53 protein-coding genes, 1 tRNA gene and 1 pseudogene (1 of these 55 cut by a window edge) are annotated in these 54,820 nt (G+C 70.0%); 24 read left to right on the top strand and 31 right to left on the bottom strand.

Annotation, left to right across the window (positions count from 1 at the left end; all coding sequences use genetic code 11):
- The 4 genes from ACESMY_RS10100 to ACESMY_RS10085 all read left to right on the top strand — a co-directional run.
- Positions 1–501, top strand: the 3' portion of a protein-coding gene (locus ACESMY_RS10100) for a DUF2125 domain-containing protein (protein ID WP_372784455.1). Its footprint begins 543 nt before the window's first position; 501 of the gene's 1,044 nt are visible here — the last part of the coding sequence; the start codon falls outside the window, past its left edge; its stop codon occupies positions 499–501.
- Positions 502–518: 17 nt separating this feature from the next.
- The gene (locus ACESMY_RS10095) at positions 519–1,142 is read left to right on the top strand and encodes a class I SAM-dependent methyltransferase (RefSeq protein WP_372784454.1); all 624 of its coding nucleotides are present in this window, start codon (positions 519–521) and stop codon (positions 1,140–1,142) included.
- A gap of 62 nt (positions 1,143–1,204) precedes the next feature.
- Entirely contained in the window at positions 1,205–2,866 is a 1,662-nt protein-coding gene (locus tag ACESMY_RS10090) for a glycosyltransferase family 4 protein (RefSeq protein WP_372784453.1), read from the top strand.
- A 52-nt stretch (positions 2,867–2,918) separates the two neighbouring features.
- Complete coding sequence (locus tag ACESMY_RS10085) at positions 2,919–3,080, top strand: hypothetical protein (RefSeq protein ID WP_372784452.1); 162 nt, start codon at positions 2,919–2,921, stop codon at positions 3,078–3,080.
- Positions 3,081–3,097: 17 nt separating this feature from the next.
- On the opposite strand, the gene ACESMY_RS10080 is transcribed toward ACESMY_RS10085, so the two are convergent.
- Together ACESMY_RS10080 and ACESMY_RS10075 are read right to left on the bottom strand one after the other, a co-directional pair.
- Positions 3,098–3,174, bottom strand: a tRNA-Met gene (locus tag ACESMY_RS10080).
- A gap of 95 nt (positions 3,175–3,269) precedes the next feature.
- Positions 3,270–5,468, bottom strand: coding sequence for a TonB-dependent receptor domain-containing protein (locus ACESMY_RS10075; protein ID WP_372784451.1), 2,199 nt, complete (start codon positions 5,466–5,468; stop codon positions 3,270–3,272).
- 127 nt (positions 5,469–5,595) lie between these two features.
- Between ACESMY_RS10075 and ACESMY_RS10070 the strand changes: the two genes are divergently transcribed.
- Both ACESMY_RS10070 and ACESMY_RS10065 read left to right on the top strand, forming a co-directional pair.
- Positions 5,596–5,961 (top strand): BlaI/MecI/CopY family transcriptional regulator, encoded by a 366-nt coding sequence (locus ACESMY_RS10070; RefSeq protein ID WP_372784450.1) that lies wholly within the window; start codon positions 5,596–5,598, stop codon positions 5,959–5,961.
- Complete coding sequence (locus tag ACESMY_RS10065; RefSeq protein ID WP_372784449.1) at positions 5,954–7,495, top strand: M56 family metallopeptidase; 1,542 nt, start codon at positions 5,954–5,956, stop codon at positions 7,493–7,495. Before ACESMY_RS10070 ends, ACESMY_RS10065 begins: the two co-directional genes overlap by 8 nt.
- A gap of 1 nt (position 7,496) precedes the next feature.
- Here ACESMY_RS10065 and ACESMY_RS10060 read toward each other — a convergent pair whose 3' ends face one another.
- Both ACESMY_RS10060 and ACESMY_RS10055 read right to left on the bottom strand, forming a co-directional pair.
- Positions 7,497–8,237: a hypothetical protein gene (locus tag ACESMY_RS10060; RefSeq protein ID WP_372784448.1), complete on the bottom strand. Its 741-nt coding sequence runs from the start codon at positions 8,235–8,237 to the stop codon at positions 7,497–7,499.
- Between the two features lie 8 nt (positions 8,238–8,245).
- Complete coding sequence (locus ACESMY_RS10055; protein ID WP_372784447.1) at positions 8,246–8,836, bottom strand: OmpA family protein; 591 nt, start codon at positions 8,834–8,836, stop codon at positions 8,246–8,248.
- A 205-nt stretch (positions 8,837–9,041) separates the two neighbouring features.
- Between ACESMY_RS10055 and ACESMY_RS10050 the strand changes: the two genes are divergently transcribed.
- A complete protein-coding gene (locus tag ACESMY_RS10050) occupies positions 9,042–10,223 on the top strand; it encodes a CehA/McbA family metallohydrolase (protein ID WP_372784446.1) in 1,182 nt (393 codons plus the stop codon).
- Between the two features lie 55 nt (positions 10,224–10,278).
- Here the strand turns inward: ACESMY_RS10050 and ACESMY_RS10045 are convergent, their stop codons facing one another.
- On the bottom strand, positions 10,279–10,935 hold the full coding sequence (locus tag ACESMY_RS10045) for a PEPxxWA-CTERM sorting domain-containing protein (RefSeq protein ID WP_372784445.1): 657 nt from the start codon (positions 10,933–10,935) through the stop codon (positions 10,279–10,281).
- A 184-nt stretch (positions 10,936–11,119) separates the two neighbouring features.
- Between ACESMY_RS10045 and ACESMY_RS10040 the strand changes: the two genes are divergently transcribed.
- Together ACESMY_RS10040 and asnB are read left to right on the top strand one after the other, a co-directional pair.
- Positions 11,120–12,148 (top strand): glycosyltransferase, encoded by a 1,029-nt coding sequence (locus ACESMY_RS10040; protein ID WP_372784444.1) that lies wholly within the window; start codon positions 11,120–11,122, stop codon positions 12,146–12,148.
- Positions 12,148–13,842, top strand: coding sequence for an asparagine synthase (glutamine-hydrolyzing) (gene asnB, locus ACESMY_RS10035; RefSeq protein WP_372784443.1), 1,695 nt, complete (start codon positions 12,148–12,150; stop codon positions 13,840–13,842). Before ACESMY_RS10040 ends, asnB begins: the two co-directional genes overlap by 1 nt.
- Positions 13,843–13,878: 36 nt before the next feature.
- On the opposite strand, the gene ACESMY_RS10030 is transcribed toward asnB, so the two are convergent.
- The 3 genes from ACESMY_RS10030 to ACESMY_RS10020 form a co-directional block, all read right to left on the bottom strand.
- A complete protein-coding gene (locus ACESMY_RS10030) occupies positions 13,879–14,823 on the bottom strand; it encodes an NAD(P)H-dependent flavin oxidoreductase (RefSeq protein ID WP_372784442.1) in 945 nt (314 codons plus the stop codon).
- An 11-nt stretch (positions 14,824–14,834) separates the two neighbouring features.
- Positions 14,835–16,790 carry a M1 family metallopeptidase gene (locus ACESMY_RS10025; RefSeq protein ID WP_372784441.1) on the bottom strand — a complete coding sequence of 652 codons (1,956 nt, stop codon included), beginning with the start codon at positions 16,788–16,790 and terminating at the stop codon, positions 14,835–14,837.
- 65 nt (positions 16,791–16,855) lie between these two features.
- The gene (locus ACESMY_RS10020; RefSeq protein WP_372784440.1) at positions 16,856–17,968 is read right to left on the bottom strand and encodes an NAD(P)/FAD-dependent oxidoreductase; all 1,113 of its coding nucleotides are present in this window, start codon (positions 17,966–17,968) and stop codon (positions 16,856–16,858) included.
- 89 nt (positions 17,969–18,057) lie between these two features.
- Between ACESMY_RS10020 and ACESMY_RS10015 the strand changes: the two genes are divergently transcribed.
- Positions 18,058–19,242 carry a serine hydrolase domain-containing protein gene (locus tag ACESMY_RS10015; RefSeq protein ID WP_372784439.1) on the top strand — a complete coding sequence of 395 codons (1,185 nt, stop codon included), beginning with the start codon at positions 18,058–18,060 and terminating at the stop codon, positions 19,240–19,242.
- A gap of 66 nt (positions 19,243–19,308) precedes the next feature.
- Here the strand turns inward: ACESMY_RS10015 and ACESMY_RS10010 are convergent, their stop codons facing one another.
- A complete protein-coding gene (locus tag ACESMY_RS10010; RefSeq protein WP_372784438.1) occupies positions 19,309–20,721 on the bottom strand; it encodes a hypothetical protein in 1,413 nt (470 codons plus the stop codon).
- A gap of 131 nt (positions 20,722–20,852) precedes the next feature.
- On the opposite strand from ACESMY_RS10010, the gene ACESMY_RS10005 reads away from it, so the two are divergent.
- The gene (locus ACESMY_RS10005) at positions 20,853–21,341 is read left to right on the top strand and encodes a VOC family protein (RefSeq protein WP_372784437.1); all 489 of its coding nucleotides are present in this window, start codon (positions 20,853–20,855) and stop codon (positions 21,339–21,341) included.
- Between the two features lie 91 nt (positions 21,342–21,432).
- A complete protein-coding gene (locus ACESMY_RS10000) occupies positions 21,433–22,347 on the top strand; it encodes a sulfotransferase domain-containing protein (RefSeq protein WP_372784436.1) in 915 nt (304 codons plus the stop codon).
- Positions 22,348–22,365: 18 nt separating this feature from the next.
- On the opposite strand, the pseudogene ACESMY_RS09995 reads toward ACESMY_RS10000, so the two are convergent.
- From ACESMY_RS09995 to ACESMY_RS09975, 5 genes and pseudogenes are all read right to left on the bottom strand, one after another.
- Positions 22,366–22,476 (bottom strand): annotated as a pseudogene (locus tag ACESMY_RS09995) (PEPxxWA-CTERM sorting domain-containing protein); the annotation flags it as partial.
- 590 nt (positions 22,477–23,066) lie between these two features.
- Positions 23,067–24,479: a dihydrolipoyl dehydrogenase gene (lpdA, locus tag ACESMY_RS09990; protein WP_372784435.1), complete on the bottom strand. Its 1,413-nt coding sequence runs from the start codon at positions 24,477–24,479 to the stop codon at positions 23,067–23,069.
- A 4-nt stretch (positions 24,480–24,483) separates the two neighbouring features.
- Positions 24,484–25,779, bottom strand: coding sequence for a dihydrolipoamide acetyltransferase family protein (locus tag ACESMY_RS09985; RefSeq protein WP_372784434.1), 1,296 nt, complete (start codon positions 25,777–25,779; stop codon positions 24,484–24,486).
- A 6-nt stretch (positions 25,780–25,785) separates the two neighbouring features.
- The gene (locus tag ACESMY_RS09980) at positions 25,786–26,847 is read right to left on the bottom strand and encodes an alpha-ketoacid dehydrogenase subunit beta (RefSeq protein WP_372784433.1); all 1,062 of its coding nucleotides are present in this window, start codon (positions 26,845–26,847) and stop codon (positions 25,786–25,788) included.
- 2 nt (positions 26,848–26,849) lie between these two features.
- On the bottom strand, positions 26,850–28,091 hold the full coding sequence (locus ACESMY_RS09975; RefSeq protein WP_372784432.1) for a 3-methyl-2-oxobutanoate dehydrogenase (2-methylpropanoyl-transferring) subunit alpha: 1,242 nt from the start codon (positions 28,089–28,091) through the stop codon (positions 26,850–26,852).
- A gap of 244 nt (positions 28,092–28,335) precedes the next feature.
- Here ACESMY_RS09975 and ACESMY_RS09970 point away from each other — a divergent pair, with 244 nt between their 5' ends.
- The gene (locus ACESMY_RS09970) at positions 28,336–28,833 is read left to right on the top strand and encodes an Lrp/AsnC family transcriptional regulator (protein ID WP_372784431.1); all 498 of its coding nucleotides are present in this window, start codon (positions 28,336–28,338) and stop codon (positions 28,831–28,833) included.
- 4 nt (positions 28,834–28,837) lie between these two features.
- On the opposite strand, the gene ACESMY_RS09965 is transcribed toward ACESMY_RS09970, so the two are convergent.
- Positions 28,838–29,341: a GFA family protein gene (locus ACESMY_RS09965; protein WP_372784430.1), complete on the bottom strand. Its 504-nt coding sequence runs from the start codon at positions 29,339–29,341 to the stop codon at positions 28,838–28,840.
- Between the two features lie 140 nt (positions 29,342–29,481).
- On the opposite strand from ACESMY_RS09965, the gene ACESMY_RS09960 reads away from it, so the two are divergent.
- The 5 genes from ACESMY_RS09960 to ACESMY_RS09940 all read left to right on the top strand — a co-directional run bounded on the left by ACESMY_RS09960 (position 29,482) and on the right by ACESMY_RS09940 (position 33,174).
- Positions 29,482–30,375 (top strand): pirin family protein, encoded by an 894-nt coding sequence (locus ACESMY_RS09960; RefSeq protein ID WP_372784429.1) that lies wholly within the window; start codon positions 29,482–29,484, stop codon positions 30,373–30,375.
- Between the two features lie 39 nt (positions 30,376–30,414).
- On the top strand, positions 30,415–31,791 hold the full coding sequence (locus ACESMY_RS09955) for an L-serine ammonia-lyase (protein WP_372784428.1): 1,377 nt from the start codon (positions 30,415–30,417) through the stop codon (positions 31,789–31,791).
- Positions 31,792–31,804: 13 nt separating this feature from the next.
- Complete coding sequence (locus ACESMY_RS09950) at positions 31,805–32,128, top strand: NIPSNAP family protein (protein ID WP_372784427.1); 324 nt, start codon at positions 31,805–31,807, stop codon at positions 32,126–32,128.
- A gap of 126 nt (positions 32,129–32,254) precedes the next feature.
- A complete protein-coding gene (locus tag ACESMY_RS09945) occupies positions 32,255–32,668 on the top strand; it encodes a PEGA domain-containing protein (RefSeq protein WP_372784426.1) in 414 nt (137 codons plus the stop codon).
- A gap of 23 nt (positions 32,669–32,691) precedes the next feature.
- Complete coding sequence (locus tag ACESMY_RS09940; protein WP_372784425.1) at positions 32,692–33,174, top strand: DUF4410 domain-containing protein; 483 nt, start codon at positions 32,692–32,694, stop codon at positions 33,172–33,174.
- Positions 33,175–33,241: 67 nt separating this feature from the next.
- Here ACESMY_RS09940 and ACESMY_RS09935 read toward each other — a convergent pair whose 3' ends face one another.
- From ACESMY_RS09935 to ACESMY_RS09905, 7 genes are all read right to left on the bottom strand, one after another.
- Complete coding sequence (locus tag ACESMY_RS09935; RefSeq protein ID WP_372784424.1) at positions 33,242–33,721, bottom strand: SRPBCC family protein; 480 nt, start codon at positions 33,719–33,721, stop codon at positions 33,242–33,244.
- On the bottom strand, positions 33,718–34,059 hold the full coding sequence (locus ACESMY_RS09930) for an ArsR/SmtB family transcription factor (protein ID WP_372784423.1): 342 nt from the start codon (positions 34,057–34,059) through the stop codon (positions 33,718–33,720). Before ACESMY_RS09930 ends, ACESMY_RS09935 begins: the two co-directional genes overlap by 4 nt.
- The gene (locus ACESMY_RS09925) at positions 34,059–34,709 is read right to left on the bottom strand and encodes a glutathione S-transferase family protein (RefSeq protein WP_372784422.1); all 651 of its coding nucleotides are present in this window, start codon (positions 34,707–34,709) and stop codon (positions 34,059–34,061) included. The genes ACESMY_RS09930 and ACESMY_RS09925 overlap by 1 nt, the downstream gene beginning before the upstream one ends.
- Positions 34,710–34,790: 81 nt before the next feature.
- Positions 34,791–35,414 (bottom strand): CDP-diacylglycerol--glycerol-3-phosphate 3-phosphatidyltransferase, encoded by a 624-nt coding sequence (gene pgsA, locus ACESMY_RS09920; RefSeq protein WP_372784421.1) that lies wholly within the window; start codon positions 35,412–35,414, stop codon positions 34,791–34,793.
- 63 nt (positions 35,415–35,477) lie between these two features.
- Positions 35,478–36,194, bottom strand: coding sequence for a hypothetical protein (locus tag ACESMY_RS09915; RefSeq protein ID WP_372784420.1), 717 nt, complete (start codon positions 36,192–36,194; stop codon positions 35,478–35,480).
- 15 nt (positions 36,195–36,209) lie between these two features.
- Positions 36,210–36,650 carry an SRPBCC domain-containing protein gene (locus ACESMY_RS09910; protein ID WP_372784419.1) on the bottom strand — a complete coding sequence of 147 codons (441 nt, stop codon included), beginning with the start codon at positions 36,648–36,650 and terminating at the stop codon, positions 36,210–36,212.
- A complete protein-coding gene (locus ACESMY_RS09905; RefSeq protein WP_372784418.1) occupies positions 36,647–37,018 on the bottom strand; it encodes an ArsR/SmtB family transcription factor in 372 nt (123 codons plus the stop codon). Before ACESMY_RS09905 ends, ACESMY_RS09910 begins: the two co-directional genes overlap by 4 nt.
- Before the next feature lie 107 nt (positions 37,019–37,125).
- On the opposite strand from ACESMY_RS09905, the gene ACESMY_RS09900 reads away from it, so the two are divergent.
- Positions 37,126–38,646 carry a carboxylesterase/lipase family protein gene (locus ACESMY_RS09900; protein ID WP_372784417.1) on the top strand — a complete coding sequence of 507 codons (1,521 nt, stop codon included), beginning with the start codon at positions 37,126–37,128 and terminating at the stop codon, positions 38,644–38,646.
- A 21-nt stretch (positions 38,647–38,667) separates the two neighbouring features.
- Here the strand turns inward: ACESMY_RS09900 and ACESMY_RS09895 are convergent, their stop codons facing one another.
- From ACESMY_RS09895 to ACESMY_RS09885, 3 genes are all read right to left on the bottom strand, one after another.
- A complete protein-coding gene (locus ACESMY_RS09895) occupies positions 38,668–39,069 on the bottom strand; it encodes a hypothetical protein (RefSeq protein ID WP_372784416.1) in 402 nt (133 codons plus the stop codon).
- Positions 39,066–39,386 carry an autorepressor SdpR family transcription factor gene (locus ACESMY_RS09890; RefSeq protein WP_372784415.1) on the bottom strand — a complete coding sequence of 107 codons (321 nt, stop codon included), beginning with the start codon at positions 39,384–39,386 and terminating at the stop codon, positions 39,066–39,068. The genes ACESMY_RS09895 and ACESMY_RS09890 overlap by 4 nt, the downstream gene beginning before the upstream one ends.
- A gap of 72 nt (positions 39,387–39,458) precedes the next feature.
- On the bottom strand, positions 39,459–39,731 hold the full coding sequence (locus ACESMY_RS09885; RefSeq protein WP_372784414.1) for a hypothetical protein: 273 nt from the start codon (positions 39,729–39,731) through the stop codon (positions 39,459–39,461).
- A 216-nt stretch (positions 39,732–39,947) separates the two neighbouring features.
- Between ACESMY_RS09885 and ACESMY_RS09880 the strand changes: the two genes are divergently transcribed.
- The 3 genes from ACESMY_RS09880 (at position 39,948) to ACESMY_RS09870 (ending at position 43,699) form a co-directional block, all read left to right on the top strand.
- On the top strand, positions 39,948–40,583 hold the full coding sequence (locus ACESMY_RS09880; RefSeq protein ID WP_372784413.1) for a glutathione S-transferase family protein: 636 nt from the start codon (positions 39,948–39,950) through the stop codon (positions 40,581–40,583).
- A 148-nt stretch (positions 40,584–40,731) separates the two neighbouring features.
- Positions 40,732–42,720: a hypothetical protein gene (locus tag ACESMY_RS09875; protein WP_372784412.1), complete on the top strand. Its 1,989-nt coding sequence runs from the start codon at positions 40,732–40,734 to the stop codon at positions 42,718–42,720.
- A 94-nt stretch (positions 42,721–42,814) separates the two neighbouring features.
- Positions 42,815–43,699: a permease gene (locus tag ACESMY_RS09870; RefSeq protein ID WP_372784411.1), complete on the top strand. Its 885-nt coding sequence runs from the start codon at positions 42,815–42,817 to the stop codon at positions 43,697–43,699.
- A gap of 7 nt (positions 43,700–43,706) precedes the next feature.
- Here ACESMY_RS09870 and ACESMY_RS09865 read toward each other — a convergent pair whose 3' ends face one another.
- The 3 genes from ACESMY_RS09865 to ACESMY_RS09855 all read right to left on the bottom strand — a co-directional run bounded on the left by ACESMY_RS09865 (position 43,707) and on the right by ACESMY_RS09855 (position 47,539).
- A complete protein-coding gene (locus ACESMY_RS09865; RefSeq protein ID WP_372784410.1) occupies positions 43,707–44,837 on the bottom strand; it encodes an acyltransferase family protein in 1,131 nt (376 codons plus the stop codon).
- Positions 44,838–44,846: 9 nt separating this feature from the next.
- On the bottom strand, positions 44,847–47,153 hold the full coding sequence (locus ACESMY_RS09860; RefSeq protein ID WP_372784409.1) for an alpha-N-acetylglucosaminidase: 2,307 nt from the start codon (positions 47,151–47,153) through the stop codon (positions 44,847–44,849).
- A gap of 161 nt (positions 47,154–47,314) precedes the next feature.
- Positions 47,315–47,539, bottom strand: a complete 225-nt coding sequence (locus tag ACESMY_RS09855; RefSeq protein WP_372784408.1) for a hypothetical protein — start codon at positions 47,537–47,539, stop codon at positions 47,315–47,317.
- Between the two features lie 97 nt (positions 47,540–47,636).
- Here ACESMY_RS09855 and ACESMY_RS09850 point away from each other — a divergent pair, with 97 nt between their 5' ends.
- Complete coding sequence (locus tag ACESMY_RS09850; protein WP_372784407.1) at positions 47,637–48,092, top strand: hypothetical protein; 456 nt, start codon at positions 47,637–47,639, stop codon at positions 48,090–48,092.
- A gap of 20 nt (positions 48,093–48,112) precedes the next feature.
- Here ACESMY_RS09850 and ACESMY_RS09845 read toward each other — a convergent pair whose 3' ends face one another.
- Entirely contained in the window at positions 48,113–51,478 is a 3,366-nt protein-coding gene (locus ACESMY_RS09845; RefSeq protein ID WP_372784406.1) for an AAA family ATPase, read from the bottom strand.
- Positions 51,479–51,571: 93 nt separating this feature from the next.
- Positions 51,572–52,591, bottom strand: a complete 1,020-nt coding sequence (locus ACESMY_RS09840; protein ID WP_372784405.1) for a serine hydrolase domain-containing protein — start codon at positions 52,589–52,591, stop codon at positions 51,572–51,574.
- Positions 52,592–53,034: 443 nt separating this feature from the next.
- Between ACESMY_RS09840 and ACESMY_RS09835 the strand changes: the two genes are divergently transcribed.
- Positions 53,035–53,652: a PEPxxWA-CTERM sorting domain-containing protein gene (locus ACESMY_RS09835; RefSeq protein WP_372784404.1), complete on the top strand. Its 618-nt coding sequence runs from the start codon at positions 53,035–53,037 to the stop codon at positions 53,650–53,652.
- 172 nt (positions 53,653–53,824) lie between these two features.
- On the opposite strand, the gene ACESMY_RS09830 is transcribed toward ACESMY_RS09835, so the two are convergent.
- Positions 53,825–54,538 carry an SDR family NAD(P)-dependent oxidoreductase gene (locus ACESMY_RS09830; RefSeq protein ID WP_372784403.1) on the bottom strand — a complete coding sequence of 238 codons (714 nt, stop codon included), beginning with the start codon at positions 54,536–54,538 and terminating at the stop codon, positions 53,825–53,827.
- Positions 54,539–54,820: the final 282 nt, after the last annotated feature.

Raw genomic sequence — 54,820 nt, 5'->3', positions numbered from 1 at the left:
GGCGACGAGGGCGGGGTCTTCGCCCGGGTGGACAACGGCAAGGCCCGGCTCTCCGGCCTCTTCGCCCGCGTCGCCGGCGACAAGCCGATCTCCATCGTCTGGAATTCGACCCTGTCGAAGATGCGGGCCTTCACCGGCGCCGACTGGCCCGACGCCGTGCGCCACTGGTCCGAGGCCGGCGGCAGCATGACGGTGCGCCAGGCCGGGATCACCGCCGGCGACGCGGTCGTCGGCTCCAACTCCGGAAGCCTCGGCGTCAGCCGTGACGGCCGCCTGACCGGCGTCCTCGACCTTACCCTTCGCCAGGCGCCGCGGACCCTGGGCGCCCTGGGCGCCGAGGGTGTCATCGACCAGGAGGCCGTCGGCGCCGCCACCGCCGTCGCCCAGGCCCGCCAGGGCGCGGGCGACGCGGCCCAGGCGAGCTTGAACTTCCAGGCCGGCCGCACGACGCTCGGCCCCGTCGCGCTCGGCGATGCGCCGCGGATCTACCAGCCGCGCTAGGACCCAGGGGGACGGCCATGGCTTCGTTCTACGACCGCTACGTCCTGCCGAGGCTGCTGGGCTGCGCCTGCGCCTCCTCGCCGGTGATGAAGCAGCGGGCCAAGGTCGTGCCGAAGGCCGCGGGCCGGGTGCTGGAGTTGGGCGTCGGCATGGGGTTGAACCTCAGCCTCTACGATCCGGACAAGGTGAGCGGCGTGATCGGTGTCGACCCGGCCCCGGAGCTGCGCGCCGCCGCCCTGGCCGCGCCGCGCGATCCCAGACTCGCCGTCGTCATCGAGGACGGGACCGCGGAGGCCCTGCCCTTCGACGCCGCGAGCTTCGACACCGTGGTCTGCACCTTCACCCTCTGCTCGGTCCACGGGCCGCAGGCCGCGCTCGCCGAGGCGCGCCGGGTGCTGAAGCCGGGCGGGACCTTCCTCTTCTGCGAGCACGGCTTGGCCCCCGACCCCGGCGTCGCCAAGTGGCAGCGGCGCGTCGAACCCGTCTGGAAGCGCCTGTTCGGCGGCTGCCACCTCACCCGGCCGATCTCCACCGCCATCGCCACGGCCGGCTTCCGGCTGGGGCAGGTCGACAGCATGTACGTCCCCAAGACCCCGAGGATCGCGGCCTGGAACGAGTGGGGCGCGGCCACGCCAGCCTAGGCGGACATCGCCCGCCCGAGGCGCGGCTTCCGACCGCCTGACCTGCGTGCTAAGGGCGCCCGGTGAACGCCGCCATATTGTTCGAACCCGACGGGTACCTGCTCACCGGCTCCAGGCTGATGGGCCGGCAATCGGCCGGAAACGGCTTCCTTCGCGCGGCCGTGCAGGCGCGGGGCGACCAGCCCGTCACCGCCTACACCCCCTCTCGCAAGTCCGCGGATGTCTTCCGGCGCACGGTCGCCGAGATCGACCCCACCGCTGAAAGCCGCTGGATTCCCGCCCAGAGATTGGACCTGCTGGCTGAGGTCGGGCTGCTCTACCGCCCGGACCACGTGATGGGCCCGACGGCGCGGCAGCGGCTTCGCGCCGGACCTGCCGCCTACAGCATCTGCGGCGTCACCCACACCCTGGCCGGACCGTCGCTCGAGAGCGTCGCGGCGCTCCTGGTCGAGCCGCTGATGGCGTGGGACGCGCTGATCTGCACCTCGACCGCCGCGCTTGGCGTCGTGACCGCGGTGATGGACCGGCAGGCCGAGTACCTGCGTTGGCGAACGGGGCTGGCGGTCCCGGACAACCGGCCGTTGCTCCCGGTCATTCCGCTGGGGGTCCACTGCGATGATTTCGCGTTCCGGGAGGACGAACGGCGGGCCGCGCGCGAGGAGCTCGATCTCGGGGCCGAGGCCATCGCGGTGCTCTGCGCCGGACGCCTCTCGATCAATGGCAAGGCCAATCCCTACGCCATGTTGCGCGCGCTCCAGCAGACGGCCACGGAGACCGGAAGGACGATCGTCCTGGTGTTCGCCGGCCAGGCTTTCAACGCGGCCATCGCCCAGGTCTTCCAGTCCGCCACGGCCACCTATTGCCCCGCCGTGCGGGTGGTCTTCGTCGACGGCAAGGATGCCGCCGCCTACCGCCGGGCCTGGGTGGCGGCCGATCTGTTCATCTCGCTCGCCGATAGCATCCAGGAGACGTTCGGCATCACGCCTGTGGAGGCGATGGCCGCGCGGCTTCCCGCCTTGGTGAGCGACTGGAACGGCTACCGGGACACCGTACGCGACGGCGTCGATGGATTTCGCATCGGGACCTGGGCCCCTGAGCCCGGCAGTGGCGCGGCCATCGCCCGTGACCACGAGGTCGGCCACAACAGCTTCCCGGAATATCTCTCGCGCAGCAACACCGCGGTGGCCGTCGACATGGGCGAGTTGACGGCGCGCCTGGGCGATCTGGTCACGGACCCCGCTCTGAGACGGCGCATGGGCGCGGCCGGCCGGGCTCGCGCCCGCTCGACCTTCGATTGGCCGGTGGTTTTTCGCAGCTACCAGGCGCTTTGGGATGAACAGACGCAGATCCGCCGCAAGAGCGGCGCCGACCCCGCCATCGCCGGCTGGCTGGCGCGGGCGCCTCGGACCGGCGCGGATCACGCGGGCCCCTTCGACACCTTTGCCGGCTATCCAACACACCACGTCGGCGCGGCGACCCTGGTGTCTCCAACCCCGGGCATGACGCCGGAGCTCTACCGGGCGCGAATTGGCGAGCAGCTGCTGTCGCTGTGGGCCGTCAATCCGGAAATCGTCGACAGCCTCCTGGCCGCCCTGGAGAACGGACCGTCTACCGTGGAAGCCCTGGCGGCCGCAGCGATGATGTCGACGCGGCAGATGGCTGAGGTCGCGGCCCGACTGGCGAAGATCGATGTGGTGACGCTCGCGCCCGGGATCGCGGAGTAGCCAGGCAGCCATCGGGCCGTCCAGCCGTTGAACAGGCGAAGGGAGCTTTTCGATGCCCGATCAGCCGCAACCGGCCACGCCGCCGAAGACCGAAGAGCCCGCCGATCCCTCCGTCTACGGCGGCCAATGGGGCGACGGCGCCCAGCAGAAGACCCCTGGCCCGCCGCCGCCGGACCGTCCCGACAAGATCGAGACGCCGCCCGGCAAGACCTGAGAATTCGCGCGGGACCCTGGTAGCTGGAGGCGGGATCGAACCGCCGACCTGTGGGTTATGAATCCACCGCTCTAACCATCTGAGCTACCCAGCCTCGGTAGGGCCAGGGTCCCGGCGCGAGGCGCGGGTTATAGGGGCTCGAAATCCCCGCTTCAAGCGGCTTGGCCGCGCGGCGGAACGGCGCGGCCGCTACTGCGGCGCCGCCCCGCCGGTCTGGAAGTCGAAGCCGGGGTCGCGCTGGCGGCCGCCGCCGAAGGTCCAGACGAAACCCGCCAGGAACAGCCGCGAGTCGAAGCTCTGGGTGAGATGCGATTTCAGGATCGGCGTGTCGATGACCTGCCGAAAGCGGATCGTGCTCAGGAGATCCTGCGCGGTGAAGATCAGCGACACCTTGTCGTCGAGCTTGTGGCGGTAGCCGAGGTTCAGGCCGCCGGTGGGTTCGATGTGGCCCTGCGGCGTCAGCCGCTCTCCGTTCAGGAAGCCGTTGAGCTGGAAGAGGTCGTCAGGCGTCGCCTGCCAGTTCAGGCTCGCGCGGCCGAAGCCGGTGACGGCCGAGCGTGTCTCGGGCGACCCCAGCGGCTGAGGGTCGATCTGGGTCCAGAGCGCGTTGGCGCTGAGCGTATAGGTCAGGGTCTTCGAGAGCCGGCCGTTGGCCACCAGCTCCAGGCCGGCGCTGCGGCTCTTCGAGACGTTCTCCCGCGTGGTCAGGAAGACGCCTGGGCCCAGGTCGCGGATCACGTCGGCGACGCCGTTGAAGGTCTCCCGGTAGTAGAGCGTCGCCTGATAGAGCGCCGCCCCGTCGCGGTCCTGGTAGCCGACCTCGTAGGAATGGGTCTCCTGCGGCTTCAGGGCCGGGTTGCCGGCCCGGAAGTTCAGCGGGTCGAGCAGGAAATGGAAGGCGTTGAACTCCAGCGGATCGGGCCGCTGGACCCGGTGGCTGTAGCTGGCGCTGAGCTGCTCCGCATCGGTGAGCTTCCAGGCCAGGTGCAGGCTCGGATAGAGCTTGGTGTAGTCGTTCTTGTCCTTCTGGCCCTGGGTCGCCTGGTCGAGGTCGATGCGCACGTCCTCGAGCCTCAGGCCCGCCAGCACCGTCAGCTCGCCGAACGGCCGCTCGTAGGTGACATAGGCCTGGTTGAGGCGCTGCCGGTAGAGGAAGCGGTTGGTGAGCGTCGGATCGGGCGCCAGCGCGCCGGCCGAGGGGCCGCGGAAGCCCCGGTTGCCGTAGGCATTGTCGTCGTACTGCAGGTCGAACCCGGCCTTCAGCGTCACCCCCGCGCCCAGCGGCCGGACGTAGTCGCCCTTCAGCTCGGTGCGGTGCTGGCCATAGTCCAGCCGCTGGCTGTCGAAGGCGTCCGGCAGGACCGGCAGGAGGCTCGTCGTCCGCCCGGCCCGGATGCGGTCGTCGTTGGTCGCCTCATAGCTGAGGTTGAGGGTGAACTGGTGGCCCTCGCCGGCGAACTTCCGCCGCAGGTTCGCCGCCACCGCGGCGTTGGCCCGCCGCTGGTCGACCGCGAGCTGCCGGTCGAAGACCTCGGCCGGCGCGCCCGAGACGTCGTCCTGCGCGAAGCGGCTCGGGCTGCGCAGGTGGAAGTCCGTGTAGTTGCCTCGCAGCTCGCCGCCGATTCGGGTGGACGGATCGAGGTCGTAGTCGAAGCTGCCCCGCGCCGCGCCGGTGTCGAGCCACAGATGCAAGCGCTGGCTCTGGGTGATGTCGTCGAAACCCCCGGCCACGGCGTCTAACCGCTGGCGGTCCTCGACCGTCACCTGCCGCTGGCCGTCGCGGCGATAGTTGAGGTCGCCGGCCATCGTCAGGTCCTTGGAATTGTAGCCGCCGCTGGCGCTGGCCGTCGCGCGGCCCGCGTTGCCGGCGGTCGCCCGCAGCGAGCCGGTGCGTCCGGCCCCCTTCGCCGTCTTGCTGATCAGGTTGATGATCCCGCCCGAGCCGTCGGCGCGGAACTCGGCGGAAGGGTTGGTGATCACCTCGACGCGCTCGATCTGGTCGGCCGGCAGCTGCTGCAGCGCCTGGCCCTTGTTGTCGCCGCTGAACAGGCTGGAGGGCTTGCCGTCGATCAGGATCGTGACATTGGGGTCGCCGCGCAGGCTGACGTTGCCCTGCACGTCCACCTCCACCGAGGGCAGGTTGCGCAGCGCATCGCCGATCGAGCCGGTCTGGGCCTGCAGGTCGCCGGCCACGCTATAGCTCCTGCGGTCGATGGCGGTCTGCACGGCCGGCGCCTGGCCCGTCACCACCACCTCGCCAACCGTTCGTCCCGGCGGCTTGGGCGCGGCAGGCTTGCTCGCCGGCGCGGGCTTGGGCGGGGAAGCTTCCTGCGCGAAGGCCGCCGAGGGCGTTGCGGCGAACGCGATCCAGATCAGGCAGGTCTTCAACGGTGCGGCCCCTCGCAACATGAACGGAAAGTCACTGGCCAAGCCGGCCGGCGCGACTAGGATACAGATGTACTTTGATCTAGAATACACGTGTATTTTCGTTAATCCGGGCGAGGGATCGCGGGCCGTGAAGATCTCCGGGGCTGAAAGCCAGATCATGGAGGCGCTGTGGCGCTGCGGGCCGCTGACGCCTGACGGGATCATCGCCGAGGTGGGCGAGGCCCAGGGCTGGGCGCCCGGCACCGTCAAGACCCTGATCACCCGGCTGTTGCGCAAGAAGGCCATCGAGGGCCGGCGCGAGGCGGCGGGCTACCTCTACCGCCCGCTGGTCTCCCGCTCGAGCTATGTGCAGTCGGAAAGCCAGAGCCTGGTGGACCGGCTGTTCGACGGCGAGGTCGCCCCGCTGGTCGCCCACTTCGCCGAGCACCGCGCGCTGACCCCCAAGGACATCCAGCTCCTCAAGAAGCTGATCGCGGGCCTGGAAGATGAGTGACCTGCTGCTCGTCCTGCTGCGGGTCAACCTGGCCGTGGCCGCGGCCATCGCCGCTGTGATGCTGCTGCGGCTGCCGGCGCGGCGGCTGTTCGGGGCCCGCATCGCCTACGGCCTCTGGTCGCTCGTTCCCCTGGCGGCGCTGGCGATGCTGCTGCCGGCCCGCGTGGTGACGCTCACCCAGGCCCACGCCGCCCAGATGTGGCCCGAGACCGCCTCGCCCGCGGCCGCGGCCTCCACCGCGCCCCTGCCGGCCGCCTTCGACCTCCCGCCGCTGCTGACCGCCCTCTGGATCGCCGGCGGTCTCGCGAGCCTCGGCTGGCTGGTCTGGCGGCAGGTCCAGTTCGGCCGGGCCCTGCGCGAAGGCCGCGCCGGACCGGCGGTGATCGGGGTGCTGCGGCCCCGGATCGTCACCCCTGACGACTTCGCTCAGCGCTACACGCCGCGCGAGCAGCTGGTGATCCTGGCCCACGAGGCGACGCACATCGCGCGGCACGATTCGCGGATCAACGCCCTGGTGGCGCTCGCCCGCTGCGCGGCCTGGTTCAATCCCCTGGTCCATCTCTCGGCCCACATCCTGCGGATCGACCAGGAGCTCGCCTGCGACGCCCAGGTGGTCGCCGCCCACCCCAAGGCCCGCCGCTCCTATGCCGAGGCCATGCTGAAAACCCAGCTCGCCGTGCGCCCGCTGCCGATCGGCTGCTACTGGCCGGCGCAGGGCGTCCACCCGCTCGCCGAGCGCATCGGCCTCCTGTCACGCCAGGCCCCGGACCCCGCCCAGCGCCGCCTCGGGACCGCGGCCGTCGCCCTGCTGGGGCTGGTCGGCGCCTGGTCGGCCTGGGCCGCCCGCCCGGCCCAGGTCGTCTGGCAGGCCGCCCCGCAACAGGCCGCGCCTGCGCCCATCAGCTGGACGGAGCCCGCCGCAGCCCCGCCCCGCCCCGCGCCCTCGTCGCCTGCCGGCGCCCGGCCGGTTGACGCGTCCTGGCGGCCCACCACCCTGACCGGGCCGGCGCCGACGATCGCCTCCGCCGCCGCGCCCACGGAAGAGCCCACCACCCCGCCGCCCTACACCAAGAAGGTGTTCATGATCGCCGACCTTTCCTCGGTAGAGCCCGGCTCGGCCGTGCGCGTGCTGGCGACCATGACCGATCCCGAGGGCCATCCGCTCACCACCGACCTCACCGCTTTCGGATCCCAGTCGGCATACCGCTTCGGCTACTATCTGCGCGAGGGCAGCCGCTATTCCCTGTTCACCAGCGTCCGCCAGCAAGGCGACCGGTTCCTGGTCGGCGCCAGCCTCGACCGCCGGTTCCGCCCGGAGAACTCCGGCGCCGTGGCCCTGGCGTCGGGCCAGAGCGGCCGGATCACGCTGGGCGACGGCCAGGTGGTCACCGTGACGCCCTGGGTCCGCCCGGAGACGGCGCAGGAGGTCGAGGAAGGCCGGCGCGCGCTCCGCGATCGCGGCCGCGGCTGGTTCATGTCCGCGTCCTGGAGCGGCGACCTGCGCCGCTGCGGCCTGCGCAACCAGCTCTGCTGAGCTAGCCCCCGCCGCGCGGCCTGAGCATGTCCGACCAGCGCCACTCGCCGGAGCCGACCACCAGCCGGGCCGAGCCGGGCGCATCGTTCAGGGAAAACAGCACCAGCCCGTGCACCGGCTCGGCGCGGCAGGCTTCCGGCGCGAACGCCACCTCCCACATGATCGCCTCGCGCACGGCGGCCAGGCCGTTGCCGTCCTGGCCGCGGCTCTGCACCCAGTCGCCGTTCCAGATGTAATGGGCCTTGCCGCTCGACCCGGCCACGCGGTCGGCGTCGGCCACGGCGGCCTGCACCAGCCGGTCCTTGCGCAGCGCCGTCTGCAGCCTGCGCGCCATGTCGCAGGGCCGCCCGCCCGCGCCGGCGCCCGCCGCGGAGGCCGAGGCGACCTGGGCGTCGCTGAGTTCGACGCCTTCCGCGCGGATAGGCGCATCGCGGGCCGGGATCGGCCGTGCGTCGGGGCGGTCAGCCTTGGTGGGCCGTGCGAGGTTCCGAGGCGGCGGCGGCTTGGGCGGCTCAGGCGGGGCCGGAGCCGGCGGCGCCGGCGGCTCGACCGCCGGCGGGACGTCGACCAGGGCCACCGTCATCGGTTCCGGCTCGACGAGCGGCTTGGGCGAATCGCGGTGCGCCGTCAGCAGCGCCAGGATGGCCAGACCGTGCCCCGCGACGCTGAGCGCCGCGGTCACGAGGCCGCGCCGGGCCGAGCGCCGGCGCGCCTTCGCCGCACGGGCGGCGTCGGCCGCCACGGCTTGGCCTAGGCCAGAACGATCAGCACGACCCGGCGGTTGGCCTGACGGCCTTCACGCTTGTTGTTGGGTTGCACCGGCACGTCGGAGCCATAGGAGATCGTCGAAATCCGGTTCAGCGCCACGCCGTGTTCGTTCAGGTAGCGGCGCACCGCCTCGGCCCGTTCTTCGCCGAGCTTGTAGTTGAAGTCCTTCGGGCCGGTGGCGTCGGTGTGGCCCTGGACCTCGACATAGACGTTGCGGTTGTCGGTCTTCAGCTTGTCGACGAAGGCGTCGAGCCGGGCCTGCGCTTCGGGCGACAGCGCCGCCTTGGACACGCCGAACTTCATGCTGTCGTCGGTCAGGACCTCCGAATAGAGGAACTTGCCCTCGGCGAGCTTGCCCGCCGCGGTCGCCCGCTGCAGCGCGTCGCGCGAGGTCTGGTCCAGGCTCGCCAGCTTGGTGTCGTGATCGGCGACCCGGGCCGAGACGTCGGAAACACGCGTATCCACGGCTCCGACCTGCTCGGTGACGAATTTCTTGGTGGCGCAGCCGCCGAGGCTCACCACGCCCAACATCATCGCCCCCGCGATCATCATCTTCGACCCACGCTGGATCATAAGTCCCTCCGTTTCGGCGGTTCCGAACCACCATTAACTATTCGACAGGTTCTAGATCGCGTCCGAAGAGGGCCATTTGTGGGCATAGCTTGACCGTACGAATTTTGCGGCCCGGTCATGCCGCCGTCGCCCGCCGGCGCTATCGGCGCGCAACAATCGTCGGCCACCATGGCGTCCGCCGGTTCCGTTCGGGGGGAGAATCACGATGCGCGCGTTCGGTCTTTTGGCGGCCCTGGTCCTGGCCGGAGCCCTCGGCGGCTCGGCCCTTGGGGCCCCTCCACCGGAGAAGGACCCTGGCCGCCTGCCGCCCATCGCCAGCCTGACCGACGGCGTCTGGATGAAGGGCGACCTCCATATCCACTCGCGGCACAGCAAGGACTCCAGCAACAACCCGGTCCGGAAGATCATCGCCTTGGCCGAGACGGTCCACATGGACTACCTGCTGATCTCCGACCACGACAACCACGTGAACGGCGACGTCGCCCACCACACCTGGGCCGACCCCGAGTACCGCTCCCAATCGGTCGTCCTGCTCTATGGCGCGGAATGGACCACCCACCGCGGCCACGGCACGGCGATCGCCGCCAAGCCCTACGACCACCAGGCGCTCTATGACGTCGCCGACGACCGCGACGTGAAGATCGCGGCGGTGAAAAAGCGGCTCGGCATCCACCTGTCGGCCAACCACCCCGGCACGCGCGACGCCTTCGCCTTCTCGTACGACTTCGTGGATTCCGTCGAAGCCTGGAACTCGGCGGTCTGGGCCAACAACGCCATCAACATGCACATCTGGGACGACATGCTGAAGTCCGGCCGCCACATGACCGGCCGCGGCGGCAGCGATTCGCACCACGGCTATCCGGACACGCCCGCCCAGGCCACCAGCCTCAGCTACCAGGCGCCGGAGAACAACGTCGGCACGCCCACCACCTGGGTCTTCGCCAAATCCCGCACCGGCCAGGCGGTGGTCGACGCGCTGACCAACGGCCGGGTCTCGGTCAGCGCCAACCCCTATTCTCCGCGCGTCGAGTTCTACGCCGACCTCGATGGCGACGGCCGCATGGACATGATGATGGGCGACAACGCCAGGGCCACCGGCAAGCCGGTCACCTTCCACGTCCAGCTGTCCGGCAAGACACCGCCGCAGGCCGCCTACACGGTCCGCGTGGTCAAGGACGGCGCCACGTTCGCCACCCTGCGGATGAGCGGCGCCAAGCCCGCCGCCGACTTCACCGACACCCCCGCGCCGGCCGGCCGCACCTACTACCGCGTCGAGGTCGAGGGCCCGCCGACCCCCTACCCTGAGGTCCCCGGCTCCATGGCCTTGAGCGGAAACATGCTGGGTCTCTCCAACCCGATCTATTTCAACTTCGACCCGAAATTTTGAGCCCGGACGCCGCCTCTCCCCCACGCAGCGGGAGGGAGAGGGCGGCGCGCGGCCTTCAGGCGGTGAGCGCCGCCGGGCGACGGCGCGAGCGCAGGGCCACGCCGACGCCGCCGAAGCCGGCGATCATCAGGGCCCAGCTCGCCGGTTCCGGCACGCCGCCGGCGTTCGAGCCGGTGAAGACGTAGTCGGTCTTGATGGCGTCGTCGGGCATGGTCTGGGTCAGCGTCGTGCCGTCCGAGAAGCCGACGGTCAGGACCGCGTTGTTGAACGCCCCGTTGTTGAACAGGATGTTGCGGAAATCGGAGTTGCTGGAATTCGAGCTGTCCGGATCGAAGTCCACCTGGAAGCGCAGGCCTTCGTCCGGGTTGCGGGCGTCGAAGCCGGTGAAGGTCATGAACAGGCCGTCGGCGCGCGTGCCGCCGTCGGACTCGTCGGGGCTGGTCACCGTGAACTGGATCTGCGGCGCGCCGTCGTCCAGGCGCGTGAAGCTGATGGCGCGGTCGATGTTGTTCGGGTTCGGCGCGAAGTTCAGCGAAAAGCTGGTCAGCGACGCCGTGTCGGAGGTGTTGCGCAGCGTGAACAGCGGCGTATCGGGCGTGCCGTTCGACAGGGTGTTGATATCGAGCGTGAAGCCGGTGGCGGCATTGGCCGCCGAAGCGCCCAGGACGAGCAGGCTGGCCGCGATGGCCGAGGAGATGATGCGGAATTTCATACGGTTGAAGCACCCTGAACTCGCGCGACTCATTTCGCGCGTACGGAGCGACATAATAGAATCCTTATATGGGACGCGAGCGGTTTCACCTGCCATGCGAGCAGACCCCGCGCAGCGACCTCCGAAGGGGATCCGCCAAGGCCCCTCCCCTTCGCACCCCTGACCCGCTAGGTTCGCCGCACACATGAGCGTGCTGCACCTTCTGGGAACGGCTGGCGATGGCGGGGCGGAGACCTACTTCGTCGACCTGCTGACGGCGCTGCGGCGCGCCGGCGTCGCCGAGGCCGCGGCGATCCGCCGGCACCCGGGCCGCGAGGCCGCGCTGAAGGCCGCGGGCATTCCGGTCAGGACGCTGGGCTTCGGCGGCCCCATCGACATCCTCACCCGCACCGCCGTGGCCGGTTATGCGAAACTGCAGGGCGCGCAGCTCTGCCTGGCCTGGATGAACCGCGCGGCGCGCCACACGCCCAAGGGGCCCTGGGCGCGGATCGGCCGGCTCGGCGGCTATTACAATCTCAAATACTACGCCGGCTTCGAAGAGCTGGTCGCCAACACCGAGGACATCGCCGAGTGGATCGTCGGCCAGGGCTGGCCGGCCGGCCGCGTGCGCTGCATCCCCAACTTCGCCGCCGCCCCGCCGGACGGCGCGCCGCTCGACCGGGCCAGCCTCGATACCCCGGCCGACGCCCCCCTGCTGCTCGCCATGGGCCGGCTGCACGAGTCCAAGGCCCACGACGTCAGCCTGCAGGCGCTGGCCGAAGTCCCCGACGCCTTCCTGTGGATCGCCGGCGTCGGCCCGCTGGAGGCCAAGCTGAAGGCGATGGCGCAGGCGCTGGGGGTCACCGACCGCGTGCGGTTCCTCGGCTGGCGCACCGATCCCTCGGCGCTCTATCGGGCGGCCGACGTCTGCGTCTTCCCCTCGCGCTACGAGCCGCTCGGCAATGTGGTGATCCAGGCCTGGGCCCATGGCCTGCCGGTGGTTGCCGCGGCGAGCCAGGGCCCCAAGGCGCTGATCGAGGACGGCCGCGACGGCGTCCTCACCCCCATCGACGACCCCCAGGCGCTGGCCGCCGGCGTCCGCCGCCTGCTGGCCGAGCCCAAGCTCGCGGCCCAGTTCATCCAGCGGGGCCTCGGCCGGGTCGCCGCCGAGTTCTCCGAGGCCGCCGTCGTCAGCCAGTGGAAGCTGCTCTTCGCGGACTACGGGGTCGGCTGATGTGCGGCATCGCCGGCCAATTGAGCGGGACCGATCAACGCGTCCCGCAGATGATCGCGGCCCTCACCCATCGGGGCCCGGACGGCGTCCGCGTGGAGGAACGAGCCGGCGCTGCGCTGGCCCACGCGCGCCTGTCGATCATCGACCTCGAGGGTGGCTGGCAGCCGCTGCATGCCGCGGGCTCCACGGTCATCGGCAACGGCGAGATCTATAACTACGTCGAGCTCGCGCGCGACCATGCGCTTGAGGGCGCGCTGGCCACCGGCTCCGATTTCGAACCCCTGCTGCACATCTACGCGCGAGAGGGCCCGAAGGCCTTCGAACACCTGCGCGGCATGTATGCGCTGTGCCTGATCGGCGGCGACGGCCGCACCTGGCTCGCTCGCGATCCCTTCGGCATCAAGCCGCTCTACATCATGGAGCACGGGGGCGGCCTCGCCTTCGCCTCCGAACCCCGCGCCTTCCTGAAGGCCGGCCTGATGCAGACCGTGCTGGACGACGAGGCGGCCCGCGAACTCCTGGCCTTCAACTACACGCTCGGCGCCCGCACCCTCTTCCAGGGCCTGCGGAGACTGGCCCCCGGCGAAGTCTGCGAAGTCCGCGACGGGAGGATCGTCTCCAACTGGCGGCAGAGCTGGCGGCGCCCCAAAGACCTCACCCGCGACACGGACGAAGCTGCCTTGATCCAACAGCTCGACGCCGTCCTCGAAGACTCCGTCCGGGTGCACCAGCGCTCCGACGTGCCCTATGGCCTGTTCCTATCCGGCGGCATCGACAGCGCGGCCATCGCCACCCTGATGTCGCGGCTGAACGAGCGCCCGGTCACCGCCTTCACCTGCGGCTTCGACGCCCCCGGCGCCGCCGATGAGCGCGGCCAGGCGGAGCGCGTCGCCCGGGCGCTCGACCTCGACTGGCGCGAGACCAGCTTCGGCGAGGCCGACTTCTGGCGGATCGCGCCTCAGGTCGCCTGGGCGCTCGACGACCCCACCGCCGACTACGCGACCCTGCCGACCTACAAGCTCGCCGAGGCCGCCAAGGGCACGCTCACCGTCGTGCTCACCGGCGAGGGCGGCGACGAGCTCTTCGGCGGCTACGGCCGCTATCGCCGCGCGCTGCGGCCCGCCTGGCTCGGCGGCCGCCCGGCCGAGCCCCGGGGCGCCGACCCCGCCGCCCTCGCCCGCTGGCGGACCGAGGCCGCCCCGCCGCCGGGCCTCACGCCCCTGCAGCAGGCCCAGTGGGCCGACATCACCACCTGGCTGCCCAATGACCTGCTGCTCAAGCTCGACCGCTGCCTGATGGCCCATGGGCTGGAGGGCCGCACACCCTTCCTCGACCGCGAGGTGGCCGCCTTCGCCTTCCCGCTCGCCGACAGGTTCAAGGTGCAGGGGCGCTACGGAAAGTGGCTGCTGCGGAAGTGGCTGGAAAAGGCCTGCCCCGCCGCCGAGCCCTGGGCCCGCAAGCAGGGCTTCACGGTCCCGGTCGAGGCCTGGATCGCGCCCCGCGCCGCCGACATCGCCGCGCGCCTCAACGATATCGAAGCGGTCCGCCGCGTGAAGCCCGACGCCCAGGCCGCCTTCACCGCCGGCGGCGACGGCGTCCGCTGGCCCCTGCTCTTCCTGGCGCTATGGTCCCGCATCCACCTCGACGGCGCGACCCCGGCCGAGGCCCTGGAGAGCGTGGTAGGGACGGTCTGAGGCCGGAAGCTTCGTGTTTTCCGTGGTCAATCTGCCCTACGCCGGAACGACCCCGTACCTCGCCCCGATCTCGGCCACGGTGGCCTGGAACTCGGCCATGGTCTCGGAGATGATCTGGGCCACCGGCTTCACCTCGTCGATGCGGCCCGCGACCTGGCCCGAGAGGGCGATGGAGGCCTCCATGTCGCCGCCGAAGTAGAGGTCGAGCGCGCGTCCGAACTCGCCCATGATGTTCTCGGGCGGGGCCTTTTCGTACTCGGTGGTCTTGGCGGTGCGGAGCGCCCGCAGCGCCGGGCCGGGACCGAAGCGGTTCAGGAAGACGGTGTCGGTCTCCTTGGCGTTGAGGATCGCGTCCTTCCAGTTCTGGTGCACCGGGCTCTCGGCCGACGAGACCATCCGCGTGCCCATCTGCACGCCCTCGGCGCCCAGGGCGAAAGCCGCGGCCATGGTCCGCCCGTCGGTGATGCCGCCCGCGGCGATCACCGGCACGGAGACCTTCGAACAGACCAGCGGCAGCAGGACCATGGTCGCCACCTCGCGGCCGTTCTTGAACCCGCCGCCCTCGCCGCCCTCGACCACCAGGCCGTCGACCCCGGCGTCGATCGCCTTCATGGCCGCGGCCAGCGACGGGACCACATGGAAGACGGTGAGCCCCTTGGACTTCAGCGCCTCGCAATATTTGTTGGGGTCGCCCGCCGAGGTGGTGACGAAGGTGACGCCCTGGTCGGCCACGAACTGCACGATGTCGGGGTCGCGGACGAAAGCCTGGGCGACGTTGATGCCCCAGGGCTTGTCGGTGAGCGTCTTCATCTTCTTGACCTCTTCCCGCACCTCGTCGAGGCGGCCGGAGGAGGTTTCGATGATGCCGAGCCCGCCGGCGTTGGAGACCGCCGAGGCCAGCTGCGCGCGGGCGATCCAGCCCATCGGCGCCTGGACGATGGGATACTTGACGCCCAGGAGATCGGTGATGCGGTTCTTCATGGCGGGCCGCCTTACTTCGGTTTGAAGCTGTTGTTCGCCCGGTCGCGGTCGGGCAGCCGGTGGTCCGGGTCGATCGTCGCCTCGGCGATCGCCGGGCCCGGATCGAGGGTCACGACGTGGCTGCCGGTCTGCATCCAGGTCTCGGCCGGCAGCTTCACCTCGCGCTTTTCGCCGGTCTTGTAGGTCACCCGCAGCGTCGCCGGCAGGATCAGCTGGCCGAGGTTGACCACCGTCACCTGGGCGCCGTTCGACGGCTCGCCGCCCACATAGCTGACCTCGGTCACCGCCAGGTCGTGGGTCCAGTTCTCGAAGAAATAGCCGCGCCAGAACCACGACAGGTCCTCGCCGCCGGCGCTCTCCATGGCCCGGAAGAAGTCGCTGGGCTTGGGATGCCGGAAGGCCCAGTCGGCGATGAACTTGCGGAACGCCGGGTCGAACCGTTCCGGCCCCAGGATGTCCTCGCGCAGCAGGGTGAGGCCGAAGGCGGTTTTGAAATAGGTCACCGGGTGGCGGTATTTCTCGCGCACCGCATCGGCCCGGCTGACGATCGCGGGCGCCTCCCTGTCGTTCAGCAGGGCGGCGATCTGGTCGCCCGGCGCCTCGGGCCCCGGGGCATATTCGCCGTCGCGCTTGGGCCCATAGAGGCCGTTCGCGAAATCGTCGGACTCATAGACGTCGATGAAGGTGTTGAAGCCCTCGTCCATCCAGGCGTCGCGCCGCTCGTCGGAGCCGACGATCATCGGGAACCACGAGTGGCCGATCTCGTGCGCCGAGATGAAGAACAGCGTCTTGGCCTTGTCCGGGATGCCGTCGAAGACGATCCCCGGATATTCCATGCCGGTCGCCGGCCCCGCGACATTGATCGCGTTCGGCCAGGGGTAGGGGTACCAGCGCCTGGAGAATCGCTCGACGGCGTCCTTCATATATTCGGTCGACCGGCTCCAGGCGTTCTCGCCGACGCTCTCCGGCGGATAGACCGACTGGGCCATGGCGGTCTTGCCGTCCGGCAGGTTGATCCGCGCGGCGTCCCAGACGAACGCGCGGCTCGCGGTGAACGCCACGTCGCGCGTCTGCTCCATGTGGAAGCGCCAGGTCTTGGTGACGCCGGGCTTGGCCGGAACGCTCGCCAGCACCTCCTCCGGCGTGCGGATCAGCACGGTCTTGTCGCTGGTCCTGGCCCGCTCGAACCGCGCCCGCTGCTCGGCGCTCAGCACCTCCTGCGGATTGGTCAGCGCCCCGGACCCGGCGACGATCATGTCGCCCGGCAGGGTCACCGCGTAGTCGAAGGCGCCGTACTCAAGGTAGAACTCGTTGGCGAGATACGGCAGCGTGTCCCAGCCGTGGACGTCGTCATAGACCGCCATCCGCGGGTACCACTGGGCGATGTCGTAGATCGCCCCGTGCGGGTTCTCGTTCCACGCCGTCCGCCCGCCGAACAGGCCCGGCACGGTGTAGTGATACCGCACATGCAGCTTCACCTGGCCGCCGCCCGCCTTCACCGGCCCCGGCAGGTCGACGCGCATCCGGGTGTCGCTGATCACGAAGTGGGCCGGGGCGGCCTTGCCGCCGCGCTCCGCCGACACCGCCTCGATGGCGTAGCCGTCGGTGTAGCTGTTGCCCCGCCGCCGGCCCGCGCCGCCGAAGGCGCCGGCCCGGCTGTCGGGCTTGTAGATGTTCTGGTCGAGCTGCAGCCAGAGGAAGTCGAGGCTGTCGGGCGAGTTGTTGGTGTAGGTGATCGTGACCTCGGCGGAGAGCACATGGGCCGCGGTGTCGAGCTTGGCGTCGATGTTGTAGTCGGCGCGGTTCTGCCAGTAGGCGGGGCCCGGCGTCCCGGCGCCGGTTCGAAGCGTGCTCGCCGCGGCCGGCAAGGTCAGGGGCGCGAAGGTCTTGAGCGGATCGTAGGCCTGGGCCTGGACCGAACCGGCCGCCACCGCCGCGGCCAGGAACGCAAGAAAACCCAAACCCATATCGCCAGCTCCCCGAGACCCGAGCCTCCATCTGGCCCGCTCGCGCCGACCGTGCAAGCGCGGGGTTAGAGTCCCAGCCGCGCGGCGGCTTCCTCGCCGATCGCCAGCGATGAGGTCAGCCCCGGGCTCTCGATCCCGAACAGGGTCATAAGGCCGTCGATGCCGTGTGCGGCCGGCCCGTCGAGGCGGAAATCGGGCTGCGGCTCGTCCGGGCCATGGAGCTTGGGGCGGATGCCGGCGTAGTCAGGCGTCAGCGCTCCCTCCGGCAGGCCCGGCCAGAACTTGCGGATATATTCGGCGAAGGCCGGCTCGGCGGCCGGGTCGACGCTATAGTCCAGGGTGTCGACGTAGGTCAGGTCCGGCCCGAACACCGCCTGGCCGCCCAGGTCGCGGCGGTAGTGGGTGCCGAGCGCGCCGTGGATCGGCGGCGGATAGATCAGCCGGGCGAACGGTGCCTTGCCGACCAGGCGGAAATACATCCCCTTGCCGTAGTGCCCCTTGGGGATGGTGGCGGCCGGGAAGCCGTCGATCTCGGCGGCCACGGCCTGGGCCGAGAGGCCGGGCGCGGTGACCAGGTAGCGGCAGGTGAGCTCGGCCGGCTCCTCGCCGCCGGCCCGCACCGAAAACCCTCCGCCGGCCAGCGGCGTCGCGCCCTCGAACGGCGTCGACAGCACCACCGCCCCGCCGCCGGCCTCGATCTCGCCCTGCAGGGCCAGCATGTAGCCGTGGCTGTCGAAGACCCCGCTCTGCGGCGAGATCAGCGCGCCCTCGCACTTCAGCGCCGGCTCCAGGGCCAGCGCCTCGCCCTTCGAGAGCTGGGCCATGCCCTCGACATCGTTGGTCCGGGCCTGCTGCAGGATGGCGTCGAGCCGGCCGACCTCGTCGACGGTCGTCGCCACCACCAGCTTGCCGCAGCGGTCGAAGTCCACGTGGTGGCTCTCGAGGAAGGCGTAGAGCGCGCGCCGGCCGGCGACGCACAGCCGCGCTTTCAGCGAGCCCGTCTCGTAGTAGAGCCCGCCGTGGATCACCTCGGAATTGCGCGAGGAAACGCCCTGGCCGATGGCGGCCTCGCGCTCCAGCACCGCGACGACCATCCCGCGCTTGGTCAGGGCATAGCCGCAGGCCAGGCCCACGGCGCCCGCACCCACCACCACCGCATCGAAGTCGAATTCGGCCATGGGTCCCACGCCTAGAGCATGCCGCGCCGGATGCAAACCGCCGCCCCACCTGCTAGCTATGCTGCGACGAAGCCTGGGGGGGAAGGTCGATGAAGAAGCTGGTTCTGGCCGCGGTCGCGGTCGTGTCGCTGGGCGCCGGCGCGAGCCACGCCCAGGTGCCGATCGACCCGGCGTCGCACGCCGCGATCGCCTCGATCCTCACCTGGGCGCCGGACGAGCAGTCGAGCGGCTATCGGACCATCGAGACGATCTTCAAGACCCACACCATCAAGCGCGGCAAGACCGTCCACCCCCTGCCCGTGGCCGCCAGACAGATCGAGCCGACCTTCACCTACGACGGCAAGACCTGGACGATCGACGACTACATGAAGGCCTACCGGGTGTCGGGCCTGCTGGTGCTGAAGGACGGCAGGATCGTGCTTGAGAAGTACGGCCTCGGCCGCAAGCCGAGCGACCGCTGGACCTCGTTCTCGGTGGCCAAGTCGGTGACCTCGACCTTGGTGGGGGCCGCGATCCAGGACGGCAAGATCAAGAGCCTGAACGATCCCGTCACCCGCTACATCCCCGACCTCAAGGGTTCGGCCTATGAGGGCGTGAGCGTCCGCCAGATGCTCATGATGAGCTCCGGCGTGAAGTGGAACGAGGACTATACAGACCCGAAGTCCGACGTCGCCCAGGCCGGCGGCTCGGTCACCGAGCCCGGGATCAACCCGATGGTCAGCTACCTGCGCAAGCTGCCGCGCGCCAATCCGCCGGGCGCCAAGTTCAACTACAACACCGGCGAGACCGACCTCGTGGGCGTGCTGGTCTCCAAGGCGACCGGCGAGACCCTGGCGCAATACGCCTCGGAGAAGATCTGGAAGCCCTACGGCATGGAGCAGGACGCCATCTGGATGACCGATCCCGGCGGCCAGGAGCGCGGCGGCTGCTGCATCTCCATGACGCTGCGCGACTACGCCCGGGTGGGCCTGTTCATCGCCGGCGGCGGGGTCGCCAACGGCAAGCCGATCGTGCCGCCGACCTGGGTCGCCGAGGCCACCAGGCGCCAGATCGACAACGGGATCCCGGGGGGCGGCTACGGCTATTTCTGGTGGATCCGTCCGAACCAGTCCTACGAGGCCGTCGGCATCTTCGGCCAGTCGGTCACCACCTTCTCCGACCAGCACCTGATCGTCGTCCAGAACGCCGCCTGGCCGAAGGCCACCGGCAAGGAACTGAGCGCGGCGCGCAACGCCATGCTGGAGGCCGTGAAGGCGGCGACGAAGGGGAGTTGAGGACAATCGCGTCTGGTGTGCTTCTCGAACTTGCGCACCTCGACGAGCATCTGGCCGGCTACGCCCTCAGGTCGTGATCCCCGCCTCGGCCTTCGCCGCGCCCAGCGGGTCGGCCGCCTGCTGGACCTTGGCGCCGTGCTTCTTGGCCTCGGTGATCGGCTCCCACTTCTCGCCCTTGCCGGTCTTGATGGCCTTGGCGAAGTCCCGCGCGTCGCTCAGCACCGCCTCCAGCGTCTCAAGCGCCTTGGCCATGTCCGGGTCGCCGTCGTCGCCCACCGGGGCGAGGCCCAGGTCGGCCATGGTCGTGTGGCTGAGGAAGTCCTTTACCTGGGCCGTCCAGGCGTCGCTTTCCTGGTCGGCGCGGAACAGGGTCTCGAGCTTCTGCAGGGCCGGGTTGTTCTTCTGGGCGAGGGTCTTGAGCTGGGTCAGGTCGCTCACGCCATAGGCCTGCGTCACCTGGTTGTAGAGCGTCAGCATGCTCTCGCGGGTCGTCAGGTTGTCCTTCAGGCTGTCCAGCGAGCCGAACAGGACCGTGCCGTCGGAGGCCTTGCTCCTGGTGCTGAAATAGGTCGCCTGGTCCTCGGGCGAGAGCTTGTTCAGGTTGTCCAGCATCTGCGGATAGGGGTCCTCGCCGGGCACGAGGTACTTCTCCACTAGCGTCTGGGTCTGGGCCCGGCGGGCAGCGAAGGGCGAGGCCGCGGCGTTCATCGCCACCGCCTGCCCGGCCGGACCGCCGCCGGCGGGCACATCGCCGTTCAAGAGGTTGAGGGCGGCGATCTGGTCCTTGCCCATTACCCCGCCGGACCCGTCGTCCACCTTGGCGAGCGCGTCCGTTATGGCTTTCACGTCCGGCGGCGAAGAACCGTCCGGCGGCCGCGCGCTGGGCGTGTCGTCCGCGCCGAGGCTCTTGCTCAGCGTCTTGGCCGCCACATAGATCTGCTGGTCGTCAGCGGAGAGCGCGTTGAACGCCGTCGCCGCCTTCCCGGTGAAGGTGGTGGGGTCGGTCTCGTCGTACTTGGTGTCCGGATCGCGTTGGCTGTCGACCGTGGCCAGGACCTGGTTTAGCCGCTGCGAGAAGGACGAGACCAACGCCGCCTGGGCGGCGGCCTCGCTCATCATCCCGCCGGGCGGCGGGGTCGCCGGTGGCAGGCGGTTGTCGAGCAGCACCTGGCCCTTGGCGAGGATGTTCGTCAGCAGGGCGTAGGCGTTCAGCTGGTCGCCGACCGCCGTCTTGCCCGAGGTGTCGTTGAGGGCGGCGACCGCCGTGGCGATCTGGTCCTGGGTGGGCGGAGACGGGTCCGCCGGCGGCGCGGGCGCCTTGCCGTCGAGGATCTGCCGGGCCTGGTTGGACAGCGTGACGGTGTCGACCGGGTCGGAGGTAGGCGGCGCGGCCGCTGTGTCCTGCGCCTCGGCCTTCGGCGACGGCGGCGGAAGGATCGGCCTCTGGGCCGTGACAGCCGATGTCGAGATTGCAACCATGGGACGCTCCTCCCGACACATTCGGGCCCCAGCGCTAAGGTTCAATGAACGCGTTATCCGGGTCCGCCGCAGTGACGCATCGAGGGGCCAAGCCGTTGCCGCCGAGCCCACCGCGTGACAGCATCCGCCCCATGATCAAGGGCCTGCATCACAGCGCTTACCGCTGCCGGGACTCCGAAGCGACGCGGGCGTTCTACGAGGACTTCCTGGGGCTGCCGCTCAGCGGCTCGCTGGTCATCCAGGAGACCAAGAGCGGCCGGCCGACCAAGGTGCTGCACACCTTCTACCGGATGGACGACGGCTCGTTCCTGGCCTTCTTCGAGGCGCCGGACATGGATTTCGAGTTCAAGACCCAGCACGACTTCGATCTGCATGTCGCGCTGGAGGTCTCGCCCGAGACGCTCCGGACCATGTTCGCGAAGGGCAAGTCGCTGGGCATGGAGACCCGCGGGGTCTCCGATCACCACTTCATCGACTCGATCTATTTCCGCGACCCGAACGGCTATGTGGTGGAGCTGACCGCCAAGCGTCCCGACCACGACGCGGCAATGGACCCGTCGCGGAACCAGGCGCGCGAGATTCTCGACCTCTGGACCTCGGAAATGTCGCCGCAGGCCTGAGACCGGCGTTTTTTCAGGGGTGCGGCCACCGCCGAAAGCCGTGTAGCTTGGCCCTAGCCGGCGAAGTCCGGCGCTGTCGGGGGACACGCATATGGATCAGATCGTCGGGCGCCGCGCCCGCAGCCTTGCCGAATGGGGCGAGTTGGGCGGCAGGATGTTCGTCCCCGCCGACATCGGGGCGGGACTGCAGTCCTACCGGCCCCGGCCGAGCGACGTCGTGATCACCCCCTACGCCAAGTGCGGGACCACCTGGCTGCAGCAGATCTTCCATACCCTGCGCACCCGCGGCGACTTCGACTTCGACGACATCTCGCGGGTCGTACCTTGGCTCGAAATGGCGGTGATCGCGGGCGTCGACCTGGACGCCCCGCAGCGCGCCGAGCCGCGCGGCTTCAAGAGCCACCTGTCCTACGCCATGGTCCCCAAGGGCGCCCGATACGTCGTGGCCTTCCGCGACCCGAAGGACGCCGTGGTCTCCATGTTTCGGTTCATGGAGGGCTGGTTCATCGAGCCCGGCACGGTGCTGATCGACGACTTCGCCAAGGCCTGGATCAGCCGCAGCGAGGATGGGCGGGACTATTGGAGCCACCTCCTGAGCTGGTGGGCCGAGCGGGACAACCCCGATGTGCTCATCCTCTCCTATGAGGGCATGAACGCCGCGCCGGAGGCGACCATCCGTCAGGTCGCGGCCTTCGCCGGCATCCCGCTGGATGACGAGCTGCTGGCGCTGACGCTGGAGCGCTCGTCCTTCCCCTTCATGCTCAAGCACAAGGATCGCTTCGACGACCTTCTGATGCGCACGGCCTCGGAGGCCCGTTGCAACCTGCCGCCGGGCAGCGACTCCGCCAAGGTCCGCAAGGGCGGCTCCGGCGGCTACCGGCAGGAACTCTCGCCGGAAATCTCCGCGGCGCTCGACGCCAAGTGGGCCGAGCTCGTGACCCCGGTGACCGGCTTCGCCGACTACGCGGCGCTGGAGGCGGAGATACGGCGGCGGAGCGTCGGCTAGCCCCGCCGTCGTATTCGTTCAGGCGGTCGCCAGGGCGCCCTTGCGGCGAGCCATGCGCAGCACGCCGCCGATGCCGCCAAACCCGACCAGGAGCATCGCCCACACGGCCGGCTCCGGCACCGCGCCGCTGGCGTAGCCGGTGGTGAGGTAGCGGATCGCCCCGGTGGTCGGCAGGTAGCAGTTGTACGAACCCTGGCATTCCCACGACGGCCCGTTGTGCCCGCCCAGGATCGGGTTGTTGGCCACCGCGACACCGAGATCGTCGGTGAACTGCAGGTGAAGGTCGCTCTGATAGAGCGGCTGGGCGTCGACATAGAACGTGCCGTTGGAATAGTAGCTGTTCGACGGGTTGTAGTCGAAGGCGGCGTCGGTGCTCCCGGCCGTCGTCTTCAGGTCATAGCCGGCCAGGAAGCCGTAGACGTTGATGTTGAAGAAGCCCGAGAGCGTCCCGCCATCGTCGAAGTTTCCGGTCACCGTCCACGTCACGTCGGCGCTTGCGACGGACGGGGCCGCGGCCGTGAAGAGCGCCGCCGCGCAGCCGGCCATCGCCAACATACGCTTCGAGTTTGCGAATTTCATCTGAGTCCCACCCCTGTTGGATCGCCCTCCGACAGCCCCCAACAGCACCGGAGTTTTCAGCGTAAATTCTTGGTTAACGCGGCGCCACCAATTTCTCCTGATAGGCGAGTCCGCCCGGGTCAGCTCCGGGCGGCCGGGACCTAGATGTGGATGGCGTGTCCGAGGACCCGCAGCGCCGCCTCGTGGACGGCTTCCGAGAGGGTCGGGTGGACGTGGATGGTTCCGGCGAAGTCCTCCAGCCGCGCGCCCATCTCGATGGACATGGCGAACTCGCCGGAGAGCTCGGAGACATGGGCGCCGACCGCCTGCAGGCCGACCACGCGGTGGTCGGACCTGCGGGCCACCACGCGGACGAACCCGCCGGTGTCGCCGGCTTCCATGGAAAGCGCCCGGCCGTTGGCCTGGAAGGGGAAGACGGCGCTGATCGGATCGTGGCCGGCGGCCTCGGCTTCCTTGGGCAGCAGGCCCGCCGAGACGATCTCCGGCTCGGTGAAGCAGACCGCGGCGATGGTCGCCGGATCGAAGGTGCGGTTCTGGCCGGCGATCACCTCGACGGCGACGTGGGCCTGGGCCGCGGCCTTGTGCTCCAGCATCGGCTCGCCCACCAGGTCGCCGATGGCGTAGACCCCGCTCATCGAGGTTTGCATGCGCTCGTTCACCTTCACGAACGCGCCTTCCATGTCGACGCCCATCTCCTCCAGGCCCCAGCCCTCGGTCCGCGGCCGCCGTCCGACGGTGACCAGGAGCTTGTCGGCGGGGATCTTCAGGGTCTCGCCGCCCTGCTCGACCGTCAGCTCGCCCTTGGCCCAGCCGGTCGCCTTGGCCGACAGGCGCAAGGTGACGCCGGCCTTCTCCAGCCAGGCCTTCACCGGCTTGGTCAGGGGCTCGTCATAGAGCGGCAGGATGCGGTCGAGCGCCTCGACCACGGTCACCTCGCAGCCGAACTTGCGGAAGGCCGAGCCGAGCTCGAGGCCGATGTAGCCCGCGCCGATCACCGCCAGCCGCTTCGGCAGCACCTTCAGGTCCAGCGCCTCGGTGGACGAGATCACGTCGCCGCCGAACGGAATGTGCGGCAGGGCGGCGGCGACCGAGCCCGCGGCCAGGATCACCGTCTCGGCCTTGATGGTGACCGGGCCGTCGGCGGTCTCGACATGGCAGGTCTTGGCGTCGCTGAAGGTCCCCCAGCCGGCGATGACGCGGGTCTTGGCGCGCTTCAGGAGCGCGGTGACGCCGCCGTTCAGCTTATCGACCACGGTTTCCTTCCAGGCGACCGTCTGGCCCATGTCGAGCGTGGGCGCGGCGCTCAGCGAAATGCCGTCCTTGGCGCTGTGCGCGGCCTCAGCCATGCCCTCGAACTTGGACGCCACATGGATCAGCGCCTTGGACGGGATGCAGCCGCGGATCAGGCAGGTGCCGCCCAGGCGGTCGCCCTCCACCAGCACGGTCTCGATCCCAAGCTGGCCGGCGCGGATCGCGGCGACATAGCCGCCCGGTCCGCCGCCCAGGATCAGGAGGCGGGTGTTGATTATCTCGGCCCCAGTCTTCGTCGCCACAAGGTCAGTCCATGAACAGGGTTGCGGGGTGTTCCAGCATGGCCTTCACCCGCTGGATAAACGCCGCCGCATCGTAGCCGTCCACGACCCGGTGATCGAAGGACGACGACAGGTTCATCATCTTGCGCACGGTGATCTGGCCGTGCAGCACCACCGGCCGGTCGACGATCTTGTTGGGGCCGATGATGGCCACCTCCGGGTGGTTGATCACCGGCGTGGTGGCGATGCCGCCCAGCGGACCCAGCGAGGTGATGGTGATCGTCGAGCCCGACAGGTCGTCCTTCGACCCCTTGCCGGAGCGGGCGATCTCGGCGACGCGGGCCACCTCGGTCGCCGAGGCCCAGACGTCCAGCGCCTCGGCGTGCTTGACCACCGGCACCACCAGCCCGTTCGAGGTCTGGGTGGCGATCCCGATGTGGACGCCCGCGTGGCGATGCACCACGCCGGCCTCGTCGTCGAAGCGCGCGTTGATCTGCGGATAGTCCGGCAGCACCCGCACCAGCGCCCGCATCATGAACGGCAGCATGGTCAGCTTCGGCTGGTCGTCCCGCTTGGTGGCGTTCAGGTGGACGCGCAGCGCCTCCAGCTCCGTCATGTCGACTTCCTCGACATAGGCGAAGTGCGGGATGCGGCGCTTGGACTCCTGCATCTGCTTGGCGATGGCCCGGCGCATGCCGATGACCTTCACCTCTTCGACGGCCAGCCGTTTCGCGAGGCCCGGACCGCGCGCCGCGCCGGCGCTGCCGCGCGAGGCGATAAAGGCGTCTAGGTCCTCGTGGGTGATATGGCCCGCAGGTCCCGTCCCCGCGATGTGGCCGAGCTTGATCCCGAGGTCTTCGGCCCGGCGGCGGACGGCGGGCGAGGCCAGCGGCTTCTCGCCCTCGGCGCGGCTGGGGATGGCGACGGCGGCGGCGACCGGCCGGGGCGCCGCCTTGGGCTCGGGCGCCGGCGGGGGCGGCGCGGACGGCGGCGTCTCGGCGACCTCCGCGACGTCGGGAACCGGGGCGTGCGCCGGCGCGGGCGGCGGCGGCGCGCCCCTGCCGGCGGCGTTGCCCGCGCCCTCGACCTCGAAGACCGCGATGGCGCTGCCGACCGCGGCCATGTCGCCGGCGACGCCGGCCACCTCGATCAGCTTGCCGGCGACCGGCGAGGTCATCTCCACCGTCGCCTTGTCGGTCAGCATGTCGACCAGCGGCGCATCCTCGGCGATCACGTCGCCGACCTTCACGTGCCAGGCGACGATCTCGGCCTCGGCGGTGCCCTCGCCCAGGTCGGGCAGCTTGAAGACGAAACGTCCCACGGTTGGCTAGGCCTCCATCACGCGCTTAAGGGCCGCGCCGACCCGCTTCTGGCCCGGGAAGTACTCCCATTCGAAGGCGTGCGGATAGGGCGTGTCCCAGCCGGTGACCCGCTCGATGGGCGATTCCAGGTGATAGAAGCAGGCCTCCTGGACAAGGGCGGAGAGCTCCGCGCCGAAGCCCGAGGTGCGTGTCGCTTCGTGCGCGATGACGCAGCGGCCGGTCTTCTTCACCGAGGCCGTGATCGCCTCGATGTCCACCGGGGAGAGCGTGCGCAGGTCGACCACCTCGGCGTCGACGCCCACCGCCTCGGCCGCGGCGATCGCCACATGGACCATGGTGCCATAGGCCAGCACCGTGACCTCCGAGCCCTCCCGCGCGATGCGGGCCTTGCCGAGCGGCACGGTGTAGTGGCCGACCGGGACGTTGTTGTCCTCGATCTTCTGCCAGGGCGTCACCGGGTTGTCGGGGTTGCCGTCGAAGGGGCCGTTGTAGAGCCGCTTGGGCTCGAAGATCACCACCGGGTCGTCATCCTCGATGGCGGCGATCAGCAGGCCTTTCGCATCGTAGGGGGTGGACGGGATGACGGTCTTGATGCCGGCCACGTGAGTGAACAGCGCCTCGGGGCTCTGGCTGTGGGTCTGGCCGCCGAAGATGCCGCCGCCGTAGGGCGTGCGCACGGTCATCGGGCACCAGAAATCGCCCGCCGAGCGGTAGCGCAGGCGCGCCGCCTCCGAGACGATCTGGTCGTAGCCGGGGTAGATGTAGTCGGCGAACTGGATCTCGACGCAGGGCCGCAGGCCGTAGGCCGCCATGCCGATCGCCGTGCCGATCAGGCCGGCCTCGGCGATAGGGGTGTCGAAGCAGCGGTTCAGGCCGTGCTTCTTCTGCAGGCCCTCGGTGGCGCGGAACACGCCGCCGAAGTAGCCGACGTCCTCGCCGAACACGAGCACGTCGGGGTCGCGCCCCAGCATGACGTCCATGGCCGAGTTGATGGCCTGGATCATGTTCATCTTGGTCGTTTCCGACGCGGCGTCGGCGGCGGTGGGCTTGGCGATGGGCTTGTTCATGGTCAGATCCCCAGTTCCTGCCGCTGCTGGATCAGGCGCCAGTCCATCTCCTTGTAGACGTCCTCGAACATGGTCTTGACGCTGGGACGGTCGCCGGCGTGCAGGGTGCCGTGCGTCTCCGACTCCTTGCCGGCCGCGCGGACCTCCTCGACCAGTTCCTCGTGCAGCGTCTGCTGCTGCTCGTCCGACCATTCGCCCAGCCCGATCAGGTGGCTCTTCAGCCGCTCGATGGGGTCGCCCAGCGGCCAGAGCTTGGCCTCCTCGGCGGGCCGGTAGCGGGTCGGGTCGTCGGAGGTCGAATGGCCCTCGGCGCGGTAGGTGAAATGCTCGATGACCGTGGCGCCCAGGTTGGAGCGCGCCCGCTCGACCGCCCACTGGGTCGCGGCGTAGACGGCCAGGAAGTCGTTCCCGTCGACCCGCAGCGAGGGCAGGTTGTAGCCGATGGCCCGCGACGCGAAGGGCGCTTCCTCGCCGCCGGCGATGCCCTGGAAGGACGAGATGGCCCACTGGTTGTTGACGATGTTGAGGATCACCGGCGCGCGATAGACCGCGGCGAAGGTCAGCGCGTGATGGAAGTCGCCCTCCGCCGTCGAGCCGTCGCCGATATAGCCGCTGGCGATGCGGTCATCGCCCTTCAGGGCCGAGGCCATGGCCCAGCCGACGGCCTGGGTGAACTGGGTGCCGAGGTTGCCCGAGATGGTGAAGAAGCCGTCGGCCTTGGAGGAGTACATCACCGGCAGCTGGCGGCCCTTCATCGGGTCGAGCGAGTTGGAATAGACCTGGTTCATCATCGCGACGATGGGGTAGCCGCGGGCCAGCAGGATCCCCTGCTGGCGATAGGTCGGGAAGCACATGTCGTCGTGGTTCAGGACCATCGCCTGGGCGATCGAGACGGCCTCCTCGCCCGTGCACTTCATGTAGAAGCTGGTCTTGCCCTGGCGCTGGGCGCGGTACATCCGGTCGTCATAGACGCGGGTCAGCATCATCGCGCGCAGGCCGCGCTTCATCGTCTCGACGTCGATGTCGGGTTTCCACGGCCCGACCGCCTCGCCCGCCTGGTTCAGGACGCGGACCAGGCCATAGGCGAGCTCGCGCATGTCCTTCGGTTCGCTGTCGACCGGCGGACGCGGGGTCACGCCGGCCTCGGCGATGTTGAGGTTCGAAAAGTCGGGCGTCTCGCCGGGCCGGAAGCGCGGCTCGGGGATATGGAGACTAAGCGGCCGACTGTTCTTGAGCGTCTTCATGGCCGGTCCTTGCAGAATCGGTGAGCAATGGGCGGTGAGGGTCGGAAATTTGGCGAGGGAGGAGCAGAAACTTGTCGTCGAGCGTCACTTCAGGGCGCCACATCGCAATTTTCTTCCTTCTGCCCCTCGCGCGTCCCTTAGAAGATCATATAAGTATGCCGCAATTGCTTGCCAAAAGCGTGCCCCCGCCGGTCGGTTCCGGGGCACGAACAAGGCCGATAAGGCGCTCAAGGGGGAGGAAAACTTGTCTGAGGTCCTGGACGCCGTCGATGCCAAGATACTCGATCTCATCCAGCACGACGCCGGCCTGTCCGTGGCCGAGATCGCCGAGCGGGTCGGACTGTCTTCCAGTCCGTGCTGGCGGCGGATCAAGCGGCTGGAGGACGCGGGCGTCATCCAGCGCCGGGTGACCATCCTCGACCGCGAAAAACTGGGCCTCGGGTTCGAGGTCTATTGCACGGTCAAGCTCTCGCTGCCGACCCGCGAGAACCTCGACGCCTTCGAAACCGCGATCACCAAGCTCGCCGAAGTGGTGCAGTGCGCCACGGTCACCGGCTCGGCCGACTATGAGCTGCGCGTCGTCACCCGCGACATGCACGCCTTCGATGAGTTCCTGCGCGAGCGCATCCTGTCGCTGGGCCTGGTCTCCAACATCGAAAGCCGCATCGTCATCCGCTCGGTGAAGAACACCACGGCGGCTCCCCTCGGCCTGATCAGCCCCTATGTGAGCTCGCAGGGCTGAACGCCTAGCGCCCCAGCAGCATCGCGATGCGGGCCCCGAGAAGCTTGAAAAGCAGACGCGGCGGAAATCCCGCAAAGGTCGGCGCATTGTCCGGAAACGGGCCTTCCGCGCGGCGGCGGCGAACACTGGTGCGCATCTCGACCGGCGGCAGGTCGCCCTCGAAACGGTTGCGATAGGCCGAGACCCAGTGCCCGGGACCGAACTTCAGGAACAGGCCTGAATTGCAGCAGGAGGCCACCACGCGGCGCGTGGGCGAGCCCGCCTTGAGCCGGTAGTCGACCAGCAGATCCGCGCCGGAGACACACCGGAACCGATCGTCCCGATAGATCAGCAGCGAGGTTCCCCCGTCGGCGTCGCGCACGCGCGCCGCGCCGGGCAGCGCCTCGATCCGCGCGCCGCCCTCCTGGCAGTCCTCGCAATAGCAGACCGCGCTCAGGATCGGAGCGCCGACGGCCTCGCAGACGACGCGCCCGCACACGCAGGACGGGGATTTCAGGCTGAGGTCCATGAGGCTCATTCGTTCGCGCGAGGCGCCGGACCTTCGCAGGCGCTCCGCGGCCTTGTCGAGCCATCAATCGTCGCGAAGGTTTCATCCCGCCGGCGGCTTAGCCCCTCCCGTGAATACGATGGACGTCCTATGTTGGCCGGATGATCGAGCTCGTCATCGACCAGCGGCGCAAGGACCTCGGCGGTTTCGAGGTCGGGCGCGTCCTGCCGTTCCACGCCCACCGCATGGTCGGGCCGTTCGTGTTCTTCGACCACATGGGGCCGGCGCGGTTCGAGCCGGGATTCCCGCGCAACGTCGATGTCAGGCCGCATCCGCATATCGGGCTTTCCACCGTCTCCTACCTCTTCGAAGGGGCGATGACCCACCGCGACAGCGTCGGCTCCACCGAGGTGATCCGGCCGGGCGAGGTCAACTGGATGACCGCCGGGCGCGGCATCACCCACTCCGAACGGTTCGAGGACCTGCGCGCGCAGGGCGGGACCATGCACGGCATCCAGGCCTGGGTGGCCCTGCCGACCGACCAGGAGGAGACCGATCCGGCCTTCGCCCACCATGGCGAAGCTGACCTGCCGACCTACGAGGGCGGCGGCATGTGGGCGCGGCTGATCGCCGGCAAGGCGTTCGGCGCCGAGGCCAAGGTCAAGACCCACTCGCCGATGTTCTACGTCCATTGGGCCCTGGACGCCGGCGCGACGGCCGAACTGCCCGCGGAATACCCCGAGCGCGCGGCCTATGTGGCGCAGGGCATCGTCGAGATCGACGGCCAGCAGATCCACGCGGGCCAGATGGCGGTCCTGCGCCCCGGCATGACCGTGCCCGTGACCGCGGTGACCGACGCCATCGTCATGCTGCTCGGCGGCGAGCCGGTCGGCGAGCGGCTCGTCGAATGGAACTTCGTGGCCTCGTCCAAGGACCGCATCGCCCAGGCCAAGGCCGACTGGCGCGCCGGGCGGATGAAGCTGCCCGACGCCGACGACCAGGAGTTCATCCCCCTGCCCGACGATCCGCCCGGGCCGGCGCCGGCGATGAGCTGACCCGTTCCACGGGAGCGGAAGTCGGCTACACACCCGCCCATGAACGTCAGCGTCTTCGACCTCTTCAAGCTCGGGATCGGTCCCTCCAGTTCGCACACCATGGGCCCGATGACCGCCGCCTGCCGGTTCCTGGAGCGGCTGGGGGATCGGGTCGGCCAGACCGCGCGGGTGGAAGCCACCCTCTACGCCTCGCTGGCGCTCACCGGGCGCGGCCACGCCACCGACCGGGCGGTGATCCTCGGGCTGGCCGGGTTCGAACCGCGCGGGCTCGATCCGGATGCCGCGGACGGCGTCATTGCCGAGGTGCGCGCCAACCACTGGTTGAACCTGGCCGGCCGCCACGGCATCGCCTTCGACGAGGCGACGGACCTGCTGTGGGAAGGACGGACCCGCCTGCCGCAGCATCCCAATGCGCTGAAGTTCGTCGCCTTCGATGCGGCCGGCGCGCCCATCGCCGAGCGGACCTATTTCTCCATCGGCGGCGGTTTCGTACGCGATGAGGGGGAGATGGGGCTGAACACCCCGCCGGAGGCCGCGGCTCTCGTGGAGGTCCCCTACCCGTTCGATTCCGGAGCCGAGTTGCTGGAGATGGCGTCGGCCGCGGGCCTGACCATCGCCGAGCTGATGCGCGCCAACGAGCGGATGCGCCATGCCGACGCCGAGATCGACGCCGGCCTCGATGAGGTGCAGGCCGCCATGTACGCCTGCATCGAGCGCGGCATGCGCACCGACGGGATCCTGCCCGGCGGGCTGAAGGTCCAGCGGCGCGCCTTCCAGGTGCATCAGTCGCTGATGAGCGACGCCGACAAGCGGATCGCCGACCCGCTGGCGGCGCTCGACTGGGTGAACCTCTGGGCGCTGGCGGTGAACGAGGAGAACGCGGCCGGCGGGCGGGTGGTGACGGCGCCGACCAACGGCGCGGCCGGGCTCGTGCCGGCGGTGTTGCGCTATTACGACCGTTTCCATCAGGGCACGCCGGACGGCCGGCGGACCTTCCTGCTGACCGCCGCGGCGATCGGAGCGCTCTACAAGAAGAACGCCTCGATCTCCGGCGCCGAGGTCGGCTGCCAGGGCGAGGTGGGCGTCGCCTGCTCGATGGCCGCGGCTGGGCTGACCGCGGCCCTGGGCGCCAGCAACGCGCAGATCGAGAACGCCGCCGAGATCGCCATGGAGCACAACCTCGGCCTCACCTGCGATCCGATCGGCGGCCTGGTGCAGATCCCCTGCATCGAACGCAACGCCATGGGCGCGGTGAAGGCCATCGACGCCTCGCGCCTGGCGCTGCTGGGCGACGGCCAGCACTCGGTCAGCCTCGACAAGGTGATCGCCACCATGAAGCGCACCGGCGAGGACATGAGCCACATCTACAAGGAAACCTCGCTGGGCGGCCTGGCCGTCAACCTGGCGGAATGCTGAAGGAGCCCCCGCGATGATCGTCGAGATGCGCACCTACACCCTGGCCCTGGGCGCCACCGGCCGCTACCTCCGCCTCTATGGGGAGAAGGGCCTGGCGGTGCAGAAGCGCATCCTCGGTCACCTCGTCGGCTACTACAGCGTCGAGGTCGGCGCCCTCAACCAGGTGATCCACCTTTGGGCCTACGACAGCCTGGACGAGCGGGCCAAGCGGCGCGCGGCGCTCTGGGCCGACAAGGAGTGGCTGGCCTATGTGGCCGAGGTCGGGCCCCTGGTGGCCAGGCAGGAAAACCAGATCCTGACCCCGGCCCCGTTCTTCAAGGTCGCAGATCCGGCCTAGGGGACATCGGGCCGACCGTCTCGCCGCCCTTGCAAACCGACGACCTGCAAATCCGCGTTGCAGGCCGCCAAGCTTAGCCGTAGCGTCCGTGCGCGCGGTCGGGGGACCGCTTTGGGGGGCTTAATCTTGAAGTATCTTGTAACTGCAGGCCTGTGCCTGCTGCTGGGCGGCTGCGCCACGATTACCCGCGGCACCAAGGACACCTGGACCGTCAATACGACGCCCGCGGGCGCCGCGGTCCGCACCTCGAACATGTTCAGCTGCGAACAGACTCCGTGCACGTTCAAGATCAGCCGCAAGGCTGAGTTCAACGTGACGATCACCAAGCTTGGCTACCGGGAGTGGACCGGCCGCGTGACCCACCACATCGCCACCGGCGGCGGCGCAGCCATGGCCGGAAATGTCATCCTGGGTGGCGTGATCGGCGCTGTGGCCGACGCCAGCAGCGGGGCCATGAATGACCTGGTTCCCAATCCGCTGAACGTCACGCTCGAGAAGGATGACGGACATCCGTCCGGCCAGCCCACCCAACAACAATAGAGATTCAGTCGGAGGGACGAAAAATGCTCAGGATAACGATCATCGCTGCGGCCTCGGCGCTCCTGCTGGCCGCCTGCTCGACCGATGTGAAGGAAACCCCGGCGCCCGGCGCGGCGCCGCATGTGGCCGGCCAGTCGCTGGCGGTGAAGAGCGTCCATGGACAGTCGTCGGCCACCAATCTGCCCGGCGATCTGATGCCGCGCCTGACGCAGGCCATCCAAGGCGAAGTCGGGAGCGGAGCTTCGGGAGGCCAGGCGGCCAATCTCGAATTCAACGTGGTCGACTACAAGGAAGTCAGCGGCGCCGCCCGCGCCCTCGGCGGCATGCTGGCCGGGAGCAACCGGCTGCACGTCGCGGTGACGCTGCGCGACCCGTCCGGCGCCGTGCTCCGGCAGTTCGAGGTGGATCGCAAATCCAACCCGGGCGCCCTGGGCGCGGTCAGCGATCAGGAGGGCGGCCTGATCACGGCCACCGCCAAGGCGATCGCCGCGACGCTGGCGAAGTAGGCCATCCAGCGCGCCGATGGCCGCCCGCCCTGGCGGGTGGGCCATCGGCGTCGCGCGGCGCGCGCGCTCAACCCTCCAGGTAGGCGCTGAGCTTGTCGACGATCTCGCGGCTGCCCCGCTCGCGGCTGCCGGCGTCGTCGTAGCCGTCGAGGAAGGCGCCCTGCTCGGTCATGATCAGCTTGGCGCCGGCGCCGGCCGCCTTGAACTCGAAGGTGGCCAGCGAGACCGAGATCTTCCGGCCGTCGATGCGCATCTCATAGGCGTAGACGATGCGCTCGCCCGGAACGACGTCGAAGTAGGTGGCGTCGAACTCGGTCACCATGCCGGTCTTCCACTTGCCCACCAGCCGCTCGCGGCCGCCGACCCGGAAGTCGAACTTCCGCTCGACGATGTCCCACGCCTCGTTCGGGCCGGAGAACCAGGCGTCCTTGCCGGCCTCGGTGGCGAAGGCGTCGTAGACCCGTTGCGGGGTCACCGACGGATAGGTGCGCTCGACGGTGAAGACCCCGTGGGCGACGCTGCGTTCAAGCGTGGTCTGGGCGTTCATTTCGGTTCTCCTTGCGGGTGTTGGCGAAGGTGCTCGCCCAGGCGATCCAGGCGGCGCTCCCAATCGGTTCGGCGTTGGTTGATCCATTGTTCGGCGAGGCTGAAGGCGGCGGGCTCCATCCGGCAGGTCCGTACGCGGCCGACCTTCTCCGAGGCCACTAGGCCGCTCGCCTCGAGCACCGCCAGGTGCTGGACGACGGCGGGCAGCGACATGGCGAACGGCTGGGCGAGGTCGCTGACCGAGGTCGGGCCGCGGCCCAGCCGCTCGACCATCGCCCGGCGGGTGGGGTCGGCGAGCGCCTGGAACATCAGGTCGAGGTCGGCGCCGGCGGCAGGCATCAGCCGTCCTTCAGCGGGAAGTACTGGAAGTAGGGTTCGGCCTCGGCCAGCACGCGGGCGATGCTGGGCCGGGCCTTCAGGCGGCCGAGGTAGGCGGCAAGCCCCGGCCAGTCCGCGAGCGACACCCCATAGTCGGCATAGTAGAGGGCCGGCAGGGCGGCGCAGTCGGCCAGGGTGAAGGTCTCGCCCATGGCCCAGGCGTCACCGATCATCGGCGCGATGATGTCATAGCCCTGGCGGATGAGGCTGCGGGCCTGCTCGGCGCCGAACGGGTCGTGCTTGTCGTCGGGCCGCATCCGCTCGGAGACGATCTGCTGGAACGGCAGGTGGATGTAGCTGTCGATCAGCCGGTCGCGCAGGCGGGTCTGCCAGGCGAGGTCGGGATCGGTCGGGACGAGGCCGGCGGCGGCCGGATAGTGCTGGGCCAGGTAGTCGACGATGATCGTCGATTCCGGGACGGTCTGGCCGTGGGCGTCATCGCGCAGGACCGGGAACTTGGCGAGCGGCCAGACGCCCTGGAACGCCGCGCGGTCGACCGGGTCGCCGAGGTTGACCAGCCGCGGCTCGAAGGCGAGGTCGGCCTCGTAGAGCGCGATCAGCGCCTTCCAGCAGAAGGACGACAGCGGGTGGTAGTAGAGGGTGAGCGACATCGGCTGACTCCATACTTAAGTGATATCTTAAGTATCAAGGCCGGAGCTGGCGCGCAAGAGGGTCGCGTAAATTTTCGGGGATCAGCCTTCCAGCGCCTTGCGGGTCTGTTCCCAGTACTGGGCGCCGGTGATCAGGGTGACGATCGCGGCGAGCCAGAAGAGGCTGTGGGCGGCGATGATGAAGGGGCCCTCGACGGCCGGATCCTGCGGCAGGAAGGGGAAGGCGCCCCAGGCTCCGACGATGAGCTCCATGGCCAGCGCCGTGAGCTGCAGGGTGGTCTTCCACTTGGCGAGCAGGGTCACCGGCAGCTTGATCCCCTTGCCGGCGCCCACTTCGCGCAGCGCGCTGACCGTGAACTCGCGGAAGAGGATCAGGCCCGCGGGCAAGAGCACCATCGGCTGGGCCCCCAGCGACATCAGGCCCAGCACCGCGCCGCAGACCAGCACCTTGTCGCCGATCGGATCGAGGATCGCGCCCCAGACGGTGACCGCGTCCATCTTGCGGGCCAGCCAGCCGTCGAAGAAGTCGGTAACCGCGGCGATGACGAAGGCGTAGACCGCCCAGCGCTGCAGGCCGAACTGCACCTGCGGCTCCAGGTGATCCGACAGCCCCGGGACCGCGCCGGCCGCCGCGGCCAGCGCCACGAACATGAACAGCGCCAGCACCAGGCGCATGGAGGTCAGGATGTTCGGGAGGGATTTCATAGATACCGAGCGTGCAAGCTGAAGCTTCGTTCCAGCCAGCTTAGCGGGTCGCGCGATCCGTCCCTACTCCATCTTCATCGCCCCGGGGGTTCCGTCGGACCAGTTGGCCACCGGCACGAAGAACACCGTGACCGGCTCGGAGGCGGCGGCGGCGCCCAGCACCGGCGCGCCCGGGAGGTTCGCACCCCAGTCGCCGGGCGCCGTCCGCGGCAGGAAGAACATCAGATGCGGATGCCAGTGGCCGCCGGCCGCGTCGTTGAGGTAGCCGGCCTTCGACATCATGTAGGCCATGGCGCCGGCCTGCGGCGGGGTGAACGTCCTGGCGGCGTAGGCGGCCTTGGTGCGGGCGAGCAAGTCGGCCTTGGAGACGCCGGCCAGCACCCATTCGGTGCGCTTCAGGTAGGACGGCAGCACCGAGCTCACCGACGCCGGGTTGAAGCAGATCGGCCCGCGTTCCTTCGGGTTCCAGAACTCGGGGTCGTCGAAGTCGCTGGCCCAAGACCGCTGGACCATGCAGACGAAGCCGTTCTTGCCCTTCGCCGCCGTTTCGTAGCCGCGCGCGCCCAGCGTCATGACCTCCGCCTCGCCGGAGATCGAGGCCGGCGCGGCGCTGCGGGCCATGGCGACCTCATCGGCCTGGCGGTAGTCGGCGATCGGGGCCATGGCCGGATAGCGGCTGGTCTTCGCCGGCGCGTCGGCCGCACGGCACGGACCGCAGGCCAGGGCGAGCGCCAGGACTCCCGCGGAGGCCAGGGTCATCGTCTTGAGCGGCTTCGGCATCTGAGGAGTCCTTTTTCAGGCGGCGGCGAAGAGCCGCACAAGCTTGGCGAATGCGCCGGTCCAGCCCCGCTCGTGGCTCGCCTGCGAGGCGGCGTTCAACAGCAGGGCGTGGGTGAAGGTGAGTTCGGTCCCCTCCCCCATGGGCTTGAGATCGATCTCGATGCGCGAGGTGCGGCCGAGCTCCAGCGGCTCGCCGCCGAAGGCGTAGCGCCAGCTCATCGCCAGGCGTTCGGGCCGGGCAATCTCCAGGAATTCGCCGCAGGCCTCGTGCTCTAGCCCGTCGTCGGTGCGGAAGCGTACGCGGTAGGCGCCGCCGACCCGGGCGTCGACCTCCGCCAGGATCACCGGCTGGTCGTCCGGGCCCCACCAGGCTGCGACGCCCTCGGCCGTGGTCAGGGCGTCGAAGACGATGGCGGGACGCGCGGCGATCCGGCGAACCAGGATGAGGCTGGTCATTCGCCCATCCCCCCGGCTTCAGCCTTGCGGGCCTCGGCCTCCCTGTTCTCGGCGTAGGCGGTTAGCCGGTCGAGCGCCGGCGACCAGAACCGCTCGTAGCGGCGAAGCCAGTCGGTGGCCGCCCGCAGCGGATCCGGCGACAGGCGGACGTCGACGGTGCGCCCGTGTTTCGCCCGGGTGATCAGGCCGGCGTCCCCAAGGACATCGAGGTGCTTCATCACCGCGGGCAGCTTGATCGCGAACGGCTTGGCGATCGCGCTGATCGACAGGCTTTCTTCCTCTTCCAGCCGCGCCAGGATGGCCCGGCGGGTGGGGTCGACGAGGGCCGCGAAGACCCGGTCGAGCTCGCCCTGCTGATAGTTCACCATGTGGTGTACTATTCGAAAAGCGGTCGCCATTGTCAAGCCTGCAACTTCACCGTCGCCATCGGCAAGGCGAAGCCTCACCATGGGGAAAACCTTGGGGAGTCGACCGCGTGAACGCCATCGAGACCTTAGCCGTGGGCCTGGCGGCCGCCGCGATCCTGTCGAGCCCGGCGCGGGCCGAGCCGACGGCGAAGCTCGACTCCGGCGTCGTGCAGGGGACGCAGAGCGGCGACCTGCTGGTCTTCAAGGGGATCCCCTACGCGGCCGGGCCGAGCGGGCCGCTGCGCTGGCGGGCGCCGCAGCCGGCTCCCGCCTGGACGGGCGTGCGGCCCGCCACGGCCTTCGGCGCGGCCTGTCCGCAGCCGCACCTGAGCGACGACGCCTGGGCCCGGGTCGGGCCGCAAAGCGAGGACTGCCTGTTCCTCAACGTCTGGCGTCCGGCCAAGGTGGAGAAGGGCGGCGACGCGGTGATGGTGTTCATCCACGGGGGTTCGTTCATCCGCGGCGCGGCGGGCGTGCCGCTCTACGACGGCTCGGCGCTCGCCAAACGCGGCGTGGTGGTCGTCACCATCAACTATCGCCTGGGGCGCCTCGGCTATTTCGCCCACCCGGCGCTGACCGCCGAGAACGCCGACGGCGGACGGCTCGGCAACTACGGGATGATGGACCATATCGCGGCCCTGCAGTGGGTTCAGAAGAACATCCGCGCCTTCGGCGGCGACCCCGCGAAGGTCACGGTCTTCGGCGAGTCGGCCGGCGCCGTGGCGGTGCAGATGCTGGCCACCTCGCCGGCCGCCAAGGGCCTCTTCGTGCGCGCCATCGCCCAGTCCGGCGGCGGCACGGCCGCGGCGGCCTCGATCCGCGGCGGCCCGCTGACCGGCGAGGCCTTCGGGGCTAGCTATGCCGCGGGCCTTGGCCTGAAGGACGCCACGCCCGCGCAACTGCGCGCCATCCCGCTGGCCGACGCCCTGAAGTCCGGCCCGGTTGGACCCATGGCCGACGGTGTGCTGGCGCTTCGCAGCCCCGGCGACAGCTATCGGAAGGGCCTGCAGCTGCCGGTTGGCCTGATGATCGGCGGCAATAGCCACGAGGCGAGCCTGTTCGGCGACAACCCGGCCCCGGCCAAGGCGGCGCTCGGCGCGGCCTATCCGGAGCTGCTGGAGGCGGTGCGCGCGGCCGGGCCCAGCAAGGCAGGGGCCGAGCCCGACCTGATCACCCAGAGCCTGGCGATCCAGCCGTCCCGCTACCTGGCCCAGCGCAACGCCGCGGCCGGGCATCCGGCCTATTCCTACTATTTCGACCAGGTGGCCGGCAGCGACCGGGCCGAGGCCGTCGGGACCATGCACGGCGGCGAGCTCAGCTACCTGTTCGGCACGCGGATCGACAAGGAGGTCTGGGACGAGACCGACGCCCACGTCTCCCAGCTGATGGGCGACTACTGGGTGCGCTTCGCCAAGACCGGCAATCCCAACGGCGGCGGCGCGCCGAACTGGGCGCCGGTGACCAAACAGGCCTCGCCCTACATGGCCTTCGACGCCCATCCCCACACCGCCCAGGCGACCCCGCTCGACGACAAGATCGAGGCCGCGGCGGTAGCCAATGCGACCAAGGCCTGGGACGCGGCGAGGTAAGCGAGGCGAGAGGCAGAGGCGCTAGGTCGGCGTGCCCTTGCGCGGGCCGTGCTCCATGAAGGCCCAGGCGGAATAGCCCAGCACGTAGGCGGTCGCCGTGCCGAGCAGGGCGAGCGGGATCGTGTCGGAGATCGGCAGCAGCGAGGTGATGGCGAAGGCGAGGCCCGCCAGCATGTAGGTCCAGCCGCTGACCCTGAGCACCTGTTCCATGCGTATCGCCGATTCAGGATTGCGGAAGGTCCCCAGCGTCTTCGGCAGGAAGTTGGCGTAGGCCGCCAGCACCAGGCCGCTGAACACCTGCAGGGCGCGGCCGGCCGAATCCGGCGGCAGGTAGCCCGCCCGCTCCGCGGACTTGAGCGCGAACGCCCCGCCGACATAGACGCCGGCGGTGACCAGCGCGACGGTCAGGTTCCGGTGGATCATGAGCTTGTTCCCTTGGCCGGCGCGGCCGGCGCTGAGCCCCCCGGCTTGGCCGGGCGCGAGACGGCGCTGAAGGCTCCGACGAAACCCAGCAGCGCATCCTCCAGCACCGACAGCTTGAGGCGATAGACCACCGTCTTCCCGACCTTCTGGACATCGACCAGGTCGGCGCCGCGCAGGACGGCGAAATGCGCCGACATGGTGGGGCCGGAAACCGGGAAATGGTCCGCCAGTTCGCCCGCCGTCATCGGCCGTTCCCGGAGCAGCTCCAGGACGTGGCGACGCGTCGGGTCGGACAGGGCTTTGAACACGGCGTTCATAGGGTGACATTTAGCTAAACATCGAATTGATGTCAACGCCTCTCCCCCGTGCAGCGAGAGGGAGAGGCGGCGCTAGTCGGCGTGTTCGGCGGGACTGACGGCCGCCCAGGCGCAGTAGATGGTCAGCAGGACGGCCAGGACGAAGAAGGCGAACCCGAGCCCCGGCGACCCGAGCCTGGACATCCCGAACGCCGCGGCGAAGGCGGCGATCGCGCCGAGCAGTGCGAACCGGACGAACCTCCGAGGCTTCGTCACGGCGCGGCCTTCGGCGAACGCCTCGGTCGCCTTCTCTATGCCTTCAATCGCCTTGCGGGCCTCGGCGGCGGGATCATCGTGGTCATCCATCCCCGCCTAACCACCGTGACGCCTGTTTGGCTCCGCTGTGGGCCCTGGAACGCACTTCGATCCTGGCGGCCTTGGCCACCGGATCGACCGGTTCCTTTGGCTTCCGGCCGGAAATCGTCACGCCGCTGTCGGATTTAGGCCTGCGCGTTCGTCTAGGAGTCGGACGCCCGCCCGGCACGGTCGGAACTCGCGGGCCGGTCACGAAGGAGCATTCCGATGATCACCATCTCCGCCTTCCATTGGGTTCCGCCGTTCGCCAAGGGCCAGGTGCGCGACCTGCGCGTGCGCTGGGCGCTGGAGGAGGCGGGCCTGCCCTACCGCACGCGCCTCTTGGAACAGGGCGACCAGGACAAGCCCGACTATCGCGCGCTGCAGCCGTTCGGCCAGGTGCCGATCTTCGAGGAGGACGGCCGGGTGCTGTTCGAGACCGGGGCCATCGTGCTGCACATCGGCGAGCGCAGCGAGACCCTGCTGCCGAACGACGCCGCGGCGCGGGCGCGGGCGACGCAGTGGCTGATCGCGGCGCTCAATTCCATCGAGCCGCACATCATGAACGTCGCCGCGGTCGAGCTGTTCTACGCCGGCGAGGAGTGGGCCAAGCTGCGAGGGCCCGGCGCGCGGGAGTTTGCGCAACACCGCCTGGCCTCGCTCGCCAACGCGCTGGGCGACAGGCCCTACCTCGACGGCGACCGCTTCACCGCCGGCGACCTGATGATGACCACGGTGCTGCGGATCGCCCCGAAACTGGTCACCGACGCGCGGCTGCAGGCCTATGTCGAGCGCTGCACGGCGCGGCCGGCCTTCGCGCGGGCCTATGACGCCCAGATGGGCGACTTCCGCGACGCGGCCTAGGCGGTGCGACGTTCGCGAGGCGAAGGCTCCATCCTAAGCTTGCGCAAACCCCGGAGGGACCGGCTCTCGGGGCTGCCAGGATTTGCGACCGCGGGGGTCATCGGCTAGGCCTAGAGTCCGCGAGTACGGGGCTGCTGGGGGGCGCGCCATGGATGAGTCGCCAGAAGAGTCCGGAGCCGGGCTTTCGGCCAGCCAGGACCCCAACGCCGCCGGCTTCGGCGCCGCCATGGAGCTGGCGGTCGCGCGGCGGCGCGGCAGGGCTCGGCCGAAGTCCGACGACCCCGAACTCGACAGCTTCCTGCGCGGGCAGGCCCGGCTTGCCGAGCTGCAGGCCGAGCACCTGCACGAGCAGCGCGGCCTGATCATCTCGCGCCTGCGTTGGGGCCGCTTCGCCGACCGGATGCGGGCGCTGCTGCAAGTCATGACCGCGTTCGCCGGCGCCGCCATCGTGGCCCTGGTCGGCGCGATGGCCTGGGAGGCGCACGAGGCGCACGGCCTGGCGATCGAGGCTTTCTCGGTGCCGCCCGAGCTGGCGCGCACCGGGCTGACCGGCCAGGTCGCCGCTAGCCGGTTCCTCGACAAACTGCAGGTCCTGCAGACCGCCACGGCCCAGTCGGACCGCCCGAGCCAGTCCTACAGCAACGACTGGGGCCGCGACTTCAAGGTCGAGATCCCCGAGACCGGCCTGACCTTCTCCGAGTTCGACAAGCTGCTGCGCGAGCGGCTGGGCCAGGTCGGCCACGTCTCAGGCGAGGTTGTGTCCACGCCGGACGGCATCGCCTTGACCGCGCGGATGGGCGACGCGCCTCCGAAGACCTTCACCGGCCCGGTCTCGGCCTTCGACGAGCTGGCCCGGCAGGCGGCCGAGGCGGTCTATCGCGACAGCCAGCCCTATCGCTACGCCGAATACCTGGACAACGAGGGCCGCTGGGACGAGGCCTTCAAGGTGATCTCGGAGCTGGCCACAAACGGCCCGCGCGGCGAACGCGGCTGGGCCTACGCCAAGTGGGCGGTCATGGACATCACCGACCACGGCGATCCTGCCGCGGCGCTCCGCCACGCCGCCCTCGGCCGCACCCCCGGGACCGGCGCGGACATCAACGATCGGATCGCCTTCGTGAACACCGCGGTCTGGATGGGCCGCGAGGAGGCGGATCTGGCCTACTCCAGGAGCCTGGCGATGGACGCCCAGAAGCGCCTGCCCGACACCAGCGAGATCTTCTATACTTCGAACCGGCTGTTGGCCCACGCCTGGCTGAGTTTCTTGGAGGCGGATTACAAGGGTTCGAGCGGGTGGTGGAGGCAGACCAGCTCCGAAACCGACTTCGGGGGCGGGGCGCTGGGTCCCCTGATGGCCGCCACGACCGACGCGCTGGGGCATGACCTGACGTCGGCACGCAAGGCGATGAGCCGGGCGACCGAGCACTCCGACTCCGAGTTGGCCTGGGACATCGCGGTGGGTGCGTTCCCGGCCCTTCCCCGCTACTGGATATTCGCTGAGCAGGGCCAATGGGACAAGGCGCTGGCCGACGCACGGGCATTCGACGCCGTGCTGGAAGCGGAGAAAGCCAAGCGGCCGGTCTATGGCCTGATGCAGCAGGTGCTGAGCTGGCCGCTGGAGGCGCTGGCGCTGGCGCGCACCGGCGATGTGCCTGCGGCCCAGACGCTGATCGGTAAGACGCCGTTGGACTGTTATCCCTGCCTGCGCGTCCGCGGCCAAGTCGCGGCCCAGGCGCGCGATTGGCCGGCCGCCGAGCGGTGGTTCGCCGAGGCCCAGCGCCAGGCGCCCTCGCTGCCGCTGGCCTACGCCGAACTGGGCCGCATGCGGCTCGACAAGGGCGACCCCGACGGCGCGATCGCCGTGCTCAGGACCGCTGAGGCCAAGGCGCCGCGCTTCGCCGATCCGCCGCAGATCTGGGGCGAAGCCCTGATGGCCAAGGGCGACTTCGCCGGCGCGTCCAGGAAGTTCGCCGAGGCCGGCAAGCTGGCCCCCAACTGGGGCCGCAACCACCTGAAGGCCGGCGAGGCCCTGGCGCGGCTCGGTCAGGGCGACGCGGCGCGGATGGAACTGCGCAAGGCGGGCGCGCTGGACCTGACGGCGGCCGAACGGGTGGAGCTGGGCGCGCAGACACGCTGATCCCTCGGGCATTGCCAGAGATCGCGAAACGCGATGGTATCGCCGCGGGGGAGCTTGGCTGGGGGGCCTTGCGGCAGGGCCAGGAGCGCTTCGGATGATCGTCGCGGCCCTGCTGATCCCGCTGATCCTCATCTCGATCTTTTTCAGCGTGGTGCTGGCGCGGGCCTGTCTGGCGGCCGGCGCGACGCGGCCCCGGCTCGAGGCCTTGGCGATGTCGGCCGTGGCCAACTTCTTCGACACCCTGGGCATCGGCTCCTTCGCCACGACCATGGCCTGGATGCGGGTCCGCAGGCTGGTGCCCGACCGGCTGATCCCCTCGACCCTGGTGACCGGCTACAACCTGCCCACCCTCCTGCAATCGGGCGTCTTCCTGGTGCTGCTGGGCGTGAAGGTGGACCCGGTGCTGCTCGGCGGCTGCATCGCGGCGATGATCGCGGGCGGCCTGGTGGGCGTGCGGCTGGTGACGCGCACGCCGGTCCGCACGGTGCAGGCGGTGGTGGGCGCGGCGCTGCTGATCGCGGCCGGGTTCTACGCTCTGGCCAACCTGAAGCTGATGCCGGCCGGCGGGACGGCGACAGGCCTGCCGCCGGAGCTGATGGCGGTGGCGATCGCCGCCCACTTCGTGCTTGGCGTGCTGGTGAACTTCGGGGTCGGCAACTACGCGCCGACGCTGGCCATGCTGAGCCTCTTCGGCATGGACCCGCGGCTGGCCTTTCCGATCATGGCGAGCTCGGCGGCGTTCTGCATCGCCGGCGCCAGCGTGCGCCTGGTGCGCCACGAGGCCGAGCTCGACCTGCGGATCGTGCTGGCCATGGCGCTGGGCGGGATCCCCGCGGTCCTGGTGGCGGCCTTCGCGGTGCGCGAGATGCCGCTCGACCTCCTGCGCTGGCTGGTGGTGGCAGTGGTCACCTATGCGGCGATCACCCTGCTCTATTCGGCGTTCCGGGGGACGCTCCCGGTGGCCGCGGCCGAGGCCTGAACGCGGCTCAGAGCTTCACCACGATGTCGCGGCGGTCGAGGACGTAGCCGAGCAGCCAGCAGACCAGCATGTAGGCGATGGCGCACAGCAGCGAGCCGAGCGCGCCGGGAACCAGCGCCTGGAAGAGGTTCGCCCCGATCCAGTCATAGACCCCGACGCCCGGCGCGACTTCGATCTGGCCCAGGGTGACCACGAAGAGCTCGGAGAACAGGTAGATCACCAGCGGGTTGCGGCCGAACACCCGAAAGAAACCGGCGAAGAACCGGCTGAGCGGGTGCGGCGCGTGGCCTTCGAGGCCGGCTGCGAGCGCGGCCAGCACCATGAGGTCGGTCCCGACGGTCAGGAGGACGAAGCTGCCGGTCCAGAGCTTCTTGGCGATCGGGAAGGCCGGGCTCCAGGCCAGGGCGGCGAGCACCAGGACGATGCCGGCGAGCCCCATCCTGAGCGCCGCGCGGCGCGGGTCGGCCGCCGCCGTCAGGAACCGCGCCGCCAGGTAGCCCGCGATCACATTGACCGTCGCCGGCAAGGTCCCGAGCAGGCCCTCCGGATCGAAGCCCCCGTCGCGGCGGTAGAGGTGGTCCTGGCCCAGGACCAGGAGATCCAGCCGCGTGCCGGCGTTGCGGAGCTTGGAGAACGGGGCCGCCGGATCGCCAAGGGTCAGCAGGATCGCCCAGTAGCCCAGCAGCAGCACGACCGAGAGGATCACCAGCTTGCGCGTCGTGAGGTAGCGCACCGCGAAGGCCGCGAGCGCGTAGCAGAGCGCGATCCGCTGCAGGACCCCCATCACCCGGGTGTCGGCGAAGGGCGCGATCTGCCAGGCGCCGCCCTCCCTATGGAAGAACGGGTACCAGTACATCAGGAAGCCCAGCAGGAAGATCAGGGCTGTGCGCCGCAGCACCTTGGCGGCGAATGCGCCATCGGTGGTCGGCCGCTGGAAGGCGAAGCTCATCGCGCAGCCGACCGCGAACAGGAAGGACGGGAAGACCCAGTCGGCGCCGGTGAAGCCGAACCACTTGGCGTGCACCAGCCAGGGATAGGGCTCTGCGCCGCCGCCCGGCGTGTTGACGACGATCATCAGGCAGACGGCCAACCCCCGGAAAACGTCCAGCGACAGGAAGCGGTCGGCAGGCTTGGCCATGGGCGGAGCCTAGGCCCGGTCGAGCCGCGCGAGAAGCCGCCGCACCGAGTCGACCGGGTCCGCCGGGATCTCGCGGCTGTAGCGGGCGTCCCGCTCGACCCACCTCTGCTCCCAGGCCGCGATCTCGCCGACCACGGCCGCCTCGTCGAAGGGCCCCGGTCCCGCCTTGCGCAGGGCGTCCAGGAACCGCGACCAGCGCGGCAGGTAGAAGTCGCGATAGAGCCCCTGCCAGGCCTTCGACGCGTAGTCGGCGAGGTTCCCCTGCCCGCCCCAGACCGTCACCTGGGCCTTGGCGTTGAGCACATAGGCGCGGGCGTCCGCGGGCGTGTCGCCATAGGCCCTGGCCGCCTCGATCCAGGTGGCGAGCGTCTCGGCCCGCACACCCAGTAGCGCGTCGAGCGCCAGCGCCAGGTCCTCGACCTTGCGACGAGCCGCATCGCCGGCCGCCAGGTCGCCGCGCCGATAGGCGGACACGGCCTGGATCAGCAGGAGGTCGATCGCCTCGCTGGCCAGATGGCGGGCGGCGTCGGTGAGGTCGATCGTGAACAGCGGTTCGCCGGCGAACCCGGGCGCCAACGCCGTCAGGTCGCGGACGGCGGCGGCCAGCTTGGCGCGGTCGCCGGGATGGCCTTCGAAGGCGGTGATGGTCGCCGTCGGACGCTTGAAGAACAGGTAGGCGCCGGCCCGGCCCTCCCACCAGCGCGGCGTCCAGTAGCGGGTGGAATAGGCCGCCTCGACCAGCGTCCCCAGCGCCGCCTCCAGCTCCGGCGTCGTCCGGCCATAGCGGGCCCGGGCGTAGGTCGATAGCCAGGCCGCGCGCGACGCCCCGCCGGCGCCCCAGGCCAGGTCGTAGGCCGCCTCATAGACGATGGAGTTGTTGTTCAGCCCCTCCGGGAACATCCCGAAACCCGCCAGGCCCTTGGTGTCCGGGCTCGCGGTCAGGGCCGCAAGGTCGGCGCGGTAGTAGTCGAGGTCGCCGTAGACCGGATTGCTGGCGCCGTAGTTGTGCACATAGCCGTAGATCCACGGCTTGCCGCCGAACGCCCGGGCGGTTCGCCAGCTCTCCGGATAGCGGTCGTTGCCGATGTCGAGGATCATCAGCCGGTCGTCGGGGATCTGGCTCAGGTAGGCGGCGATGGCGTCCGCGTCCCAGAACTTCTGGTCGGCGCCGAACAGCCAACCCTGCATCACCCAGACGGCGTCTGGCCGGGTCTTGCGGAACGCCTCGTGGATCGCCTTGCCGTAGGCCGCCAGGCGCCGGGCCTTCTGGGCCGCATCGACCGGGGCCTTGGCCGCCGTGGTCTTGCCGGTGGCGTCGTCGAAGGCCCCGCGGGCGTCCGATCCGTCGTCGGCCAGCGGCGGCGTCATCTCGTTGAAGGAGTCGGCCAGGTAGTAGGTCCCCGCGCCATAGGTCTCGGCGTAGAGCGCCAGGAACCGGCCGGCGAGCTGGGCGAACAGCGGGTCGCCGGGATCCAGCCAATAGGTCTCGTGGAAGCCCGGCCCGCCGCGCATCCGATAGATGCGGGCCTTGGGATGCTTGAGCGCGAAGGCCTTGGGCACATAGCCGCCGAACGCCGGCAGGATCGGGCTCATGCCCAGCGCGCGCATCCGCGCCAGGATCTGGCGCTGCAGGTCGCGCTTCTTGTCGATCCAGGCCGAGGGCAGCGGCGCGCGATAGCCCTCGATGTTGCCCATCCGCTGCCAGGGCGTGAAGGCCGGCCCGGAGAAATAGGCGGCGAGCTCCGCCTCGGAGAGCCCCGCCTCGCGCCACAGGGCGCGCCAGACATATTCCTGGCCCTCCATGGCCAGCGGCATGTCGATCCCATGGACCGCCATCCAGTCGATCTCGCGGCTCCAGCGCCCCCAGCCCCACCAGGGCGTCGTGTAGCCGAAGGTGCAGGTGTTCAGGTACGCGCGATGCCGGAACGGGCTCTCCACGCGGCCCGTGGCGAGGTCCGGGAACCGCGCGGGCAGGACGACGCGGTCGCCCTCCCAGCTGATGTGGGCGGCCCCGGCGTCGCGCAAGGCCGCATAGGCGCCGCGCACCAGGGCGACCGGCGTATCGCCGCGCACGGAGACCCTGCCGCCCCGGCTTTCCACCGCATACCAGGGCCGCGATCCGCCCTGCGGCGCGGGCTCCAGCGTGAGCGAGATGGACCGCGCGCGGGGCCCGAAGAGGCGCGCCAGCACGGCCCGCGCGGCGCCCGGATCGGTGGGCGGGCTCGCCGCCCACGCCCGCGAGCTCCAGGCCAAGAGCCCGGCGCCGAACGACCGCGCGAGCGCCTGGCGACGCGACAGAGACCCGGGAACCTTCATCCTGGCGGCGCGCCCTCGAACCACGCCGGCCTCTGGATCGCCGCCGGCATGCGAAGTGACGTGCCCCGCGCGCCGGCGTCAATGTCGAGGTCTTGGCGCGCGTCCTCGGGGCTGCGACCGCGCGTCGGCGGTTGCCGGGATCGAAGAGGAGCTAACCCGGGTCAGCCCTTCTTCCCGGGGTCCTGGAAGTAGTTCAGCAGCACTGTGTCAGCCACGTCTTGCGGCACCGTCATATACAGCCGGAACATTGAGGCGAGCATCTCGTGCTTGCACGTGTGCAGCGCGGCTTGCTGAAAAGGGGTCAATCCCTGGACCACCGGATCAATACATTGGACTGGCGAAAGACGGCTCGCCAAGCTCTTGTTGAGTGGTGTTGCCTTCGCCACGAGTCTCTCCTCCTGGATATATTTCGCTCGACAAGCGGGTCGATCAACCTAAGTTAACAGGACATGAACGTGGCTCTTTTGCAAGGCGCGCACGACAATGCTCGAGGGATCCTACGCCTACCGCTTCAACGGCTTCGCCGTGGATTTGGCGGTGCCCAGCTACGTCATCGGCGTCGGCACGATGACCTTCGGCCCCGGCGGAAGCATCAACGGCTATCATCGATCGTCCGGCACCCAATTGGGCGGCGGCGGCTCGGTCATGGAGGTGGCGGAATTCACGCTGACGGGGACGCTCGGCCTTTCCGCGAAACCCTATGGATCGCAGGATCTGGAGGCCAAGATAACCTTCACGATGATAGAGAGACGCGGTGGGGCGCCGACCCATCAGATACTGCACGGCACGTTCCACTTCATTCCGGCGGGCGGCGTGGCCGACCCCGGCGAGCGCTTCTGGTTCATCTCCACGGGCGCCACCCACCAGACGAGCGGCCTTGCGGCGGATGAGGTCATCAGCGGCGAAGGCGTCCGGATGGGGCCGCTGCCCGTAGGCTGAGACTGATCTTCCCGACGGCCTCAGCCTGGGGCTGAGCCGCGCACGCGCTCCAGGTTGGCCCGGCAGGTCTCCTCGAACCGCCTCGCGCCCATCGCCTTGGCCAGGTCGAGGGCGTCGGAGAGGTCCGCCAGGGCGGCGTCCCGGTCGCCCGCCTCAAACCGCAGGTCGCCGCGCAGCCGCAGGCTCTCGGGGCGGAAGAAGCCTTCCTGCGGATTGACGGTCAGAGCCTCCTCGATGGTCCGCAGCGCCGCCTCGGCGTCGCCGTTCAGCGCGTGGGTGTCGGCCAGCCAGGTGAGGTACATGGTCACCGCGGCGCGGTTTCGCGTCACCTCCAGCCCTGACATGCCGGCGGTCATCGCCAAAAGCCCTTCCGCCGGCGCGCCGGCCAGGGCGCGCGCCCGGCCAAGGACGATGTTCGCGGTGGCCGTGAATTGCGGGAAGCCCCCTTCGACCGACCTCTCGATCGACTGCCTGGCCAGCTCGGCGGCCGCGTCCAGGTCACCCTGCAACAGGGCCAGCAGCCCCGCCATGTACTGCGCGAAGGCCAGCTCATAGGGGTTGCCGCTGGCGCCGATCAGGGCCAGCAGCGGTTCGATGCGCCGCTGCGTCTTGTCGTCGTCGCCCATCAGCCATGCGTTCATCGCCGCGTTGCCGAAGGTTTGCGCCAGCGCCCCAGGCCGCCGCGGGTCCGCGGTGGTCGGGAAGTGGCGGCTGCCCGCCTCGAACGCTGCTTCGGCGCCGAGCAGGTCGCCCACCCGGTTGCGCGCTGCCAGCAGGGCCATATAGGCCGTCGCCAGCGCCCCCGGCGTCGCCTGCGCCTGGGCGAGCGGCAAGAGCTGTTCGGCCAGACCCGTGGCCGTCCGGAAGTCTCCGGCGCTCGACCGGGCCGCCCATTGGTCGAACAGGTAGGCGATCCGCTTGCGCAGGTCGCCGGTCCGCTCCGCCAGTTCACGCGCCCGCGCGTTTGCGGCCTCGACCTCCGGGCCGGAGTAGCCGTGGATGATCTGCAGCGCCGTGGCGGCCAGGTTGAGCAACTGCAGCTCCCGCACATCGCGCGCCGGCGTTTCGGGCAGGGTCGCCAGCATCTCGAGCGCCAGCCGACAGTCTTCGGCGGCCTCCCTGTAGGCATATCGCGCCGTGGCGGCCTTGGCCCCCTTCGTCCAGGCCTCCACCGTCCTGTCCGCATCGCCCACCGCCGACCAGTGACGGGCGAGCACCTCCGGCTGGGCCTCGGCCAGCGCCGGGAAACGGTCCGTGATCGTCTGGGCCACCCGCCCGTGCAGATTGCGGCGCTGGGTCTTCAGCAGGGCCTGGTAGGCGGCGTCCTGGATCAGCGCGTGCCTGAACCGGTAGCTTGCGTCCGGCGGAAACCCGCGGACCTGGATGAGGTCCGCCTCCGCCAGCGCCAGCAGCTCCGCCTGCAGCTCGCGCTCCGGCGCCACGGAGACGGCGTGCAGCAGCTCGTAGGAGAACTCGCGCCCCAGCACCGCGCCCAGCTGGGCGATCTGCTTGGCCCCGCCGAGCCTGTCGAGCCGCGCGGCGAGCGAGTCCTGCAAGGTGGCGGGAATCTCGCGCGCCACCGCCCGCCCGCGGTCCTGCATCAGCCGCGTGAGCTCTTCGGCAAACAGCGGCACGCCGTCCGTACGCTGAACAATGACCTCCGCCAGCTCCGGCTTCAGCCCGCTTCGGGCGGTCATGGCGCGGACCAGCTCGCGGGTCTGGCGATTGTTCAGCCGCCCCAGCATGATCTGCGCGTGATGCGACCGCGGCCGCCACGGCGGCCGGAACTCCGGCCGGGCCGTGCACAGCAGCAGGAGCGGTGCGGTCGCCCCCTGCTCGACGAGGGTTTGCAGCAGCTCCAGGGTCGACGGGTCGACCCAATGCAGGTCCTCGACAACCATGACCAGGGGCTGCCGCACGGTCGCGCTGAACACCCATCCCGCAAGGGCGGCGAGCAGGCGCGCGCGCCTTTGGTCGGCCGGCAGGGTCAAGGTCGGATAGGCCTCGGGGGTCGGCAGGTTCAGCAGGTCCGCCAGCAGCGGAACGGCCTCCTGGAGGTTTATCCCGGCGGTCCGGAGCAGCTCTTCCAGCCGCCCGGCCCGCGCCTCGGGCGTGTCCGCGCCGCGCCACCCGATGGCCAGCTCCAGCATTTGGCTGATCGCGTGAAAGGGCGTGTTGGCGAACAGGGCCGCGCCGCCGCATTCCATCCAGAGGTGGGGCTCGGCGCTGATGCGGGCCCTGAACTCCTCGATCAGCCGACTCTTGCCGATCCCGGGCTCGCCGATAACCAGCACCACCTGGCCCTCGCCGTCGCGGACCTCGCGCCAGCGGCTTTCGAGCACATGGGCCTCGTCCTCGCGTCCGACGAACGGCGCCGGCTCGGGCCGCGAAAAGCCGCGCGCCCGCATCGGTGTCGGGCTGCTCGAGACCACCCCATGCAGCCGCATCGGCTCGTCGTCCCCGTCCACGATCTCCGCCCCGGTTTCCTCCAACCCGAACAGGTCCTCCACAAGCTCGCGGACCGGCTCGGTCAGCACCACCGTGTCGGGCGGGGCGGCGGCGCGCGCGTGCGAAGCGAGGTCCGAGACCTCGCCGGAGATCTCGGCGTCCGGGCCTGAGCCGGTCACGAAGGCCGTGCCGGCGTGGACGGCCACCCGCACCGCGGGGCGGGCGGCCTGCGGAGGCGAGCCATGCGCGCTTCGCGCGGCTACGCCCTCGACGATGGCCAGGCCGGCCCGCACGGCGCGCTCGGCGGCGTCTTCCTGCGCCACGGGATGGCCGAAATAGACGATCTCGCTTTCGCCGGGCGTCCTGGCGGCCAGGCCGCCGAACCGGGCCGCGGCGCGGGCGACCACATCGCGATACTCCGCGGCGAGGTCGTGCCACTCCTCCGCGTCGAGGCGGCCCCTTCCCGTGGGGCGCACCAGGCTGCAGCTGAGCACGGTCAGGTGCCGCCGCTCGGTCGAGGACGCCGGCTGATGCGCCGCATGCGCCGCCGCGCCCATCAGGTCGGCGACGGCGGCTGTGACCTTGCGCCAGCCGGGCGTCGCGGCGCCCGCGGACCAGTCGCCCAACTGGTCGCAATGGATCTGGTTGAACGGCAAGGGCGGCGTCGCGCCGTCGAGGCTGAGCTGCACGAGCGTGCCGGCCAGGCGGGCGACGTCGGCCTCGGCCCTGACCCACTGCGATTTGACCGCATGGGCGGACCAGATGACGATCACCGCCTTGGCGGCCTGCAGATATTCCGCGATCACCTCCGCATAGGGACGATGGGGAGGAAGTGCGTCATCCCGCCAGACGCCGTAGCCCAGGGCGCGCAGGGCCTCGGCGATCTCCTCGGCCTTGGCTTCATCGGGCCGGGCGTATGAGACGAAGATGTCCGACATGAGCGGCAGGCCCCGTCCCCAGCCTCCACCAATACCTTAGCGAGGCGCTCGCCGGCCCGGCAACGCCTATTGCGGCCCCTCGGGTGGCGGCTGTCAGGCCAGCGCCTTCATCAGCCGCAGCCAGAGCTGCTGGTCGAAGTCCTTGTCCGGGGCCGCGGCGCCCATGCGGACCACCACCAGCTTGCGGCTGGGCGCGACATAGAGCTTGCGGTCCTGCGCGCCCAGGGCGGCGACGAGGTCGGCGGGCGCGGCCGGGATCAGCGGGCCGTCGATGCGCCGCGCCAGCGGCCTGATCGTGACCTCGCTGCCGTTCAGCCACCACAGCCGGCCATAGGCGGGGTTGGTCGCAGATCGGGCGAACATGGCCTTCATCCCGGCCTCCGAGACCAGGCGCTTGCCGTCCGCCGCCTTGCCGCCGTCCAGCACGATCTGGCCGAGGCGGGCGGTGTCGCGCGGCGTCGTGACCAGGCCCGTGGGATTGCCGACGTCGGCGAAGGCCGCCGGCCGCTGGCGCCAGGACGTGTCCTTCATGCCGGCCGGCGCGGTCAGCCAGTCGCGGGTCAGGGTCTCGAGCGGCTGCCTGGCGGCGGCCGCCAGCACCCGCTTGGTCATGGCGTAGACCGGGGTGTTGTAGAGGAACACCGTCCCCGGCGGTGCGGCGTAGGCGAACCCCTCGGTGAGGCCCGAGCTCATCGTCAGAACCTCGATGACCCGGATCTTCGCCTCCTGGTCCGGCGCGGCCTTGGACCAGCCGGCGCCGATGTAGGCCGAGACCGGCTTGGCGACGTCCAGCAGGCCCTTGTCGATGGCCACGGCGGCCAGGATCGAGACGAAGCTCTTCTGCTGGGAGGCGACATCCTCGAGCAGGGCGCCCTCGGCGTTGGTGCCGTAGGTGAAAGTCCTGAACTGGGCGTCGGCCGGCGGCGCCCAGTTCTTCTCGACGAGGGTCTTGCGGTCCTGGACGACCAGGAACCCGGTGGTCTTCTGGCTCTGGACGTAGTCGAGCACGGCCTGCATCTCGGCGGACTGGGCGGCGGCCCCCAGGGGATGGACGAGGCCGGCCAGGGCGGCGGCGCCGGCGATGACGCTTCTGCGGGACGGATGTTGGCTCATGTCAGGGCTCCGGCGTCACCGACGCCAGCCTGCGGGCCCGCGTCGACAACCGCAAGCCGGCCGCTCACCGCCCCATGAGCCGCCCGTCGATCCGTCCTAGCACCACCCCTCCGGATCGTCCGGCGGCGGCCCCGCCGGCCTCCCCTCGCCGGCCAGCCACCCGGGGGCGGTGGGACCCTCCGCTTCTGACTCTCGACCGTTGGGAACCTCCGGACTCGGCACGGTCGAAATGAGGTCTGCAACCTTGGGTTTCCGCCCCTGACCCGACGGGGAGAACCAACCCGGCTTGGGCATCGCCCGAGCCTAGTCGCCTTTCAGGAGAATCGCATTGACAGGACGAGTTCGCACCAAGCTAGGCTGTTGGCGTCGAGACCCGCAACATGCAGCCGCACCTCGTGCGACCGACACGCTTGCGCTATCCATTTTAGCCATGGAGGAATGTGATGCGTATCAACAAAGCGCTTGTGTTGGGATTTGGACTGGCCGTTCTCGCGGGCGGGCAGGCTATGGCGGCATGCTCCACCTACACTGCCGGTAACGGCGCGGAGACATTCCCGGGCACCTATGTGGGAACGGTCAGCGCGCTCGGCGTCTGTCAGATCGGCACAGGGCACAGCAACACGGGCACGACGCTCATCAGCCCGTCGGCCAACCCGTCGATCTACGAATTCTATTTCGACGGTGGGGCGCTCAGCATCACCGAGAGCGTCGGCAACAACGGCACCTTGACCTCAGGCTGGGACGTGGAGCTGCTTTCGCTCGCCACCCAGAGCAGCACATCGGGGACGGTCCTGGCGTCGATCAACATTCCCTACTCTTCCGCGCCTTCAGGACCCTTCTCGCTCGTCACCGGTATGAACCTGGGCGCGGGCTATTATTCGGTGAGCAATTTCATCGGCAACATCTCTACCGATCCTCAATACCAGCTGAATTTCGCTTTCCCGGCCGGGACCGGCGGCATCCCTGAGCCCGCGGCTTGGGCGCTCATGGTCCTGGGCTTTGGCAGTGTCGGGGCCTTGATGCGCAACCGTCGCCGCACGACGCAGCTGGGGTTGGCCTGACCGCCACGTCGCCAAAGGCGCTGACACATCTGTCAGCGCCGATGTCGACGCCCGGCTGACGCACCATCACGGCCTAGGCATTCTCTTGGCGCGGCCAGGCGCCGGCGTCCCAAGCTCCGCGCCTGGCGCAGGGGGCGACCTTGAAGCCGCGCCGAATCGACGCCGCCTGTCGTCACCAGGGCACGGTCCGACCGTTGCGATCGAGGTAGCGCAGGCCGGCCGCGCCCTGCTGCGCGATGAGCACGTCGACGATCTGCGGCATGGCGTCTTCGACGCTGAACGGCGCGTTCGCACCGCCCATCTCCGTGCGGATCCAACCTGGCGCCATCAGGACCAGCGCCTGCCCTTCGTCCGCGTGCCGGCCGGCATAGCTGGCCATGGCCTGGTTCAGGGCCGCCTTGCTGGCGCGGTAGACGTCGTTCACGCCATTGGCGTTGTTGGCGATGCTGCCCTGGCCGGAGGACATCGCGCCGATCACCCCGCCCGGTCGGGCCAGGACACCGAACGCTTCCACGGCGCGCATGACGCCAAGCACGTTGGTGACCATGACGTGGACGAATTCTTCCGTCGAAACCCCGGCCATCGTGTCTTCGGGCGCCCGGTTGGCGATGCCGCCGTTGACGAAGACGATGTCGAACTGACGGCCGGAAAGGCGATCCCGCACCGCCAGGATCTGGTCGCGGTCGGTCATGTCGAGCGCCTCGATCTCGATGAGGTCGGCGCGTTCGGCGGTAAGGCTATGCAGGGGCGTTCCGGGCGCCCGCACGGTGCCGAGCACGCGCCATCCCCGCCCCGCGAATTCGGCGGCCATCGCATAGCCCAGGCCGCGCGACGCGCCGACGATGAGGATCGAGCGGCCGGTCGGCGCCGAGGCAGGGCTGCTCACGTTTGAACCTTTCGCGGTTGATGAACAGATATGAGGGCCCGGCTCGCGCGGCGCCAGAGGCGCCCCGCCCATCCAATCCCTTCCCAGCGGCTCAGGCCCGCCGGGCCGTGCATCGCCGGATCGGCGCAGATCTCGGCCTGGGTCTCGCCGGCCGCCGGCAGACCTCGCGGGCCAGCTTGGCGGTGAACCGCACATAGCTCCGCTGAGGGAGCGCGCGCGCGCCGGCGCCGGCGCCGCGTCGTCAGAAGCCATGGGACCGGTCCGCGAGCTCAAGCCGCCCGC

It is taken from the genome of Phenylobacterium sp. (genome assembly GCF_041691455.1).
Taxonomy (GTDB): domain Bacteria; phylum Pseudomonadota; class Alphaproteobacteria; order Caulobacterales; family Caulobacteraceae; genus Phenylobacterium.
The sequence above is the reverse complement of the archived record's forward strand: the minus strand, read 5'-3'. Positions and strand labels throughout refer to the sequence as shown.

Coding starts and splice junctions, on each gene's coding strand:
- ACESMY_RS10065 (WP_372784449.1), top strand. CDS start 5,954: ATGAGTGACCTGCTGCTCGTCCTGCTGCGGGTCAACCTGGCCGTGGCC.
- asnB (WP_372784443.1), top strand. CDS start 12,148: ATGTGCGGCATCGCCGGCCAATTGAGCGGGACCGATCAACGCGTCCCG.
- ACESMY_RS09910 (WP_372784419.1), bottom strand. CDS start 36,650: ATGACCAGCCTCATCCTGGTTCGCCGGATCGCCGCGCGTCCCGCCATC.
- ACESMY_RS09960 (WP_372784429.1), top strand. CDS start 29,482: ATGATCGAGCTCGTCATCGACCAGCGGCGCAAGGACCTCGGCGGTTTC.
- ACESMY_RS09935 (WP_372784424.1), bottom strand. CDS start 33,721: ATGAACGCCCAGACCACGCTTGAACGCAGCGTCGCCCACGGGGTCTTC.
- ACESMY_RS10095 (WP_372784454.1), top strand. CDS start 519: ATGGCTTCGTTCTACGACCGCTACGTCCTGCCGAGGCTGCTGGGCTGC.
- ACESMY_RS09905 (WP_372784418.1), bottom strand. CDS start 37,018: ATGGTGAACTATCAGCAGGGCGAGCTCGACCGGGTCTTCGCGGCCCTC.
- ACESMY_RS10055 (WP_372784447.1), bottom strand. CDS start 8,836: ATGATCCAGCGTGGGTCGAAGATGATGATCGCGGGGGCGATGATGTTG.
- ACESMY_RS10020 (WP_372784440.1), bottom strand. CDS start 17,968: ATGGCCGAATTCGACTTCGATGCGGTGGTGGTGGGTGCGGGCGCCGTG.
- ACESMY_RS10015 (WP_372784439.1), top strand. CDS start 18,058: ATGAAGAAGCTGGTTCTGGCCGCGGTCGCGGTCGTGTCGCTGGGCGCC.
- pgsA (WP_372784421.1), bottom strand. CDS start 35,414: ATGAAATCCCTCCCGAACATCCTGACCTCCATGCGCCTGGTGCTGGCG.
- ACESMY_RS10045 (WP_372784445.1), bottom strand. CDS start 10,935: ATGAAATTCCGCATCATCTCCTCGGCCATCGCGGCCAGCCTGCTCGTC.
- ACESMY_RS10085 (WP_372784452.1), top strand. CDS start 2,919: ATGCCCGATCAGCCGCAACCGGCCACGCCGCCGAAGACCGAAGAGCCC.
- ACESMY_RS09850 (WP_372784407.1), top strand. CDS start 47,637: ATGCTCGAGGGATCCTACGCCTACCGCTTCAACGGCTTCGCCGTGGAT.
- ACESMY_RS09845 (WP_372784406.1), bottom strand. CDS start 51,478: ATGTCGGACATCTTCGTCTCATACGCCCGGCCCGATGAAGCCAAGGCC.
- ACESMY_RS09885 (WP_372784414.1), bottom strand. CDS start 39,731: ATGGATGACCACGATGATCCCGCCGCCGAGGCCCGCAAGGCGATTGAA.
- ACESMY_RS10025 (WP_372784441.1), bottom strand. CDS start 16,790: ATGGGTTTGGGTTTTCTTGCGTTCCTGGCCGCGGCGGTGGCGGCCGGT.
- ACESMY_RS09975 (WP_372784432.1), bottom strand. CDS start 28,091: ATGAAGACGCTCAAGAACAGTCGGCCGCTTAGTCTCCATATCCCCGAG.
- ACESMY_RS09865 (WP_372784410.1), bottom strand. CDS start 44,837: ATGGCCAAGCCTGCCGACCGCTTCCTGTCGCTGGACGTTTTCCGGGGG.
- ACESMY_RS09835 (WP_372784404.1), top strand. CDS start 53,035: ATGCGTATCAACAAAGCGCTTGTGTTGGGATTTGGACTGGCCGTTCTC.
- ACESMY_RS09915 (WP_372784420.1), bottom strand. CDS start 36,194: ATGCCGAAGCCGCTCAAGACGATGACCCTGGCCTCCGCGGGAGTCCTG.
- ACESMY_RS10030 (WP_372784442.1), bottom strand. CDS start 14,823: ATGAAGAACCGCATCACCGATCTCCTGGGCGTCAAGTATCCCATCGTC.
- ACESMY_RS10040 (WP_372784444.1), top strand. CDS start 11,120: ATGAGCGTGCTGCACCTTCTGGGAACGGCTGGCGATGGCGGGGCGGAG.
- ACESMY_RS10010 (WP_372784438.1), bottom strand. CDS start 20,721: ATGGTTGCAATCTCGACATCGGCTGTCACGGCCCAGAGGCCGATCCTT.
- ACESMY_RS09840 (WP_372784405.1), bottom strand. CDS start 52,591: ATGAGCCAACATCCGTCCCGCAGAAGCGTCATCGCCGGCGCCGCCGCC.
- ACESMY_RS09925 (WP_372784422.1), bottom strand. CDS start 34,709: ATGTCGCTCACCCTCTACTACCACCCGCTGTCGTCCTTCTGCTGGAAG.
- ACESMY_RS09895 (WP_372784416.1), bottom strand. CDS start 39,069: ATGATCCACCGGAACCTGACCGTCGCGCTGGTCACCGCCGGCGTCTAT.
- ACESMY_RS09870 (WP_372784411.1), top strand. CDS start 42,815: ATGATCGTCGCGGCCCTGCTGATCCCGCTGATCCTCATCTCGATCTTT.
- ACESMY_RS09890 (WP_372784415.1), bottom strand. CDS start 39,386: ATGAACGCCGTGTTCAAAGCCCTGTCCGACCCGACGCGTCGCCACGTC.
- ACESMY_RS09880 (WP_372784413.1), top strand. CDS start 39,948: ATGATCACCATCTCCGCCTTCCATTGGGTTCCGCCGTTCGCCAAGGGC.
- ACESMY_RS09955 (WP_372784428.1), top strand. CDS start 30,415: ATGAACGTCAGCGTCTTCGACCTCTTCAAGCTCGGGATCGGTCCCTCC.
- ACESMY_RS09930 (WP_372784423.1), bottom strand. CDS start 34,059: ATGCCTGCCGCCGGCGCCGACCTCGACCTGATGTTCCAGGCGCTCGCC.
- ACESMY_RS10000 (WP_372784436.1), top strand. CDS start 21,433: ATGGATCAGATCGTCGGGCGCCGCGCCCGCAGCCTTGCCGAATGGGGC.
- ACESMY_RS09860 (WP_372784409.1), bottom strand. CDS start 47,153: ATGAAGGTTCCCGGGTCTCTGTCGCGTCGCCAGGCGCTCGCGCGGTCG.
- ACESMY_RS10005 (WP_372784437.1), top strand. CDS start 20,853: ATGATCAAGGGCCTGCATCACAGCGCTTACCGCTGCCGGGACTCCGAA.
- ACESMY_RS09965 (WP_372784430.1), bottom strand. CDS start 29,341: ATGGACCTCAGCCTGAAATCCCCGTCCTGCGTGTGCGGGCGCGTCGTC.
- ACESMY_RS09980 (WP_372784433.1), bottom strand. CDS start 26,847: ATGAACAAGCCCATCGCCAAGCCCACCGCCGCCGACGCCGCGTCGGAA.
- ACESMY_RS10050 (WP_372784446.1), top strand. CDS start 9,042: ATGCGCGCGTTCGGTCTTTTGGCGGCCCTGGTCCTGGCCGGAGCCCTC.
- ACESMY_RS09940 (WP_372784425.1), top strand. CDS start 32,692: ATGCTCAGGATAACGATCATCGCTGCGGCCTCGGCGCTCCTGCTGGCC.
- ACESMY_RS09950 (WP_372784427.1), top strand. CDS start 31,805: ATGATCGTCGAGATGCGCACCTACACCCTGGCCCTGGGCGCCACCGGC.
- ACESMY_RS09875 (WP_372784412.1), top strand. CDS start 40,732: ATGGATGAGTCGCCAGAAGAGTCCGGAGCCGGGCTTTCGGCCAGCCAG.